We start from the raw sequence: 57,671 nt of genomic DNA, 5'->3' as shown, positions 1-57,671 counted from the left end.
TGCGGAATAGCTGGAATTCTTCATAGTGCGCGTGCAATGCCTGTCGATGGTCAACTCCTTCTAAATATGGCTGCTATCCAGTTCCACCGTGGCCCGGATGGTGTAGGTTTTACAAACCCTCCAGGTCTAGGATTTGGGATGAGTCATGTGCGCTTATCGATCAATGACCTGAGTGATGAGCGCGCTTCTCAGCCTTATGTATCAGAAGATGGTCGTTACTATTTGGTTCATAATGGTGAAATCTATGATTATCAGCGAATAAGAGCCAGACTGAGGTCCTCTGGAGCTTCTTTTTTAAGTAAAAGTGATTCCGAAATTATCTTGCATCTTATTGTGGAGTTAGGTCTTGTTCGGGCTATTAAACATCTTCGAGGAGAATTTGCATTTGCCGTTTACGATCAAATGGAGGACTGCCTCTATTTGGTTAGAGATCGGTTTGGAGTGAAGCCACTTTATTGGGCAAGAATTAAAAAAGGTTTAGTATTTGGTTCTGAAATTAAAAGTTTGTTTGCCCACCCTGATGTCCAAAGAAGACTAACAGCGCATGGAGTGTATCACCAGCTTATTCAGGTATCGATTCCTGGAACAACCGCTTTTGAAGGGGTTTTCCAGGTTGAACCTGGGTGCATTACAAAAGTTAAGCGAGACAACACTGAACTGGCTGTTACTCAACATAAATATTGGGACATCGATTTTTTGGTTTCAGATGAGTATGCTCGTGGCAAGTCTGATGAGTATTACATTGAGGGTTTGCGGGAACAAATTATAGACTCCGTGTCTTTGAGGCTTCAAGCTGATGTCCCAGTAACCTATTATCTTTCAGGTGGTGTTGATTCGGGTAGCTTGCTTGGGGTAGGGCAGTCGCTTTCGCAGCAGGATCTCACCGCCTTTACGATAGCGTTTGAAAATCCGGATTACGATGAGTCTTATATCGCAGAGGAAGCCGCGAGTGAGATTGGTGTCAACCAATTCATAGTAAAGGTAACTGATGAAGAAATATATGAAAATTATTCAGAAACCATCTGGCATACCGAAAGGACATTTTACAATACATTATCAGTAGCTAAATTTTTACTCAGCAAAGCTGTTAGGTCTAATGGCTACAAGGTTGCAATAACTGGGGAAGGGGCAGATGAGCTATTTTCTGGGTATCCTGCATTTAAAAAAGATTTTTACTTGTATGGCACATCTGAAGCTGAGTTAAATAAACGAAGAACCTGGCAGCAACATCTAGAAAGGAGCAATAGCTTATTTAAGGGAGCTATGCTGCCAATTGATAGTTATCGATCAGAGGGAATGGAACGGACTTTAGGATTCACCCCTACATGCTTGCAATCCTGGTTAAGCTGTCATCATCAAGCAGAAAAATTGCTTAACAAAGAGTGGCACAAAGAAATATCTGGTTATGATGCCGGGAAGGCAATTATTGATACGCTAGATTTATCACAACTTGAAGGTAGACACCCGCTGGATGTTGCTCAGTATGTTTGGATTAAAACTATGTTTGAGACCCAGATATTGGGCTGGGTAAGTGATCGAGTGGATATGGCACACTCCATTGAAACCCGTCCGGCCTTTCTCGATCATCACCTGGCTGCGTTTGCTATACAAATCCCACCATCGGTCAGGATTAGCGGAACTACAGAAAAGTATGTTCTTCGCGAAGCGATGAAGGGAGTCCTTCCGGATGTTCTATATAAAAAGCAAAAGTTTGCATTCATGGCTCCTCCGGTAGAGACCGTTACCGGAGCTTGGGATTGGGTGCAACGAGTTATTGATAAATTTCTCAGCCCAAAGGAGGTTAATTTAGCTGGATTGCTGCGATACTCGGAAATAGATACTTTAATTGAAGAGTATAAGTTACCGACTCTGCATCGATCAAAAAAGGTTCAATTGGATGCGATGCTCAATCATATCCTGGGAGTGCAAATATTATATAAGCGTTTTATTGAGGCTGATCTGCCATTGTTGGCGAAAGAAAAATCTTCTCTTCTTGGTTGGAGTTTGGATCGTATGGTTAAGTATCGTAAAAATTAGAAAGTAATAGAGGGCGAGATGTTTTTTGAAGATCTTGTACTGTTTAATTGCCTTTTTACGTAAGAAGTAGATAAGTAATCTTATGGCTATTCAGGTTGGTTTACAGTCAGCCTACTTAATATGAAAAGTTACTAGAAATTCTGTTTCGGCTCGCTGTAACTTTTATTATTCTGCATACAGGTGAACTTGCGATAGCTCAACTCTAATTTGTTAGCCTAAAATTAGCGTTAGGATAAATAGTGCTATGCACCATCATAGAGGTCTTGGAGTTATAGAGAGTTCTACCTTTCCACAAAGATCTTTAAGCGTATTAGCCCCAACTTGTTGCATTACCTGCATCATTTGAGCTTTTAATAGGTAGATCGCATGATTACCTCCTTCATTGCCAAGGGCACAGACGCTATACATAAAAAACCTTCCCAGAAAGCAAAAGTTTGCCCCTAGACCACAAGCACTTGCGATATCTACACCGGATCTGATTCCACTATCGATAGCCAAGGAAATCCTATCCTGATAGTTGGAAAACCTTCCCAGTAGAGGGAGAGTTGCTTCGCCTAAATCAAGTTGCCGTGCACCGTGATTGGATAAAATGACTCCATCCGCTCCGAGTTTGATGGCTTTTTGAAGATCGTGTTCACTCATTATCCCTTTAATAATAAGTTTATGGGGCCATAGATCTCGTATACGTTTTACACTGTCAAAATCCAGTGGGCCCATAGTTGTGGTGTTCATAAACTCGGTTAGTTCAAGTTTTTTGTTATCGGTATCAATGTAAGGCTCTAGATTTTTAAATTTAGGGAGACCGTATCGCAATGTGGATAGGCTCCAATTTGGCCTGAGTATCGCTTGCCAGATATTTTTTACATTCAATTTCGGTGGCATTGCCAATCCGTTGTGGAAGTCTCTGGGGCGTAAGCCAAATGTAGGAACATCAATGGTAATGACTAAATGTTGATATTGGGCAGAGGTTAGTCGGGATAGCAGGTCAGAAAGAATGGCTGGGTCTGTTGGGTTGTAGAGTTGGTACCAGGCTGTTCCCTGTGAGACTTCAGAAATTCGCTCCAGTGATTCAGAAGATACAGTGCTGAGGATGAATGGGATCTTGTGCTCATATGAGGCTTTGGCAAGTATTACAGGCGCATTTGGCCACATAAGCCCCTGCAGTCCAATGGGCGCTATGCCAAATGGAGCACTGTATAGTTTCCCAAAAAGTTCACACTTTAAGCTCGGTGTGGAGTTTGGTCGGAGATATTGAGGGGTGAACTTTATAGAATCGAATGCCTGGCGATTTCGGCACAAACCAATATCATCCATACAGCCTTCTATTAAGTATTCATAGGAAAATTTTGGAACTCTCTGCTTTGCTCGATTTTTAAGCCGCTCTGAACTTGCGAAGTGACGGTTAAATAGACTGTTGTAATTGGTCATACCCCCCCCTTTCTGAGTACCTTAGAGATTAGACTAGTCTAGTTATATAGAAGGTGCCGCCTGGAGCAGAAGTGACAATACACATGGGTTGTCGAGATTCTTTCAAATATTGAATTCATTACTACGTACTAATTGGTTGTGGGGAGAGTGTTTCCTTTAGTTGTATTCTGGCTTAAAAAGTTGCCTCTGTATTACTTGCCTGTTATCTGGGATTTTGCAGGGATACGGTAGGGTGTTATTCTCGAAATCTTAAAGGGGTAAGAGGGTTGATAATGCGTAATACCTTTTGGGTTTTTATTTTATTGATATTAGCCGGTTGTGCAAAACCACTCCCTGAAGACAAGTTAGATTACGCTGGCACTTGGATTGGTAGCCAAATAAGTTTGATCATAACAACTGATGGCCGGGTCTTGTATGAACGGGTTGAAGGGAGCTTTACAACTTCTATAGAGGGGCCGATAAAAGAGTTCAACGGAGATGATTTCTGTGTTGGATTTTTATTTTTGACTGCAAATTTTCATGTTTCCAATCCCCCTTATGAAGAGGATGGGATTTGGCAGATGACAGTGGATGATGCTCGGCTAACTCGGGTTGATTGATCAGTTCGCGTTATAAATTAGTATCTGGTGTATATGGAGTAAAGAGAAGAATAGAAATACTTTCTATTATTTTCGATATCCCTTAAGGAGTTTCGTTGAATACAAAAATCAGACACCTAGAAGAATCCGATAATAAGGATTTGTTCGAGATTCATAGTTTTGCCTCAGTAAATGAAAATACCTCTCAACTACTTTTCCTAAGTTCTGATAAAGTCGCTAATCTTTTTTCTGATCCGAATAATTATACCTTGGTCGCTGAGTTGGATACTAAGGTTGTTGGGTATGTCACTCTGTTCTTAACCAATAAAATCCGGGATAGGCATAGCGCTGTGTTGGCAATAGCAGTACATCCTGAATTTCACGGTCGGTGAATCGGCCGGATGTTAATGAAAGAGGCACTTGATCAGACTCACAACTGGCTGAACTTAATCCGACTGGAGCTGGAAGTTCATTTTGATAATGGTGCTGCGATAGCACCTTATGAGGAGTCGGGCTTTCAGGTGGAGGGAACCAAGCGATTTGGCAGGTTTAAGGCGGGTCGTTATATAGAAGTTTTGTTGATGGCGAGAATACGCCCTGAGTACCAAGCTAGAGCATTGGGTGCACCTTGCTATCGCAAAATGGACCTGGATATTAGGGAGGCTCAGAATCGAAATTTGGATCTCCCTAGGGCGAGGTGAATTATTCCGAAGTCTCTATGTGTGTAAATTCTCCACCGAGCTGATCCAGGGTGATCTCACCAAATCGCGCGAGTAAAATACTCTCCGCCTCATCCATTGCATCCTTTAGGGCGGCATTTACTGCTTGCTCAATGATACAGTTAGTGTGTTCGTCTGTGAGGCCTATGGTAAAAACTGAGTTGTCTCCCAGTGCTTTATGGATATCCAGAAGTGTAATTTCATGCAGGGGCTTCGCCAGTGACCAGCCCCCATTGTGCCCTTTACTGGAGCGCACGTACCCCTGATCCCGCAATAGCGCCATAGTTCTGCGAGCCACCACAGGATTGGTGAGGAGCATAGCTGCCATCTTGTCTGAAGTAACCGGCTTGTCGGTCATGTTTAAATGAATCAGGACATGAAGTGCCCTGGATAGTCGGCTGTCTTTACGCATAAATCACCTAGGTTTCCGTCCTGTAGCTTATCACGAAACTTTTTCTGTTACGTGTATTGTCTAGGTTCGAATCTTTGTGTAACAATAAAAGTTACATGATATTGGAGAGGTGACTATGGATACGGATGTATTGATCATCGGTGGAAGTTTTGCCGGTTTATCTGCGGCGATGCAGCTGGTTAGGGGAAGGCGTAAGGTCGTTGTACTGGATGCTAAGAGACCTCGAAACCGCTATGCAAAAGCGTCACACGGCGTGTTTTGCCTGGATGGAAAGGCACCAGAGGAGATCCGAACCACGGCGCTTTCTCAACTACAAGCTTATCCGAGCTTCCAGCTGGTTGAAGGGGCTGCGGATAGTGTGGATGTCCAGGAAGAGGGTTTTGTTGTCGCTGCACAGGGAGGTGCCACTTTTAAAGCGAAGAGGCTGATTCTTGCAACGGGTATTACGGACCAGCTACCTGATATCCCCGGGGTAAAGGAGCGCTGGGGTAGGAGTGTGATTCACTGTCCCTATTGCCACGGTTATGAGCTGAGTGATCGCCCTTTAGGTGTGCTGGCTACCTGTGAGCTGTCTTTCCACCAAGCGGCGATGATTCCCGATTGGGGCGCAACTACCTTGTTTACCCAGGGCCAGTTCAATCCGCAGGGGGAAGTGCTCGATCATCTGCTGGCTCGGGGAGTCATGCTGGAAGAAGCCCCGATTACGCAGTTGGAGGGAGAGGGGGATAGTTTAAGTGAAGTTGTTTTAGCGGATGGCCGCAAGTTGCCACTGGAGGGTCTCTACGTGAGCCCCAAAGCGAAGTTGACCTCTCCGTTTATCGATCAATTGGGGTTGGAGCTGGAGGAGTCGTTTACCGGGCGGATTGTAAAGGTGGATCCCTTTAAGGAGACTTCTGTAAAGGGGGTCTTTGCTGCTGGGGATTTATCCAACCCGATGCAAAGCGGAACCTTTGCGATTGCATCCGGCACCATGGCGGGTGTTGGGGCTCATCGCTCGTTGATATTTAACCAGTGATTTTTAAAGACCGGTGGGGGTTCGTAGGAGATATGCCACAAAAAGAATTTGGTATCTTCCGGGCTAAAAGCGGCAGGAGCGGATTTGTGCTCCTGCCGAAAAATATCAGCAGTTCACAGCGTTTACTGCGAGCCCGCCGAGAGAGGTCTCTTTGTATTTGCTCTGCATATCGATACCGGTTTGACGCATCGTCTCGATAACGCTGTCCAGCGGTACGATATGAGCGCCATCACCGCGCAGGGCCAGGCGTGCGCCGTTAATGGCTTTTACTGCACCCATGGTGTTGCGCTCGATACAGGGAACCTGCACCAACCCGCCGATTGGATCGCAGGTAAGGCCGAGGTTGTGTTCCATACCAATTTCAGCAGCGTTTTCAATCTGCTGGTTGGTGCCGCCCTCTACTGCGGCCAAGCCGGCGGAAGCCATGGAGCAGGCTACGCCGATCTCTCCCTGGCAGCCCACCTCAGCGGCAGAAATAGAGGCATTCTTTTTAAACAGCATACCGATAGCGCCGGCGGTGAGCAGGAATTTCACTACCTGGTCTTTCAATTCACCGTGAATTTTGCTGTCGTGTACAAATTCCACGTAGTAGGCGATAACGGCGGGAATCACACCAGCGGCGCCGTTAGTGGGTGCGGTGACGATGCGCCCGCGCGCGGCATTTTCCTCATTGACGGCGAGAGCAAAAAGACTAACCCAGTCGAGAATGGCGAGGCCGTGGTTGCGCTCTTCTGGACTCTGTTTACTCAACTCCCGGTAGAGTTCGGCAGCGCGGCGGCGCACATTGAGGCCGCCGGGCAAGATGCCATTCTGGTGGCAGCCTCGCTCAATAGAGGCATCCATTACTTTCCAGATATTCCACAAACGGTCTTTGACTTCCTGCTCGCCGCGGAAGGCTTTTTCGTTTTCCATGGCCAGCTCGGCAATAGTCCAACCGTGATGATCACAGATCTTCATCAGCTGTTCTGCATTGCTGAAGTCATAGGGCAGAAGGGTGGCGATTTCTTCTTTGTGAGCGAAATCTTCTTCGGAGAGCACAAAGCCGCCGCCGATGGAGAAATAGCTGCGCTCGAACAGTAGCTCTTCGCCAGCGTAAGCCTGGCAGGTCATTCCGTTGGAGTGCTGGGGAAGAAATTCCTCCATATGGAAAACCAGATCGCGCTCGCGAATAAATTCGATATCCTGGTCACTATTTAATAATAGGCGGCGCTCGCTCTGGATTTGCGCCATTTTCTCGTCAATCGAGTCGACATCAATGGTGTCTGGAGATTGGCCCAATAGCCCCATCAGAACTGCCATATCGGTGCCGTGACCAACCCCGGTCAGGGCCAGTGAGCCATACAAATGGACTTGTACGCGGTCTGTGCTGGGCAGTTGGTCCCGGTCTTGTAAATCCTGCACGAATTGGCGGGCAGCGACCATAGGGCCCACCGTGTGGGAGCTGGAAGGGCCAACCCCAATTTTGAAAAGCTCAAAAACGCTAATACTCATAAATATTCTCTGCGCCGGGCTGCATCCTGCGGCAGCCCTCCCTAAAGGATATAGTTGCACTATTTAGGGGCGCACTTTGCCTTATGAGTCGCAACAATCAAGATGGTGCTCCCCATTCCGTACAAAATTCTATTAGCAGCAAATTTTGCGGAATTTATGAGTTCCCAGACCTTAAGCGTATAGACAAGCTACGGCGCTTCCGCGACCAAAACCGCTCTCTTGGGCGCGGGGTGACCTTCCACGGTTTTGTCTGGCGATTCCGGGTCGAGAAAATCTGCCAGGGATTCGAAGTGCATCCAGTCGGTGCGCCGCTGTTCCTCCAGGCTGGTGGTGTTCAAATCCACGGTCCTGGGGTTGCGGAAACCGCACTTGCGCAGCCAGCTCTCCAGGGTGGCGCAGCTGGGGAAAAACCACACATTGCGCATCTTTGCATAGCGGTCTTCGGGTACCAGGCAATCGCCGAGTCCGCCGTCGATAACCAATGTCTCTAATACAAGCTGGCCGCCGGGACGGAGGGTCTCGCGCAATTCGCGCAGGTGATCCATGGGTGAACGGCGGTGATAGAGTACCCCCATGGAAAAAGTGGTATCGAAAGCGCGCAAGTTTGCCGGGAGCGCTTCAATACCCAGGGGCAACAAATCCACTGGTGCTTCCCGGCCCAGGTATTTTTTCAGCGCGTAAAATTGCGCGATAAATTTGGCGGAAGGATCAATACCGATGACCCGGCGCGCGCCGGCGCCGTAGGATCGCCAGCAGTGGTACCCATTGCCACAGCCCACATCGAGCACCAGTCGATTTTTCAGTGGTGCCAAGTGCGGAAGTACCCGATCCCATTTCCAATCGGAGCGCCACTCAGTATCAATATTTAGTCCAAATAACTCCCAGGGGCCTTTGCGCCAGGGGTGTAATTTGCGCAGTTCCCGCTCCAGGGCTTCGAGTTGTTCCGGGCTGGCATCGGCGGCAGTGCCTGCGCTGACCTTGCGGTTGAGTTCGATTGCGGAGGGCGTGATTTCCGGTAGGGCTTCCACCGCTGCGCGCCAATCGGGCAGGTCGCCCCAGCGATGAGGACTCAGGTTTTCAGCCACCTGTGTTGGCAGCTGGGCCAGCCAGGTGCGCAGGGCGGGAACGTGTTGCAGGCCTTGATAGAGTTGGGTGTAGTCGATCACGGGGTACTTACTTTTCCGGCGCGCCTTTGATGGCGATTAAAGAGGCAAAATTAAAACACTGGAACCAGACATCGACACTGGTAAAGCCGACATTTTTCAGTCGTGTGCGGTGGGTATCCAGGGTTTCCGGAATTAATACATTCTCCAGGGCAGAGCGCTTCTGTGCGATTTCCAGCGCGCTGTAACCGTTGGCGGCTTTAAAGGAGTGATGCAGTTCGATCATTAATTCGTTGTGAGCCTTATCGGCGAAGTCCACTTTCTCGGAAATAATCAGAATGCCGCCGGGGCGCAAACCATCGTGGATTTTCTGCAGGATTTCTTCGCGCTCTTCCACCGGAATAAATTGCAGGGTGAAGTTGAGCACTACGACTGAGGCATTTTCGATAGCTACGCTTTGCAGGTTGTCGCAGATAAGTTGAACGGGAACCTCGCCGCTATCGGCTTCGAGTACCGTACGCGCCTGATCAACCATGGCTTGTGAATTATCTACGGCGACGATTTCACAGTCGGCAGCGGGAATGCGATGGCGCATGGCCAGGGTTGCCGCGCACAGGGAACTGCCCAGGTCATAGCAGCGGCTTCCGGCTTGGGCGTAGCGCTCTGCCAGGGTGCCGATCATGGCTACGATCGTGGTGTAGCCGGGCACGGAGCGCTTGATCATATCGGGAAAAACTTGCACCACCTGGCGATCGAACTCGAAGCCAGCTACTTGGCCCAGTGGGTTTGCATAAATATTGTCGTGTTTACTCATTGGAACTTCGCTAGAGGATAACGGCGATAGATCGGCGCCGGTTTTTGGCCGGCGCCGCAGAGCTTCTCCGGACAAATTGCCGGGGAATCGTCGAGCTCCAGTTAGAGCTTCTCTTCCTTCAGGTTGAGTTTGGCTGCTGCTTCGCTACCTTGGGGACCGGTAACAATGGCGGTACTGGCCTTGCTCGGGTCCAGATAGGTGGCACCGACGCGTTGCAGGTCTTCCAGGGTAACTTCCGTAACCTGTTTGCGGAATTGCTGGCGCGTCTCGTGGGTGCGGCCGTAAAGGCCCGAGTGGAAGTTCTTCTTGGCTTCACCAGCGGGGGAGCCGGGTTTATCCAGACCGCCGACGACGCCGAGGATCGCTTCCTCAACCTGTTCTTCCTTGTGCTTCTCTTCGGCCAACCACTTCAGGGATGCGTCGAAGTCCTCCAGGGTTTCACCCATACGCGGATCGCGGTAGGAGTAGAAGCGGAATACGCCAATATTGCTGTCGTGGCCGGCTCCGCCGCCGTAGGCGCCGCCCTGTTCGCGGATGGTGCGATGCAGGAAGCCGTTGCGCAGGAAGCCGCTCAAAACCGACAGCGGTGCCGCATCCGGGTGGGACATAGGCACAGTGGCGTAGGCCTTGGCACAGAAGTTCACCTGGCTGTTGGCAACCCAGAGTTCCTCGATTTGTTTGCGTTCGAAAGGTGCAGCGGGGTTGGCTGCGGCGATGCTGGAAGTCGAGGTCAGTGGCATCAGTGTCTGGCTGAAATCGCCAATTTTCTCTTCTTCACCCACCAGCAGGAACTGGCGCGGTGCTGCGAGGATTTTCTGGTGGATAGCCTGGAATTGGGTGGAAAGGTCTTGCAGGCCTTCCTCTTTTTCCAGCCCGGCAACCAGGGCTCGCAGGTTGCGCAATCCCAGCAGACCACCGCTGGCATGGCTCTCCCAGGCGGCGCGGTTGTAGCCGGCACTGGCGGCAGCCATGGCGAGGGCGTGGCCGTTGCCGACAACACCCTGTTCGCGGCGGGCGAGAGTTTGCTGTAGCAATTCCTTGATGCGGGCGTGCTCGTCAAAACGCACCTGCTCCATAGTGGCTTGCATCAGTTCAGTCAGGCCGCCCTGATTGCGAGCCAGCGCTTTACCGGACAGGATAAAGTGGCCGGACAAGTGATCCAGGTTGTCGATGGCAGTACGGCTGCTGGTGAAACCGTGCAGGGCGCCAACCACGCTGGTCTGCCACTGCTGGACTTCCAGGTAGTCTTTTTCACCCAGGCCAACTTCGCTCAGTACCTGGCAGTAGTAGGGCAGCAGTTGTTTTTCGGTTTCGGTGAATTCCGGTAGCGCGCAGACCATTTGTTGGTAAACCAGGCCGTTGGTGCCCGCGCTATAGCGGGTCAACTTCTGTGGGCCCAAGTCTATTGCTTCGCCTTTGACATCCGGAAGCTCTGCGGGAATATCTTCCACGCCGACCTTGGGCAGGATAGAAGCGTCGTCCTCGCGGTTTTGTCGATCGGCCAGGGCTTTGGCCGTTTCGACAATCTGTGCTTTTTCTTTTTCGCTGAGAGCGGCTTTGATTTCCGCCAGCTGGTCTTTCTCCGCCTGCTCGCGGCGCGCAGCCAACTGCTCATCGGGACTCAGTACCATACGTACGCGATGCTGGTTCTCCAGCAGAAGTTCACGGGCTTTATTGGCGATAAACTTCGGATCTTTGATCTGCTCGCGCAGACGCTCCAGGGTGGCATCGATATTCAGCAGGCCGATGGCATCGCCACGGTGAGTGGCGCCGGTCAATGCGGTGAGAATCAATTGCAAGCCGAAGGGGTAGCCGTCGCCACCAATTTCCCGCTGTTGTAATTCCAGCTGGTGCAAGCTGGCTTCTACCTGTTCGTAGGGGATGCCGTTTTCCGCCACGTCCCTCAGCACGTCGAGAACTTGTTGCTCAAGCTCGTCGGCACTTTCGCGTTCGCTGCCTTCAATACCGCAGACAAACACCAGTTCGCGTTGGGAATCGTCCAGGCCAACCAGCGGGGAAGGGGAAGTGCCCAGGTCGGTGGTTTCCAGCAGCTTCATCAGCGGTGAGGCGCTGTTATCCAGCAGTACACCGGCGAGCAGGTGTGCGGTCAGGGCTTCTTCAAGATCGGTGACATCACCCAGCAGCCAGCTCAATACGATATGGGTCTTGGCCTTCAGAGGCTCGCCATTTAACGGGTAGTGCTCTTCGACTTTCAGCGGCGCCTGGTAGCGGTCTTCGCGCCCAACCGAGATGGTCTTGTCGAGCTTCTCGAATTTGTGCAGCGCTTTTTCTTCAAACGCAGCCTGGTGTTCCGCTGCGGGAATATCACCGAAGGTCATAAAGGTGGCGTTGCTGGGATGGTAGTGGCTGCGGTAGAAGGCAACCAGCTGCTCGTAACTCAGCTTTGGAATATCGGTAGGTTCTCCACCGGAGTTGTAGTGATAGGTGGTGGTGGGGAACAGGTATTTGCTCAGGGTGTGCCACAGTTGCGAGGTGACGGAGCTCATAGCGCCTTTCATCTCATTGAACACGACACCTTTGTAGACGAGCTCGCTGCTCGCATTATCCGCTTCGGCAAATTCCAGGCGATGGCCTTCCTGGGCAAAGTCCAGCGGGTCCAGGCGCGCAAAAAATACCGCATCCAGGTAGACGTCGAGAAGGTTGTCAAAATCCTTTCGATTCTGGCTGGCAAACGGGTAGGCGGTCCAATCTGAACTGGTGAAGGCGTTCATAAAGGTATTGAGTGAACGCCGGATCATCATAAAGAAGGGATCGCGCACCGGGTACTTGTCACTGCCGCACAGGGCGGTGTGTTCAAGAATATGGGCGACACCGGTGGAGTCTTCGGGCACGGTGCGCAGGGCGACAAGGAAAACATTTTCCGAGTTGTCTGCGGCGATGTGCAGGTGCTGGGCACCGGTCGTAATGTGTCGGTATTCCTCGACGCGCACGCCGAGAGAATCAATGTCTGCGCTGGTAACCAGTTCAAATGCAGGATGTGAGTTGCTCAAAAGACAGCTCCCTGGAGTTATATGAATTTTCTGGCCGGCCACTGCTGCCGGCGAAAGGGCGCTATTCTACCGCTTGCACACATCGGAAAGACAGTGTTGACAAGGATGCCAGTAGGGCGAAGACTTCGCTTGCCGAAGCTACGGCATAAATGTAGACGAACACGGAGATATTAGAGGTTGTCCTGGTTGGATATTGCCAGTGTCATTGGCTTTTTTATCACATGGGTGGGTTATACCGTTTTTGCGCGAAAAAAAGCCAAAGAGACCTGGTGCCTTACTTCATCACTTCAGTGGTATCGCGTTGAGTGGATGATGCGGATGCTCGATCGAGACATGCGCATGGCGGATACCGCTATTCTCAGTAACCTGGAGCGGGTCATTGGTTTTTTTGCCTCTACCAGTATTCTTATTCTGGCGGGTTTGGTGACGGCTTTAACGGCGAACAAGGCTGCCATCGAAGTACTTACCAGTTTACCTTTTGCGGAGCCCACCACCGTTGAGCAGTTTGAGCTCAAGGTGATGTTGCTGATCCTGATTTTTATCTTCGCCTTTTTCAATTTTACCTGGTCACTGCGCCAGTACTCCTTCGCCAATGTACTTATTGGGGCAGCACCGCCGCCAGAAACCGGTGATCTATCTGAGGAAGAGCGACGCCGATTTGCCATCAGTACTGCCAAGGTGATCGACCACGCGGGCCACAGTTACAACTACGGTCTGCGCTCTTATTATTTCTCAATGTCAGTGCTGGGCTGGTTTATCCATCCAATCCTGTTTGTTGCCGGCTATCTGTTTGTTGTCTGTGTTTTATACAGGCGAGAGTTTCTGTCCCGCGCACTGAATTCAATTTTGGCGGCCCGGGAGGGTGGGCTGGAGCGCCAGCAGAGGAAAAAATTCGATGAAAGACCGTGAAATCCTGGCGGCTTTTGATGAGGTCGCTGAAATGTGCGGCTGGCAGTCACTGCATACCCCAAAAAACCTGGCCATGGCGCTATCTGTGGAAGTTGCAGAGTTAGGGCGACACTTTCAATGGTACAGCGATAAAGATATCCAGAACCTAATGGCAGGCGACAAGGCCGATCAAGTTGCCGCTGAACTGGCGGATATTCAGATGTACTTGAGCAAACTGGCCGCTGTACTGGGGGTTGATATGGAAGAGGCGCTACAGCGCAAATTTGCCGAGAACCGCCGCCGATGCAATGAGGCTTTGCAAGGTGAGGGCTCCGATGGGTGACAGCCTGCGTAAAGATCGAAACTTTGATGATCTCGCTCACCGTTTTCGCAACCGTATCTATGGCGGCCTTAAAGGGGACATTCGCCTGGCAGTGCTCAACCGGGATCTGGCGCCGCTATTGGGGAGCGAGCAGCGCACTCTAAAAATCGTTGACGCTGGGGGTGGCCAGGGCCATTTTGCCATGGATCTGGCTGAAGCGGGGCACGAGGTTTTCCTAGCCGATATCTCCGCGCAGATGCTTGAACTCGCGGATGCGGAAATTCGGCAGCGCCATCTGCAAAAGCAAATGACCTTGCTGCATAAACCCCTGCAAGAATTGCCGCAGGTAGAAGCTCTAAAGGACGCCGATCTGGTAATTTGCCACGCTGTGCTGGAATGGTTGGAGCAGCCGCAACAAGCATTGCAGCAGCTGCGCAGCCTGTTAAAACCTGGTGGGCATCTTTCGCTCACTTTCTACAATCGGCGTGCCCTTGAGTTCCGCCTATTACAGCGGGGCAGTTTTCGCCAGCTGGACCGCAATATTGAAGGGGATAACTGGGGCGGCCACCCTGGCAGCCTTACTCCACAGAATCCACTTCTGCCGGAATGGGTGGAAGACTGGCTGACCGAAGCGGGCTTTTCCGTGGTTTGTCACAGCGGTATCCGCTGCTTCCACGACTTTATGACGCCATCAATCCGGGAAAAGTTGCCCGCGTCGGCCATTGTGGAAAAGGAGCTTGAATACTCCCAGGTGGACCCCTATCGGCAATTGGCCAGGTATATCCACCTGCTTTGTAAGGTTTAACTAAGAATGCTTAGTAGTAGCTCCTTGGCGGCGTTGATACGCGATGCCAGGTAATCGTTGCCGCCGCGATCTGGGTGGAGTTTTTGGATCAATTTGCGGTGTGCACTAATGATTTCATCTCTGCCAGCATCGGCATCAACGCCAAGGATTCGGCGCGCTTCGTGTTCCGAGAGTGGCGGGCCCTCGGAGTTGTGTGGCGGAGGATGTTGAGTGGCCCCTGGATTTGGGCGCCTGTTTGAATACTTTTCAAACAGTGGCATCAACCAGGGTAAATAACGGGAGAGCTGACTGAGTAAACGGCCCAACACAGGAAGAATGAGCACCAGCGCTGCTCCTACCCAATGCAGGCGCCCGGTGATAGCCAGCACAACCACTATTACGGCGACGCCGGCGATACAGGCCATAAAAATCTGCTTGCGCCGCTCCTGCGGTGAGCTAGATTTGATTTTTTGCCAGAGATACCAGGCACCGATGGCGATTAAAATCAGTAGGATTAAGCGCGCCAATGACGACTCCTTATAGTGTTGATCTGCCAATGTTTGTTCTGCGTATCATAGAGTCCTCTTAACTACTTGATTCGCGGATTAATATAGTAAGGGAGTCTCTGAATAATTCCGTAAGGTCTCTGCGGGTTTTGAAGGCTGCAGAGCTTATGCACAGCTCGCCAGCGAATGGCCAAGAGCTGCAAAGTACCAGCTGTGGCCTTCAAGACCCGCCCTGCGGGGCTTTCAGAGCGATTCACACTCTGCGTTGCGACTTTTTGAAAGGTCAGGACATTCCTACAAAGCCGCGCCTTGATTGTGAACCGCTCTGAAAGCCAGAGGCACCACGGAATTATTCAGAGGCTCCCTAGATCTGGGAGGATAAGCGCCTTCGAGCTATCCTGACAAAAGAAAATACCTGCACTTGAGAAAACAGTATGCAATACGACAAATTTCAGATACCCGATGCGGACCAGGTGCTGCCCGGCCGGCCCCAGCCGATGGAGATCAGTGGCACCCACTTTGTAAATGGCAACACCATTAAAGAGCCATTTCCTGAGCACCTGGAAGTCGCCATTTTTGGTATGGGATGCTTCTGGGGCGCAGAGCATGTGTTCTGGGATACGGATGGTGTGTTTGCCACTGCCGTTGGCTACACTGATGGCGCCACCGAAAACCCGAACTACGATGAAGTCTGCACCGGCCGTACAGGGCACGCGGAGGTGGTGAAAGTAATCTTTGATCCCAAAAAGGTGAGCTACGCAGAACTCCTGCGGGTCTTTTGGGATCACCATGACCCAACCCAGGGTATGCGCCAGGGTAACGATATCGGCTCCCAGTACCGTTCCTGTGTTTTCTGTCTGAACGAAGGCCAGAAACAGGAGGCGGAAGCGAGCAGGGCGGCTGTGCAAGAAGCGTTGGACGCCAAAGATCGTGGGTCAATCACCACCGAAATTAGCATGGCTCAACCGTTCTACTACGCCGAGGAGTACCACCAGCAATATATGGCTAAGAATGAAGACGCGGTTTGCCCAATTCTTCGCAACCCAATGCATGACTAAGAATTGATAGATTGCAGAAGCAGGCGGCGCGGTGACTGCTGCCTGTTTTTGTGATGCTGAACACAGTTACTTCCACTTCACTTTTCTGTCTTTTTCCTGCCTTCTCTGAACTTACTTCTCTGTATTTGGCTGTCATTAAATCCTAGGTTGCCAATATAAGTGACACACGCCTGCCCGCTAGAAATTCTAGTGGGCTCAAGTAATTTAGAATCTTTCTTGGACGAGTGTTTATTCGGAACGCTGCATCGTCAATATGGCTTTTGGGTATTTTGTCAATTTTCATACCTTTCGGGAAGAAGCGTCTCAGTAGACCATTCGTATTTTCGTTCAATCCACGCTCTCAAGAGTGATTATGCCCTTCTCGATAAGGGTTGGCCGACCACTACGAGCACGCTCACGTAGATCTTCAGTACCTTCCTGCTCAAAACGGCTTCTCCACCGATAAACGGTCTTCGGTGACGTTCTCTGTGCAGTAGCTACACCTGTAGGAGTCATGCCTTCGTTGAGCTGAAGAATTATCTTCGCTCGCATTACTTATCCATTTGGAAGGGTTGTTGATTGGCATCACTCGTTCAGAGTCGACACTTCACTATCAGAAACTTGAAACGATTTAGGTGTACGCATTATAGATACATTACACGGACGGTTCGCCATTAGTTACATTGCTTTCCGCATGGGCCACTAGTGTGTCCCAATAGTCATAGGCCTTCCTGAGCGCGCCCTCATAAACAATAAAACCTTCCTGGTTTAGAAGGTAAAATACTGGTGAATACTCAAGATCTAGGGATTTAGAAATCGAACTTTCCGGATCATATAGGAGTTCAAAAGGAACGCCATTATTGATGAGTTTTTCCTCATTTTCGTAGCGCCATTCTTCTCCTTCTTCTTTTTTAGGAGAATCCAAAATGACGTGCATAGGAGCAATTTTATCGGAAATATATTCAAACATACTTCCATAACAGCCTAGTGCATCATTGTAAGGTCCATTACCTCGATAGAATGGCATCACGCAAACGGGTAAAAGTTGACTGGCATCTAGTCTCGCCAATGACTCAGTAAGAGAGGTGGTACCCCCGCTACCTATATTTTCAAGAATATAGCTGCTCGGAAATCCTTTATTTATCCATTTATACCTCTTGGGAGCTGGATCAAATCCTTTCAGGTAAGTTTCTTGAGAGATTCTCTCAAACTCACCAGCATTGCTTCTATCTGAGGCTAACAGCCAGTGTTCAATACCTTCCTTATCCCCCCTCAGTTCACACCACTTAGAGGCATAAAAATAGGCTATGGCATGCTCAAATGTTTCATAGCTTGATAGTTGATTGTCGATGAAGTCAGAAATTAGATGGATACCTTCTTCTTCCCTGTTTGTTTCAAAAAGTGATGCACCTTTATAAAGCATTCCAGCATTTTTCCCGAAATTCTTAAATGCTTTTCTAATTATTCGGCTAATACTTGTGTCTGAATATATGGCCTCGCTTGCTTCAAGCAGTCTCTCCCAATCTCTGCGTTTCCATAGCAAGCGAAATCCCTCCCAGCCAGGGAAGCTGCCAGTCTTTAACTCCTTTAGGATATAATTTGAACTCGGCTCAGTAATAACCCCGAGAGGGACTGGGGATGCTTTGACATTTAATATTGTGTGATCACCGCGTGAATAAAAGCGGTAATTCACAGTTCTTCTACCGTAGGTTAAGTCAATTTCATCTTGAGCTATCAATGGTTCCCCATTGAAGCTGAGGATAAAGTCACCCTTCTTTAATCCAATGCTATCTGCAGGGGAATTTTTTGCTACATTGACAATAATGCTAGCGTTTGAGTTGTCAATGTCGCCTGTGACTTTTTGGGTTTCTTTTTTGTATTCCCATTTTGTGGGTGAACTAATCAAGGTCTTAAACTCCCTTTTGGTGCAATTTTTTTCAAAAGTGTATATTGTTACTGTTCTGTTAAGTTGGTATAACTGTCCAAAGGCAAAGGTTCATAGTTGCCTGTTGTTGTCAAGTTTAACTGATTTCCTAAGGTGCTTTTTCCTAATGCCAAAGGGTTGCATTTCTTAGTGTCGCGTATATTTTATGTTGTTCGCGGAAACAGTTATTCAAAAATAGACTTAATGCTATTGATCAATTGTTGTTTTTGTTCTTTGCTCATTGTAGATGATGGAGGCATTGGGCGAACAGGGTTGAATAGCGCTAGTTCGACATTCATGACTCCATCTGTAGACTTAAGCCAGCCGCTAGTGTTGTTTAACAGCTTTTCCGGTGATTTAACTATATCTTCATGGCATGAGGCGCAGTGTTCAATTAGGGTAGTTTTAAGGTTCGGGTGCTTGTCCAAAATTGTGGCCATAGTTTCAGCTTCAATGTTATCGTCGCCAGTAATAGGCTCTTCACTTATATATGACTCTCCGGCAGCAAGCCTTAAAATAGCTTTATTTTTGTCATCGACGATTAATAATGTTTCATCCATAAGCATAACTAAGCCAACCGGTGCGCCTTCGGGGCGAAGGTTATCAACCTGATTCCAGTTAGTGATAATTTCTATGTGTTGAGCTTGTTGTGACATTCCTCCCTGGGGGGCAAATGGATGGCGTGTCCACTCTGTGCTTGGTGCGATAGGGTCACGGTTAAACCATGCTTTGTCAGTTAAAATGGGTAGCCCATTATGATCGATATCATAGGCAACCAACCGATTACCTACCACACGGTACCCATGCCAGCTCATTAAAAGTCTATTATTTAGCGCTGGTATTTTACTGGATTGGCTATATAGCATATCTAGTGGGGCGACATGGGGGGGCAGAAGTGTATAGGGAGGGTGGTAGTTCTTGACATGGCAACCATTTTTGATTTTGCCTTGATCAAAAATTTCATTCAGGCAGTAGGGCCAGCCATAAAATCCATCTTCCCTAATTATATTGATTTCCTCATAGGGCTCATCAGCATCCTTCACATCACTGCTATTTTCTGCCTGTAGTATTACCCCGGAAGAGTGGGCCACCAGGGCCATTGAGTTCCTTAACCCATTTGCAATTTGTCTTCCTGTTGCGGAGTAGCTATCGGTAGAATTTTTATAGCTGTATTGCCAGAGTCCGTTCTCGTCTAGCTCATTACACTTACCATCCGTTATATGATGCTCACACTGGTCAGTTCTTGAGCCAAAGTTAATTAACAGTGAGTTGTCAGGTAGTTGAACGAAATTACTTAAAGGGTGCAGCGAATCCTTGTGAGGTAAATTTCCAATTATTACCTCATCAGAAACAATTTGGTTGTCTATTAACTCTAGCCGACGAATCTGATTAGTCTCTGCCACTAAAATACGTCCCTTGGGGTCCATCTCAATATCGTGAGGCATATTGAGCCCATGCAACAGAGGGGTAACTGTGACATTTCCTTTTAAATGATCATCAGAGGACTCAAGGAGCCAGAGGATTCCCTTACCCTCGGACCATCCGCCCATATCGGTTATAAGGAGACTGCGCTTGCCCAATTGGATCGCTTTACGGGGCTTCTTAAAACCTGAGAACTGACTGACAATCCCAATACAGGTTCCTTTAATGCTACCTACAGCAACTTTAGGGAATCCATCGCAACTGCTATTTAAAGGTAAGTAATTACCCGAAAAACAAATGGAAGGGAATAAAATGCTTAAAAATGACAGATACTTCAAGAATATACTACGCGTGTTATTCATATCACATAACGCTTAATGCACTTTCTACACAACCAGAGTTAGTTAAGATTGTGATGTCAGGTGCCTTTACTTACTAATTTTAGGGTGCATGCACTAACCACCCCCTTTCTTCTGAATGATGTAAAGCTATGCTTTCCTGTATCTCACGATTAATCTCCTTATGATTGAGACCTATAGATATTAGAATCTAGCAAGGCAAACACAGTTATTTCAATTCCCAGCCAGTTCTTCCCATAAGCTGATGCCGACAATAATTGGTGCGCAAGTATCAGTTCGGGTTACTCTCCTGAGACCTGTGTAGCCATCTTTTGCCGCTGAAAGCATGATCTATAAATTTTACTGGCATGTTCAAAACGGCTGCATTCTATCATCTGTTAGTAGATCTCGGAACTGAGAGGCATGCTAATTTTAGAGGCGTCTGGTAGTTCAATTTGTTGCACAGGCTTGGTGAAAAGAATATTCCATTAGGCTTTTGATAATTGTTCGCAATCTCGAGTGGCGATAAAATATTACAACATCATTGGCAGTATCAAGAGATGCTTGGAGGAAGGCGTAGTGTGGGTTATCCGCTTTATTCTGCTTGGTAAGGGCTGAGATATTTTCTAATGTATGTACCAAGAGTATTCATTGTAATGAGAAGAAGAATTTCACATTTGGTGTGATGGCTATAGCTGCGGATTCTTTTACCAAAGTATTTACGTTAGTCGGCTGAGGAATTTTAGAGTGTGGGCTGAATTTAGATTTAGCTATTATATTTGGGTTTTTCTTCTATCTTTTTAGAATTGTACTTCCGACCGCTAACCCTCATGCCGGGCTCTGTCTCTTATCTTTTTTGGCCTCGTTACCTTATAGCCATATAGTTTGGACAAGTACGCTGTATCTACTTAAATGAACCCCTTGACAATTGTGTGTGCTAAGGAGTTCTGATTTTTTCTTTTATTGATGTGCACACCAATCACTCCAACTCCCTGGATAGAGTAGTGAGTCGTGGCGACCAGCTAAATATTGCGCATAGAAATTAACGCAGGCAGTAACTCCGGAGCCGCAGTAATTGAGAAGTGGTTTACCATCTGCCAAGTTGCCAAACTGTGATTTAAGTTCGGCAATAGATTTCACTTTCCCATTGTTTTTGTCAGTAATATTTTGCCAGGGCTGGTTGATGGCGGTGGGTATATGTCCGGCAATCGGGTCGATAGGCTCTTCAATTCCTTCAAAGCGCTGACTGTCCCGGGCGTCTACTAACTGCCAGGGTGCTTTACCCAGGTTTTGTTTGATGGTCTCGTAATGAACCAAGAGATTTTCTTTTGGTTGTGCGCTGAAGTTTCCTTGCTTGGATCGAGTGGGCTCGCTTGTGTCCAATGCCTCCCCTGCATCGAGCAAGGCTTTTAGACCGCCATTCAGAATGCTGATTTTCTTGTGGCCAAAGAAGAAAAACAGGAACCAGGCACGGGCAGCGAAACCCAGGCGGTTGTCGTCGTAGACGATTACCTGTGTGTCACTATCGACTCCCAGATTGCGAGCGTAGTCCTGGAACTGTGCAGCGCTCGGCATTGGGTGGCGGCCGCCGTAGCGTTGCACAGGGGCAGAGAGGTCACGGTGCAGGCAGGCGTAATGGGCATCGGGAATATGGCCAGCCCGATAGTCCCGCTCACCACTCTCGTGATCCGCCAGGCTATAGCGGCAGTCCAATATTACGGGTTCGCCGGGCTTTTTGAGCTCTACCAAATCCGCAACTTCAATCAGGGCAGGGTTGTTGTTGCTCTCCATCGGCCTCTCCTCAATCCTTGATACCGCTGTTGTCGTGTAACTTCAGCTGTTGTTGTTGGTTATTGGCCACTTTCCGGGGCAGGGACCTCTGCTGCTTGGGGTTCAACGGCCTGTTGTTCGGCTTCTTGCTGGGACTCAGACTCTTCTTCGGTGGAAATCTGGTCTGCCAGCTCCGCTTTGCGGCAAGTCATGGTGGTTTCGGTTTGATCTTCGGCAGGGTTGTCGAGAAAGCGCGCAACTGCCCGCTCCGCGCAGTTGCTTGCGGAAATAATATCGTGAGCCAGGTTGGGAAATAGCAGCCATTGGTGATTCGGTAGCTCTTTGCGTGCGATATCGACATCATCTGCAGCCAGTACCGGATCCAGGCCGCCGTGTAACACTATCACTGGAACTGGGGTGGAGATGGCTTCTGACTCAGTGAGTGGAGCAGAGGGGATTGCCCAGATGCGACACTGTAGCTGCAACAAATTTAAATCTGATCGTACGGCCCCGCCGAGAATGCCGGTGTCTGCAGCGTTGGCCCTGGCCTGATCAAAATCGACAAAGGGAGCCTCTTCATAGCAGAAGTGGCTAACGCCGGCTGCATCGCCAAAGTAGGGGTCCAGTACGATCTCCATAAAGTGTGCGATGGCATCCTGGGCAGGCTGTAGCCCTTCATCGCCCTCATTTTCCAGGCCCTCGATCATCTTGGGCAGTTCACTGTAGAAGTTTTCGTTATACAGCGCCTGGAATAAAACTCTCAGCAAGCGCTGTCCAGTAAGCACAAAGGGATAGCTTTGTTTTGAGTAGCGGTGCTTGATCGGAATGGTGCGCGGCTCTTCATCTAAGGTCTGGATCAGGTTTTCCAGCCTGCGGCGCAAATTGGGATAGCGACTGTTACATTTCTCGTCTTCGATGCAATGCTTCAGGCCGCGCTCGTAGGCTGCCAGGGAGTCCTGTGGGAGCTGCTGCGTGTAGACAATATTGGGGAAGACCGCACTGTTAAGCACCAGGGTGCGCACTGACTCTGGGAAGTCGCGGGCCACTGTCAGAGCGTAGCGGGAGGAGTAGGACACCCCATAGAGGTCGAATTTATCGAGCTTGAGGGTTTTTCTCAGCTCTTCTACATCTCTTGCGATCACAGAACTGTTGTACTGGGCCAAGTCGGCACCTTTGCTCAGGCGGCTGTAACAGCGCTCCATACTGAAGGAAAAAACACGGGCCTCTTCTTCCGGAGACAGGTTGCGCCGGAAGGCGGTATCGGCATCTTCGATAAACTCGCTGCAAGTGAGGCGCGGCTGGGCCATACCGGTGCCCCTGGGATCTATAACAAAGAGATCCCGGCCATCTTCTACTGTCATGGCGGCATAGTTAAGCCACAACCAATCGCTGGCGTTCTCGGGCTCTAACCCCATGCTGGCTCCGGGGCCTCCGGCGCCTAGGTGGAGTAGGGGGATTTTCTTGGGATCGGGGTTTGTGGCGCGGAAGCGCACGACCGGAAAGCGGATTTTACGCTTTTCCGGGTGGGCATAATTCTCCGGCACCTCCATCATGAAACACTGGGTGAAAGGCCAGGTTTCATCGGTTTTGAACCAGCAGGGCTTTGCTACCAGGCGAGCGTATTGTTTTTGCTGGGATTGACCGGTTTGGGCAGAGTTTGTCGAGCGCTCACAGGCTCCAATCACCATGGAAATGAGAATAATGAGGAGTATGCGCAATCGGGCTTTTTGCACTTAGATTATTCCTGTGACTGCTATTAAGTAGTGGTTTATGGTTCCAGGCCTTTGAACGGTCAGTGCTTGCCGAAGCGTGCCACTGGCGCGGAGATATTCCAGCGCAATGCCGCGAGGCGAATCGCTAGGGTCACAAATACAGCAATAGCCACCACTAGCTCATGGGGTAGCCACCCTACATTGTCCAAGGCAACGAGTATGGCCGTACCGGTAAGGGCAGCGGTGGCATAGATCTCTCGCCGGAGTAAAAGTGGAATGTCACCGGACAGCACATCCCGAATCACCCCGCCAAAAGTACCGGTCATTACGCCGAGCACGATTGCGATGGTCGCGGAATAGCCCAGTTCTAGTACTTTCTGGGTTCCGAGCACCACAAAAACGGCGAGTCCAATGGCATCTGCCACCATTAGCAGGCGCATAGGGACCTTTAGATAGCGTATCAGGTAAAAGCTTACTACACCGGTAATTGAGGCGATCCACAGGTAATAGGTGTGGTCAAGCCAGAATACAGGGACGTTGAGAATAATGTCCCGGGCGGTGCCGCCGCCAATAGAGGTGACGCAGGCGAGTACCACGGCACCAAATAAATCCATCTGTTTGTGGCCGGCGGCGAGTACGCCGCTGAAGGCAAAGACCGCGATACCGATCAATTCAAACCAGTGCAGCAGCTCATCCATATCATCGTTACATCCAGAGATTGGCGGGCAGGGGAGAATAGCACTTCTGTCTACGCAAAGGGAATTGAGCAGCGATCTACTGGTGAGAAGTGTGAGGCGCCGCAATAGATCGGTACCAGGGAGCTATTGAAACAATTACAAAGGGCCCATTAGGCGCAGAAGAGTAATGGAGGCTGCTACCCTTTGGTTACGTCCATTGTTCACTGGCTGTAGAGATGCCGTATAAAAGCATACTGTTGGCTTTGCTGGCAGTCTCAATTTTTGGACTGAATTACCCGATAACCAAGGTGGCGCTGGCCGACTTCCCGCCAATGTTATTGGCTTCGGTTCGCTTCACCCTCGTCGCTGTTCCTCTGGTTTTCTTTTGTCCATTCCCCAAGACCTCGATCCTCAATGTTGTTGCGCTCGGTTTCTTCTTGGAGTTTCTCTCTCTGGGGTTGATGTACTACGCCATGAAGGCCGATATTCAAGCGGGTGTAGCGTCACTGCTTATGCAGTCGCAGGTGCCATTCACCCTATTGCTATTCGCAATGCTGTTTGGCGATAAGATAAATATGCAGCAGTGCTTGGGTTTGGTAATAGCGGCTGTAGGGTTCTCTGTATTCTTCTACTATGCCGATAAAGGTGGGTCGACAACGATAGTGGGATTTATCCTTATTATGGGGGCGGGGCTGTCTTGGGCGATAGCGAATATCGTATTCCGCAGGATGCCAGGTGTTAACTTACTTCATTTAATGGTTTGGGCTTCATTGGTGCCGCCGGTACCTCTTTTGGTCTTGTCAATATTTTATGAGAGCCATACTCCCTGGGTTTTCTTTTTTCAGGCGCATACGGCCAGTTGGTTTTCAATTGTTTACCAAGTGTGCATGGTGACATTGGTTGGTTATATTTTATGGGGTGATTTAATTCGTCGCTATTCCTCTGCCTGCGTTTCACCATTTGGGTTGCTGGTTCCTATTGTGGGAATAATCGGCTCATCAATTATCCTCGGTGAATATCTTACATTTGTTGAGTGGGTAGCGACTTTTGTTGTGTTGCTGGGTATTGCTCTTTGTGTAGTGAAATTAAATGATCGAAATCCGGGACAGGAGATTGTTGATGTGGAGGGAAGTTAGGGGAGGGGTAATAATTTTATTCAGCTTGTTGAGCTCTCTGTTTGGGCTTTCCGCGGTTCCCAAAACTTCCTTTTTATACCTTTATTGAGAGTTTAATAATTGCTGAGGGCTGTCTTTACTTGTTTCGCGGTTCGATGGTGCGTAAATGGTCACAGTGAGTTTTGGCCTGCTCTCAAATTATTTTTACTTTAAATCCAAACGTCTTTTTCGGTGCAGTACTTTGCTTGGTGTGGGTAATAATTTAATACTGCTCCACAGTCTATGCGCCGCCTTTTTGCGTGATTATTCCGAACTTTAGTTTAATGCTTTTGTGCTACCAACCTGGGGGCGAGGTAGAAGTAAGGAGATAAGAAATGATGGGATAAGGGCGATGCCCACGGAAAATACCGTGAGCATCGAACTAGATGTGTTTTACACGAATGCTTGCAGGCCGGTCTGGGCGCGGCCGAGGATCAATGCGTGTACGTCGTGGGTACCTTCGTAGGTATTTACAGCTTCCAGGTTCATCACGTGGCGAATTACGTGGAATTCGTCGGAGATGCCGTTGCCGCCGTGCATATCGCGAGCAATACGCGCGATATCTAGTGCCTTACCACAGTTGTTGCGCTTCACCAGGGAGATCATGGTGGGGTCGAACTGCTTGTTCTCATCCATGATACGACCAACGCGCAGGGAGGCTTGCAGGCCCAGGGTAATTTCGGTCTGCATGTCCGCCAGTTTCTTCTGGAACAGCTGGGTTTGAGCCAGAGGGCGGTTGAACTGGGTGCGGTCCAGGCCATATTGGCGAGCGGCGTGCCAGCAGAACTCACCGGCACCCATGGCGCCCCAGGAGATACCGTAGCGAGCGCGGTTCAGGCAGCCGAAGGGGCCGCGCAGTCCGCCAATTTCCGGGAATTTGTTTTCTTCCGGAACGAACACATTGTCCATCACGATCTCGCCGGTAATGGAGGCGCGCAGTGAGAACTTGCCTTCGATCTTCGGTGCGGAGAGGCCTTCCATACCCTTGTCCAGAACGAAGCCGCGAATAATATCGTCGTCATCTTTCGCCCAAACAACGAAAACATCGGCGATTGGACTGTTGGTGATCCACATCTTGGAGCCGCTGATGCGGTAGCCGCCATCGACTTTCTTGGCGCGGGTTTTCATGCCGCCGGGATCGGAACCCGCATCGGGCTCGGTCAGACCGAAACAGCCAACCCATTCGCCGGAAGCCAGCTTGGGCAGGTACTTCTGCTTCTGCTCTTCGCTGCCGTAAGCGTAAATCGGGTGCATAACCAGGCTGGACTGAACGCTCATGGCGGAGCGGTAGCCGGAGTCAACGCGTTCAACTTCGCGCGCCACCAAGCCGTAGGAAACGTAGTTGAGACCGGCACAGCCGTAGCCTTCGATGGTGGAACCGAGCAGGCCCAATTCACCCATCTCGTTCATGATTTCACGATCGAAGATTTCGTGGCGGTTACCCTCGAGAACTCTGGGCATCAGTTTGCTTTGGCAGTACTCACGTGCCGTGTCGCGCACCATGCGCTCTTCGTCGGTCAGCTGTTGGTCCAGCAGCAAAATATCGTCCCAATGGGCGAGTGGCTGATGTTTACTCATGGTTTGTCTCTTCTACTTCCGTTATTAATTCCACCGGAGCGTCCAAGAGGGCCGGCTGAAGAAGGCCGAGCACCTTTGTACAGAGGGGAGACTTTTTGGATAAGCTCCGCGTCAAACCCCGATGACTATTCAGTTTAGTGTGCCGCATCATACCGAAGTACTCGGTTTTCGGCACTCCTGCGGGCAGCAATTTTTTGCCTGATTTTACGCATGCTTTGTAAACAAGAGTAAAACGCATTGCGAGCGATTTTGGGGGGCGGATAATGCACGCAATAAATCTCTATTTTTTATGATTAAACGTTTAATTTCGGTGATATTCCTTGTCCTTTTACCGTATTTTGGCAATTTGTGTTCCGCTGCTTGTCAGCTGTAGTTCGCAGCCAATTGAGACCATTCAACCCGATGAAAATTTGGGGTTACCAGAATCTTTTCGTGCATCGGGCACTGTCGCACCGAGTTTGCGCTGGTGGCGAGATTTGGAAGATCCGCAGTTGGACAATTTGGTACAGCTGGCACTGAAAGATAATCCGGATATTCAGGCTACCTATTGGCGATTGGAGCAGGCCGCAGCCACCGCGCGGGGAGCGCGATCGGGCCTTTGGCCAAGACTGACCGCCAGTATTGAAAATACTGAGCAGCGCTACTCTTCCGGCGAGTTCACCGATCCCTCTGCGGAGGGCAATAGTTGGAGTACCCGTATCGCCGCCAGCTATGAAGTGGACCTTTGGGGGCGGGTCCGTGCCGGTGCCAGTGCAGCAGAGGCGGCTTACCTGGCCCAGGAACAGAATTTACAGACGGCAGCCTTGACCCTGGCGAGCGAGGTGGCAGCTACCTGGTTGGAGTTGCGGGAGCAGTGGGGGCAGCGGGATTTGCTGCAACAACAGCTGGAGATCAATCGCAAAAGCCTGAAGGTTCTGGAACTGCGCTTTGGTCGCGGCGTCTCAGGTGCAGCCGATGTTTTGCAGCAACAGCAGCTGGTCCAGCAGTCACAGCAGGAACTGGATGAGGCGGAAGCGGATGCCGAAACTCTAAAAGTACAGTTAGCGGTGCTTTTGGGTATCAATGTCGAGGAACTTAGCAGCATTATTCACGAACAGGCCGAGTTGCCTGCCTTACCAGCCCTGCCAGAGACCGGCGTGCCATCGCAATTGCTATTGCGCCGCCCGGATGTCGTTGAGGCGCAGCGAGACCTTTTACAGGGCTATCACTTAGCCGATGAGGCCTGGGCCGATCGACTGCCCGTATTTAGTTTGTCTGCAGTAGCTAGCAATGGCACCAGTTTAATTAGCGATGTGACTGAAAACTGGCTTTTGGCCATTGCAGCCTCCATTGAGGGGGTGATTTTTGATGGTGGCGCCTTGGCATCAGCCCGGGAGCAACAGGACGCCGTTCTGCAGGAGCGCTGGGCGCTCTACCGCAGTGCAGTCAATGAAGCCTTGTCTGAAGTAGAGCAGGCCTTGATTCGAGAGAGCCTGATCGAGCAGAGACTCAACCATCTACGTGAGCGTGAGCGTCTCGCAGACCTTTTGGTTCTGCGCCAAAGCCGCGCCTATGCGCGGGGAACCATCGACTTCCTCAATGTGTTGACCGCGACGAGTGAACAACAGAGTTTGGCGCGACAAATCTTGTCTGCCGAGCGCGAACTGATTGAAAACCGAGTAGTACTTTACCGCGCGCTTTCCGGCGGGATCCCCCAGGCGGATCTTCCAGCCCCCGAGCCAGTGGATTTGGAGTTGTACCTGGAGGGAAATAACTGATGTTGCAGAAACTCACTTGGCGCCTGCTGATCCCCATAATTTTGGTGGTGTTGGCATTCTTGGCCTTCAACTGGATGATGCGGGAAAAACCGTCGGTCAGTCGCGGTGAGCGCAAATCGCCACCGCCGACAGTCGATGTAGCCGTTGCTGAGCAGGGTCGTTTTCCTGTAACCCTGAGCGCGCTGGGTAAAGTGAGTGCCCGAGAGTTAGCGGAGTTGGAGCCCCAGGTACAGGGGCAGGTGCAATGGCTCGACTATGATCTGGGCCCCGGAGCCGTAATGCCAAAAGGGCAGGTGCTGTTGCGTATTGACCAGGAGCCCTACCAGTTGGCCCTGATGACTGCCCAGAGTGCCCTCGCCGAACGCCGTGCTGAATTGCAGCAGGAGCAAGGACAGCAGCAAGTTGCTCAAGAGGAATACGAGCTTCTTGGCACAGCCTTGTCTGGAACGGATAAGGCTCTGGTGTTGCGCGAGCCTCAGAGAGCAGCAGCAGAGGCGGCAGTAAAATCCGCAGAGGCAAATGTGGCTTTGGCTAAACGCGATCTTCGACTTACCGAGATTCGCGCCCCATTTGATGCCCTGGTAGTTGAGCGTGATGCCGACGTCGGTGATCGTGTCTCTCCGGGAGATACCCTCTACAGCCTCGCTAGTGCCGACCGTTTCCAGATTGCCGTTGAGGTTCCCGCGTCGCAACTGCACCGGCTCGGACGCGGTGATGTTGAAGTTCGAATTTACGGCAGCCAGTGGCCGCAGGGCGTCTACCGCCGCGGTGAGTTTGTCCGGGTTATCCCGGTACTGGAAGAGCAGGGTCGTCTCGCCAGTGTGTTGGTAGAGCTGGAAGACCCGCTTTCCGTCCAGGATCCGTCCCAGCCACAGCTGCTTCTCAACGATCTGGCGAAAGTAGAGATCGTTTCCCAAAGTGAGGATGAGCGCGTGCGTATCCCCCTCACTGCGTTGCAAGACGGCAACAATGTGTGGGTGGTTCGCGAGAACCGCACCACGGTTCTGCCGGTAGAAGTGGCCTATATGAGCGGCGACTTTGCAGTCCTGGAGCAGGGACTCAGCGGTGGAGAAGCCTTAGTGACGACCCGGTTGGTAACCGTTACTGAGGGTATGCCGGTGCGAATTGCCGGAGACAGTAATCGCCAGCAGCGCCCGCCGATAGATGCGGCTGCCTCTGCGGAACGCCCGCCAAGACGCGGCCCCGGTGGACCCAACGCTGGGGGCGCAGATGACTGAACAGAATAAATCCAAAGATAAGGTCGATACCCGCACGGGCGCCATCGCCTGGATGGCACGCAACCACGTAACTGCCAATTTGTTGATGTTGGTCTTCTTGATTGGTGGTTTGATTTTTTCAACCATCGTTAAAAAGGAAGTCTTCCCGGAATTCAGCCTGGATACTGTGAGCGTGTCCATCTCCTATCCCGGTGCCAGCCCTGAGGAAGTCGAGCGCGGTGTGCTGGTGGCTGCAGAGCAGGCGGTGCAGGGCTTGGTAGGCATCAAAGAGATGACCGCGAGGGCCAATGAGGGTAGTGCCTCTTTAACCTTGGAGCTGGAAGGCGATGCTGATGCTGCCTTGGTGTACCAGAATATTCAGCAGGCTATCGATTCTGTTACCACCTTCCCCACAGATATTGAGCAGCCCCAGGTTAGTCTGGCCGAGCGCAAACGGGATGTGCTGGACCTCGTATTACACGGCGATCTTACCGAGCAAAACCTGCGCGCGTTGGCGATGCAGGTTTACGATAAGCTCGAAGCGCACAGTGGTATTACCCAGTTGGAAGCGCGGGGTATGCGGGACTTGGAAGTGGCGATCGAGATTCGCCGCGACGACCTGCGTCGCTATGGGCTTACCTTGCTGCAAGTGGCAAGCATCGTAGAAAATGCAGCGGTAGATATTCCCAGCGGCAGTGTTAAGTCTGATGCGGGGGAGATATTGGTTCGGGTGACCGAGCGCCGTGATTGGGCTCGTGAGTTTGGCGATATTGTTATTGCCCAAGGCATTGGTGGCGGTGCCGTTTATTTAAAGGATGTTGCCAATATCAGCGACGCGCTTGAGGAAGAAGCGCGCAATATGGTGTTTAACGGCGAGCCAGCTATCAGCATCAAGATCTACCGAGTGGGCGACCAGACACCAATGAGTGTCAGTGAGGCTGCCCATGAAGTCGTTGATGAGGTCAGGGCAAGCCTGCCCCCGGGGGTGACCCTGACAGTTCGCGATGACGACTCGGAAATTTTCAAAGCGCGTCTGACCCTGCTGCTGAAGAACGGTTTTATTGGGCTCTTATTAGTATTTGTTGTGCTCGGAGCCTTTCTGGAATTGCGGTTGGCTTTTTGGGTAACACTGGGCATTCCTACCAGCTTCCTGGGGGCATTGCTATTCCTGCCTGGGCTGGATATTTCCATCAGCATGGTAAGTATGTTTGCCTTTATTATCGCCCTTGGAATAGTGGTGGATGATGCAATTATTGCCGGTGAGAATATCCACGAGTGGCGACAAAAAGGCTACAGCAATCTGGAGGCTGCCGTTGCCGGTGCCCGCCAGGTATCGGTACCGCTCACATTTGCGATTCTGACTAATATTGTCGCCTTCCTTCCATTGATGGCCTTACCCGGTTTTATGGGCAAGATCTTTGGTGTGATTCCCTTTGTGGTGGGCTCGGTATTTATTATTTCCTGGGTGGAAGCCCTGTTTATTTTGCCCGGTCACTTGGCTCACTCTCGTCGCGGCTATAAAAGTCGCCGGGCGCGCCGCTTTGCCGCGCGGCAGAAAATGCTGGCGCGGGGATTGGATCGTTTTGTACAGCAACGCTTTAGGCCCTTCCTGGATATATGTATCAAGCACCGCTACACCACTATTGCCGTGGCGGTAGCGGCGCTGTTGGTGGTTGGCGGCTATGCGGCTAGCGGCCGTATGGGCTTCACCTTGATGCCCAGGGTGGAGCGTGACTCCGGTCGCTTTGCCGTCACCTTTCCCACCGGAACGGCCCAATCCCAGCTGGAAAAAGCGCGCTCGCAGATTATTACTGCTGCCGATAAGGTGCTCGAGCAATACGATAAAGAAAAGGTCTTCCTGGGGATTCGCGGTTTGATGGGCGATGACGCGATTATGGTGGACGCTTTCTTTGTTCCCGCAGATGAGCGTCCTTTTTCCACCGGTGAGTTTATTCGCGCCTGGCGCCAGGAAGTGGGGCCTATTGCCGGTGCCCTAAGCGCGACAACAGCTTCTGACCGTGGCGGTCCCGGCGCTGGCTCCTCGTTAACCGTGGAGCTTCGCCATACCGACACGGATACCTTGGAGCAAGCTGCGATACGTTTAGGGGATGAGTTGGAGAAATTCCCCAATGTCAGTGATATCGATCCCGGTATTTCCCTCGGTAAAACCCAGTTGGACCTTACACTGACTGAAACGGCCAAAAGTTTGGGTATGTCCGCGGAGGATATTGGTCGCCAGTTGCGGGCAGCGCTGTACGGGGCTGAGGCCCTGCGCCAACAGCGCGGCCGGGATCAGGTGAAGGTCATGGTGCGTTTGCCTGAGGATGAGCGGGCCAATATCAATGATGTGAATAGCATTATGATCCGGGCCAGCAATGGACTTTGGATGCCCCTGCCAGATCTGGTAAAAATTGATAAAGGGCGCGCCTATGCCACGATTAATCGCCGGGCAGGCCGCAGGGTTACAACAATTACCGCCAATGTGGAGCCCAGTGACCAAGCGACGCTTGTGATTAATGAGCTGAATGAAAGTGTGGTCCCCCAATTGAAAGCTGAATTCCCCGGCCTAAGTGTTTCCTATGAGGGACGCCAAGCGGAGGAGCGAGAGGGACTGGCAAGCCTGGCGATGACCTTTGCCCTTGCGATGGCGGTGCTGTACTTGCTATTGGCAATTCCCTTAAAGAGTTACGTACAGCCGTTGATCGTAATGGTGGCGATACCCTTTGGTGTGATCGGTGCGTTACTTGGTCACTTGGGCATGGGGTATGGACTCAGTATGGTGAGTCTGCTGGGTATGGTGGCACTGGCCGGAGTTGTGATTAACGATACTCTGGTAATGATTGAGTACAGCAATCGTCTCCGAAATGATGGCGCTGATTTGGAAAGCGCTATCAAGGGAGCGGCAGCGCGGCGTTTTCGCCCGATCGTATTGACCACCATAACAACTTTCTGCGGCTTAATGCCGATGATCTTTGAAAGCTCGGTGCAAGCGCGCTTTATGATTCCAATGGCGATCTCGCTGGGCTATGGAATACTCGCAGCCACAGCGATCTCATTGTTATTGGTACCCTGTCTCTATTTAATGATGGGTAAAGATATTCCCCAGTTGTTTGCAAGATTGAAAAATATCATCGCTCGCTTTGGTCGTAGCGGTGCAATCGTACAGAAATAAATTCAATAGTAGCCGGTATCTTCTTACCGGCTTTTTTCCTCAGAAATTTAATTTTATGACTGATATTTAACTATCAGTTTCCAAATTGCGTTTCTATCTCCCTGAATACCACCTTCATTTAATTTTCCTTTATGACCTGGAACTGCGGTAGCTGAAATACTGCTCCAGTTCAATGTTATGAAATTATTTCCCGGCATACTTCCAATTTAGCAACTGATTTTCAAGTAATTCAAATAACAGAAAATTTTGACCAAATTTGAAAGACAGAGAAATGAATTGAAAGTTAGTTTTCGGATTTTAATAAGTATAAAAGGTAATGTTCAGTGTGCAGCTCAATAAACAAACATAACGCCCAGTCCTTAGATTTTGAATCGGGAGAAATGGGAGCTGTATCATCAGGAGATACAGTTTGCGATTTGATCGAAAGACAAAAGCTAAAGAATCCTGATCAGGTCGTTATTATCGATGGCAACACAGAAATAAATTTCACTCGCCTGATGAAACGGGTCGATGGGATTGCCGCTGAGTTGGTAAATCGAGGGGTTGAGCCTGGTTCCTTGGTTGGAGTCTGTATGAGTCGATCCTGGGAGCTGGTCGCGGCTCTACTCGGCGTGATGCGCGCAGGTTGTGCTTACGTCCCATTGGACCCAACTTATCCGCTAGAGCGGGTGCGATATATGCTCGAGCACTCCAGAGCTGCCGCAGCAATCGTTGATTGTGACGAAAATGCAAACTTGTGCCTTGGCGTGAAAGAACTGTTATGGATCGATGAGTTGCGAGAGCAGGCACCGGAGTTTTTACCGGAACATACCAGACCGCAAACGAGTGATTTAGCCTATGTAATTTACACATCCGGCTCTACTGGAAGCCCGAAAGGGGTTGCTATCGAACACCGAAGCCTTATCGCTCTCAGTAAGTCCATGAGTGAGCTGTTGAGCGATGAAGAGCTAGAAGGTGTTTTGGCTTCGACCTCAGTTTGCTTTGACCCCTCGGTGATGGAAATTATCGGGACTCTTTCTCTGGGCGGCCGAGTTATATTGTCGAAGAATATTTTGGAGTTGCCAAAACTTCCCTTTCGAGAGCAAGTGCGAACTTGCATCACCGTTCCATCTGCGGTTCAGGCTTTACTTTCGGTAGACAAGCTGCCTCGGGGAGTGCGTTGCCTGATTTTTGGGGGTGAAGTACTTAAGCAATCCCTGGTCGAGCAAATATATGCGGGGGCTGAACAGTTGCGGATAGTTAATGTTTATGGACCCACAGAGGACACGGTTTACTCAACTTATACAGAGGTTAGCCCCGATAGCGACCAAATTACGATTGGAAGGGTGGTTTCAAGTTCCCGAGCGTATATTTTGGATGAGAGATTAGAGCCAGTTGCTCCCGGCGGGGAGGGGGAGTTGTATTTGTCTGGTGATAAGCTAGCTCGGGGCTATTTAAATGATGAGTATCTGACCGAGGAACGCTTTATACAGCAAGCTTCCAACTCCCGAATTTCCGATCAGCGCTTGTATAAAACGGGAGACCTATGCCGATGGACAGCAAATGGAGAAATAGAATACTTGGGACGCGCCGATTGCCAGGTGAAGATTAGGGGCTATCGTATTGAACTTGAAGAAATAGAATCGGCAATTGAATCTATACCGGGCGTTGATGCTGCCGCTACTACCGTTATAGATGGCGGGGCGGGGCAAAAGGTTCTAGTGGCCTATATTGTTGCTAGCGAAAAGACAATTACCGAAGTAGCAGTAAAAGAGTTTCTTGAACAGCGCCTTCCAAAATTTATGGTCCCCCAGTTTGTCAAGCACCTGCAAGAGCTGCCCTTGCTACCCAACAATAAGCTGGATCGCAAACGATTAGCACTCCTTGAAGCGGAGCTTGTCGTCCCAACTGAAAGCAGTTTGGCTGCAAACGATGATATTAATCGAAGCCGTGGAATGGGCGAGCACTTCGCAGGTTTATCAGTAGACAGCGAGGCAATTTTTACTTCGATTATCCGCGGTGAGATGGCTTCCATCATGAACCACCCAGATCCGGAGGTTGTGCTCCCAGAGATAGCCTTCGACAAGCAGGGCCTGGATTCGCTGACAACACTAGAATTGGCCAGCCGGTTGAGTCATTGCATTGGACACCCCCTATCTGCGCAAACAATCTTCGATTATCCCACGCCGAAGCTATTGGCTGGCTATATGCTTGATTTGACGGAAGGTAAGATCAGTAGTGAGTCAGCTAATGAGGTTGCTAAATCTGAAATTGATGCGCTGGCTAACTTCCAGTCCCAGCTCCAGTTGAGCCATCCAACTTTTCAGGCCGCAAAGGCGTCATCCTGGTCTGCTTCTGACAAAAGTAAGTTGGTGCAGGCGGTGATAGCCATGGCAAACAATCAGAAGAGGAATCCTTACAGTAAAGTTTTACGTACAGGTAGTGGGACGCACGGCACTGTTACAGATGTTTATAACGATGATACCCAGGATGCAATTATTTGGACGACCAATCTCTACCTTGGCCTGAATAGAGATCAAGAAGTTATCGAACAGGCTTCATCCGCTGTACAGCTTTTCGGAACAGGAATGGGCACTTCAGCGGCGGCATCGGGTTTGACGGATCTTCACCTCCAATTTGAAACGGAGTTTGCTGGTTTGGTGGGCAAGTCTGGAGCCTGCTTGTTTCCAACGGGTTATACGGCCAATGTCGGGGTGGTGGCAGGAATATTAGGTAAAGATGATGTTGTGGTTATAGACCAACTTTGCCATGCCTCAATTGTTGATGGGGCCCGTCTCAGTGGTGCCAAAATTAGAACTTTCCAACACAATAATGCCTCTGATCTGGAGTCGGTGCTGGAATCTGAAGCATCTCCCTACCGAACAACGCTAGTGGTGCTCGAGGGCGTTTACAGTATGGGGGAAGGTGCTGCGCCGGTAGCTGAAATCGTGCGTGCAGCAAAGAAATACAACGCCTTGACCTTAGTTGATGAGGCACACTCATTCGGTTTTTATGGTGAGCGTGGTGCCGGTATCTGTGCGGCTCAAGGTATTACTGATCAAGTTGACTTTATTATGACAACACTCAGTAAGTCGCTCGGTAGCCTTGGGGGTGTGGTTGCTGCGAGTAAGGAGTACGTTGACTTGCTGAGGTCCTCAGCCAGGGCATATATCTTTCAGGCTTCTATCAGTCCTGCAGATATTGCAGCCGCATTGACTTCTTTGCGTCGGATTAAATCTGACGATGGACTGCGTGATCAATTGTGGGATACGACCCGCTATATGCGCCGGAAATTCGAGCAGGCCGGATACGATTTGGGAACAGGTGATGGGCCTATTATCACACCCCATTTTAAAGATAAAGATAAACTATATGGGATAGTCCAAGCGCTTTATCAGCGCGGTATTCAAACCTCGGCTGTCACTTACCCGATAGTTGAGAGCGGCCGCGGCCGCCTGAGGTTGATCTGCTCGGCAGCTCACACGAGGGAGGATGTTGATAGGACCGTGGAAGCTCTTATTGAGGCTGAAAAAGAGGCTGATGCTCAATCCCAGGAAACAAAAGAGGAGGCTATGGATTTGGGGCAAGCCCTCGCTGAAATTGGTGAGTGGGCAAATACCTTTTCTAACTTCCTGCAGGAATATATCAATCGACTATCCAGCCCTGTGCCCAACTTGTGCTTGTCTGTGAGTGTTACTGAACAGTTTGAGCCGGTGAGAATTTTAATTGATGGCGGCAAAGTAACCTTGAGTGATCTCTCGGCCAACGACGTTCCTTTTTGCTCAGTAACGCTAAGAAACCAGAGGTCTGTCACGGCCTTACGGCTTCACGATGTTCAGTCGCTGCTTGATGATATTTGTACAGGTAGCTGCACCTTAAGCGGTCAGGTTGAGCCATTTATATGGTGGATCGCCCGTATTCTAGATTTAAGTGTGGAGGTAAATAACCCTGTAGACTGTGGATCAACTAGAGAGCGGGCGATTCATTAACTAATGAGGGGCGAGGTATAAAGTTATGGGCCTTTCAGCTTACCCTGAAGGGCCCACGTCTGGTGTCACTGGCAGAGTAGGTCGGTTACTTATTTGCCTGATTTTTCACTATGCTACGCCAGGGAGTTTGCGCCAGCTCCACCGGATTAAAACAAATACTAATATCGATGCAGCTGCTGTAATGTAAAACGGTAGGCGGATATCAACTTCCATTGCCATGCCCCCCGCGAGCGAAATCAAGCTTGCTACCAGCGTGAAGCCCGCAGTAGCTATTCCCATTACCCAACCCTGTTCCGTTTCATCGACACTATTGGCGAATATATTCAAGAGGGCGGGGTAAGCGAGCCCAAAGCAAAGGTACGCGAAGAACACACTGAGATAACATAGCCAAATATGGCTGCTGAATACGAAGACTAACGCACTCGCTCCCATCACTAAGGCGGAAACTGTAACTACCAGGGGTTTAGTCCAGCGGGACAAAACAGGCTTGACCATAAAGAGGCTGGAAATTGCCACCGCAATACCCATAGTCAGCATGGCCATACTGGTTATTAGCAGGCCAGCTTGGAATCTACTGCTTAAATAGTTTGTGATAAATATATAAAAGCTGAGATGCAGCAGCATGAAACAGAGGTAGGCAGGGCAAAGTCGGACAACCCGAGGACGGTCCTTCAGATGTATAAACTGAGTAAATAGATCCAGAAAGCGAAGCCTAAGCTGCATCGGGGCTTGCCGGGTATTGTGATAAAAGGTCAGGATCAAAAACAAAGTAATAGCGACAAGTACCAGAGCAAAGTAAAAGGGCAGTTGGATACTGGCTATGCTCCCCAATAGCTCCCTGTCTGCCAGGACTCCTGCCATAATCGGTCCAGCTACAGCCCCAGCACTCATTCCTGCTACCAGTAAGCCTAAGTTCTTGGAGGCCTCCAGCTCACTTTGGCTGGCATCAATCATTGCTGCTTGAGCGATAGGCTGGTTTCCCGCAGTAAAGCCGCTGATCACTCGTCCGAGAATAAGAAGCCAAAGACTATTGCTTAACAAAGAGAGAACAGTGATCGCGTACCCGGCCATGGCCCCCACCAGACACAGCACCATGGCAGTTTTGCGTCCGATACTGTCAGACAGTTTGGCGATATATACGGACCCAATAAACCACGCCAGAAAGAAGCTACCGATTACAACTCCATAGTACAAGTGCCGAGTTGATTGTGGCGTATCAGTAGGTAGGAACTGGAATTTTGTCGACATAACCAGTTCATTGATGATCGGGAACAGCAATCCCTGACCCATCAGATCTACAAAAACTACCGCCAAAAGGGCTAAACGGCACATGACAGACATAACCACTTCCTCCCCCCAGCTTCAGCTTTGCTGCTTAAAGCAAGATAGCAGGTGGTGAATAGGTGATAGAGGTAACCAAGTGATATGGCGAATAAATTTCTAACTGTGTATGTAAGGACGGTAGGAGCGGTGTAGTGAATGAGTTGATGATGTTTATAGAAAAAATTTAAAACTAATAGACTTGTGGTTTTCAGTTTAGTTATAAAACTAGTTTTTATAACTGAGTTCTATTCGAATACTCGAATTTAAGTGCAACTTCTACACTTTGTTAAGTATTAACGATTTACATAAAGATAATTTAGAAACCTTAAATACGTATAGTGGAAAAATACAAGCATTGCATTATATCTTTATTAATACATGGATGCCATTTAAAGGAGAGTTGCTAATTCTGGATGATTTTATGTGAGATAGTACCTTAAATTCAAAGATGGGCGATACTTAGATGCTTCTTTACAATTAACGTTTGTGCGCAGGTTCTGGGATCTAAATGTCGACCGCTCCTATTGAAAGGGTAACCCCCTAGCCATATTAAGACGTTCGCCTCCTACAAATGGTAGTAGGTCTTTGGGCTATTCACCTGAGTTTATAGTATGAATACGCTGTTGGATGGAAGTGTGACTGGAATCTTCTGGGAGTTTTGCCATTTTGGCTCGGGTAGGATTGAGATCGACATAGACCATACAGGCGGTGAGGGCTCTCCCATCCAGCAAAGCCTGGGACTTAAAGCGCCCCCAAAAAGCGGCCTGAGGAGTTGTCTTCCGCACTGGCTGGCGAGCGATAAATTTATTTAAGCAGCGCACAAACCAGCTGATAACCATCAATCTTTGTCTCCAGAGATGGATAAGCTCGTTGAGCTTTTCCATCTCACTATGATCAAAGGGGTGGCCTTGAGTATAGCGTTGAGCCAGTATTGATGTGTTAAAATGCTCCTGCCAGCGATGAATGACTTCAGTATCGGACCAAGTTTAGGCTGTATTTGAGTCAATATAGAGCACAACATGGTAATGCCTGCTCATTAATGCATAGGCAGAGATATCAAGGGCAAAAATACCGGCCAGTTGTATATTCTGGATTCAACCCGGTGGCGTCGATACTCATAGTTTTTCCCAGACTGAGTATCTTTGATCCTACCCACCAAAGACGGACACTCTCTTAAGCGATAAACTACGCAGCAGAGGTGCCCTATGACACGATCAAGTAAATCAACCAAAACCACTCGTAAAAAATACTCAGAGGAATATAGAAAAGATGCCCTAGCACTGGCGGTCAAGGTAGGGGTAAGCGTTGCCGCTAAACAGCTTGGGTTACATCCTTCCCAGATTTACGGATGGCGAAGCAAGGCTAAGTTACATCAGAGCCGAGGGGATGCCGAGAGAGAGCTGGCCACAGAGAATGCTCGCCTTAAGCGGCAGCTGGCTGAGCAGGCAGAGGAGCTGGCGATCTTAAAAAAGGCCGCAGCGTACTTTGCAAAGAGCCTGAAATGAGGTACGCCTTCATGCTAAAGCACAGGCATAAGTTCAGCATCAAAGCGATGGCTAAGGTATTGAGCGTATCTCGCAGTGGGTTTTACGATTGGGTGTCAAGATCGGCCGATCAATCCAAGCGCCAGCAGTACCAAATGGAGCTTGATGGTTTGGTACAGCAGCGCTTTATAGCCAGTAAAGAACGTAGTGGCGCCCCTCGCCTGACGAGGGAATTGGCCAGTGAGGGGAGTAAATATAATCAAAAAACAGTTGCTGCCAGCATGCGTCGACAGGGCCTACGGGCTAAAGCCGCCAAGAGATATAAAGCCACAACCTACTCAAAACATGGTCTGCCAGTGGCCCCAAATCTGCTCGAGCAGAACTTCAATACTGAAGCGCCGAATCAGAAATGGGTCGGGGATATTACCTACCTACGAACAGAAGAGGGTTGGTTATATCTGGCTGTAGTGATAGACCTATATAGTCGGCTGGTTATTGGTTGGGCGATGTCAGAAACGATGACAGCTACATTGGTCTGTGACGCCCTTCAAATGGCTTTATGGCGACGTAAGAAACCTACAAATGTTATCGTGCATACTGACAGGGGAAGCCAATATTGCTCTAAAGATTATCAATCTTTAATTACAGCTTATGATCTGCGGTGCAGCATGAGCGCCAAAGGTAACTGCTATGATAACGCCTGCGCAGAAACGTTCTTCCACTCACTTAAGGTAGAAGTAATCCATGGTAACCGCTTTCCTACAAGGTGCCTCATGCGGGAAACCGTATTTGAGTATATAGAAATAGACTACAATCGAAATCGCTTACACAGCGCCAATGGCTATCTCAGCCCTGAGGCGTTTGAGGAACAACTAGTCGCTTAGTGGTGTGTCCGTTGTTGGTGGGTAGGATCACTTTCCCGCAAAGGAATGCCCTGCGTAAGCAGCGAGAGACGCAGTGATTGTAGAGTGTTGTATCAGGAGATATCTCTGAGCATTGAGGTAGGATCATAGAATTAAGGAGTGTCTGTTTTTATATCCAGTATTTTGTGATGGCCTCTATATTATGTCAATGGATTTGACGATTAAATATACTTCATTGATGGGTTTCCGGAAATATATTGTCATGCTTCACCTACCTGGATAGTTTTACCAGACTAGCGAAATGTTCGAAAGAAATATATCGCACATGCTATTCGTTAGGAGAAGAGCTAAAAAAAATCTAGATGAGTGGCTCATACATTAGATTAATGATTATACTCCTCTTGGAGAATATTTATTGTCGTCGTGTTCCGGTAGTGGCCTTTGACTAGAATAAAAGTGCCGGCAATGAAAAACTCTTAAATCGAATTAAACCTGATAGAGCATTTCCTGAAGAACCGGCAGCCGTCATGTCAAGTTGAATTAATATACCTTAGGTGTGTATTGACATGAGCTATTTTAATTGTATAGTTTCTTCACTAGCAATATTTTTCAACTCCTCTTCGATCAGTTCACCATCCAATGTTTCACTGCCACCACGATAGCGCATAGTCATTTGGCCGGTGGCAATTAAAGTTCCTTCACTGTCGTATATCTCTGTATATGAATAGAATATCTTTCGTCCAGTACTCGTTAGCTTACCTATCGCAGTGAGTTGATTAGTTTTTGCCTGACCGGTGAAATTTGCTGTTAAAGAAAGTGTAAAAGCTCTACGACGGCGGTTGGGGTGGGGGCAGTAGAGGCCGCAGTAAGAGCCAGCGATATCGATTAATGTTGTAATAAAACCACCGTGGGGCACACCATGGGTATTCAGGTGTTCCGGTTGTACTTCCACGTTGATTACAACATGGCCTTCCTGCCAATTATCTATGGTTACACCTAGATGGTCATTGAACGGGGGTTGTTTCTTATTCTGCCAATTCATCCAATTTCACCTTAGAAAGTAAGTTTATGATGGGCCGCTACAATTTGTTTTCTGAGTTGATATGTAGACTGTGAGCAATCCTGCACTGATAACAATCAGCGTCCCCACTAGTGCAATAGTGTTAGGTAAGTGCTGCCAAATGAGCCAACCTAGAAGTCCGGAAATAACCACACCAAAGTAACTGATTGGCGACACCACGCTGGGTTTTGCATAGCTATATGCTTTGGTGTACAGCCAGATAGCCAAGAGTACTGAGACGCCGTTAAAAATAAGATAGGGGAGTGTCCATAAAGGTATTGGTTCCCAATAATAGATACCCAGGGGCAGGCTGCACGCGAACGAGATTAATACGTAGTAAAACAATATAAGGCTGGGCCGGTCGGTACGGGACAAAATTCGTGTTCCGACCATAGAGGCAGCCAGGGTAAGCCCAGAAATCAGGCCAAAGGCATGGCCGTTACTAATACCGTCTACGTTGGGTTGAAGAATCAAGGTGATCCCCAGTAAGCCCAGTAAGATTGGTAGCCAGTGGGTTATGGAGATCTGTGCTCGAGCCCAAAGCCAGGCAATAAGGGGAACAAAAATGGGAGCTGCATTACGCAATAACCCTGCTTCCATTAGTGAAATTTTGCTTAGGGCAGAAAAATAAGTGAAAAAGCATAACCACCCAGCAAAACCGCGTATTAGGTGGGTTCTCCAGTGTTGGGTGGTAAGGTGTCGAGGTGTTTGTCGCACTAGCCATGGGGTTAGCAGTATCAGGCAGATACTGTATTGGCTGAGCGTAATTAATGGCACGGGTACAGCGGTAGACACCCATTTGCTGGCTGCAGCCGCTGTACTTGCTACCAGCGCGGTAGCCATTGCAAAACCGATGCCCTTCCAGTTTTGGATATCCGTACGGAGTGGCTGACTTGGTGGAGATTGTACTTCGACTAAGGCATCAGGCCTACTCATGGTGACACAACTTCTTTATTTGGCTGCAGCGGGTAAAGTGGGAAGCCAGTAGTCATACTGGCTTCCCCTATAGTTTACAAACTTAGATTTTGCCATCAGCCCATTGCGCAAATGTTTTTCCCTCTTGGGCTAGCCGTTCCAGTAAAGGGGCTGGAGTCCAGTAGGTATCTCCTTGCTGCTGGCGGAAAGTACATATTTTTTCGTAGATTTCCTTCAAGCCAATACTGTCGGCATAGTGCATAGGTCCTCCACGATGGGGCGGAAAGCCATAACCGTAAATATATACAACATCTATATCGCTCGGACGTTGGGCTATGCCTTCCTCCAGGATTTTGGCTCCTTCATTAATCAGCGCGAAAGTTAGGCGGTTTAGAATCTCCTCGTCGGAGATTTCCCGCCGTACAACCCCTTGGCGTTTAGCTTGGGCCTCAATGACTTCCAGCACTTCCGGGTCGCTGCTGCGAGCGCGAGTTTCGGGATCGTAGCGATAGTAGCCGGCTCCACTTTTCTGGCCCAGGCGGCCCATTTCAACCAGGGCATCTGCAATACAGTAGGTTTTTGGCTCTCCTCTTTCTGATTCGCTCAGGCCCTGGCGCGCCTTGTAACCGATATCCAGTCCCGCTAGATCTCCAACGGCGATAGGGCCCATAGCCATCCCCCAAGACTGCATAACCGAATCAATCTGCTCCGGGGTTGAGCCCTCGATTAAACACAGCTGCGATTCTCTGCCATAGGGGCGCAACATACGATTGCCAATAAAGCCGTAACAGTTTCCCGCTAGTACGGGAACTTTCTTGATCGTTTTAGCGAGTTGCATGGCAGTGGCAATTACATCGTCAGCACTTTGCGAGCCGCGAACCACCTCGAGTAGTTTCATTACATTGGCAGGGCTGAAAAAATGCATCCCTATAACGTCTTGAGGCCTGTTGGTTGCAGCTGCGATTTGATCAATATCCTGGTAAGAAGTGTTGGTTGCAAGGATGGTACCGGGTTTGCAGGAGCGATCCAATTTGGCAAAGATTTCCTGTTTGAGCTCCATATTTTCAAATACGGCCTCAATGACCAGGTCTACGTCAGCTAGGTCTGCGTAGTCAGTTGTGCCGGAAATCAACGAGAGACAATGAGTTTTTTGACCTTCTGTGAGTTTCCCTTTCTGCATGCTGATGGTGTAATTCTTGTCGATCACTGCTAACCCTCGATTTATCGCAGCTTGATCGATTTCTACCAGTTTGACTGGAATACCGACATTGGCAAAATTCATGGCGATGCCTCCGCCCATAGTGCCTCCACCGATAATGCCCACGCTCTTTATCTCCCTGGTGGGTAGGTCTTTTGGTAAGCCCGTGACTTTGGTTGCAGTGCGCTCGGCAAAAAATAAATGCCTGAGGGCGGCCGATTGGCTGGAGAGCAGGCATTCGATAAACAGGTCGAGCTCTTTAGCGAGACCTTTATCAAAAGGCTGGTGAACTGCGGCCTCTATACAGGTAACAATATGTTGCGGTGCAAGCTGACCTCGTGATCTCTTTTCAAGGCGCTTGCGGAAATCATCAAATAACCCCTCAGGAATGCTGTCAGGATCTATTGCGATGTCTCTGACTCGGCGGAGAGGAGCTTCATTTGTTATCAATTCACGGGTAAAGGCGAGGGCTCCCTCTAACAAGTCATTATCGATAACCCGGTCTATTAACTTCATACTTTTGGCTTTAGAGGCCGGTATTGGACTGCCTTTTGTGATTAATTCCAGTGCAGCGGCAACACCAGCCAAGCGTGGGGTGCGCTGGGTGCCACCGGCTCCTGGCAGTAATCCCAGTTTGACTTCTGGAAGCCCCACTTTGGTCGATGCTATTGCACAGCGGTAATGGCAGGCTAGCGCGACTTCGAATCCACCGCCGAGTGCCGTGCCGTGAATGGCGGCGATCACTGGTTTACAGGAGTTTTCTATTTCCTCAATCACTTCTGATAGGGCGGGCGCCTGTGGTGGCTTGCCAAATTCCGTAATGTCCGCACCAGCGATAAAAGTTCGGCCTTCACACACTAGCATCAGGGCTTTAGATGCATCGCCTTGAGCGTTCTTAATCGCCCCCCAAATGCCTTCACGCAAGCCGTGAGAGAGGGCGTTCACAGGAGGGTTGTTCAATCGAATTACACCGATATCGCCAATGAGTTCATAACTTACACTAGACATTGCTATCTCCAGATCTTAAGTGACAACTGTTCGGTCTCGGTTTTATTTACATCTAGTCAGGTTTATATGCGTTCTATGATTACGGCGATCCCCTGGCCAATCCCGATACACATGGTGGCTAGTGCATAGCGCCCACCCGTACGTTCCAGCTGGCGCAATGCTGTCAGCAAAATACGGGCACCACTGGCCCCCAGGGGGTGACCAACGGCGATGGCACCACCGTTGGGATTTACCCGTGGGTCCGCATAATCAATTTCGAGCATTTTGAGGCAGCCCATAGCCTGTACTGCAAAAGCTTCGTTGAACTCCATTACATCCATATCCCCAAGTTCCAAGCCTGCCCGGGCAAGGGCTTTACGGGTAGCCGGTACCGGGCCCAACCCCATTACCCGCGGCTCTACTCCTGCAATGGCGCTGGCGAGAATACGTGCCCTAGGCTTTAGATCTGCTGCTTGGCCAGCTTCGGCGCTACCAATAATGAGTGCCGCCGCGCCATCGTTGATGCCGGAAGCGTTGCCGGCAGTAACCACTCCATCTTCGAAAAGCGCGGGTAGGGCTTGAAGTCGCTCCAATGTTGCATTGGGGCGGGGATGTTCATCCGTATCGATAAGAAGGGCTGGCTTCTTGCGACCTTGGGGTACTTCGATGGGAATAATTTCATCGACAAAAAAGCCATCGGTACGTGCCGACTCGTATTTAGTTTGTGATGCCAATGCAAATGTATCGCACTCTTCCCGGCAAATATTCAGGTCTGATGCAATATTGTCTGCGGTCTGAGGCATGCTGTGGCTTCCATACTCAGCAACAATGTCTGGGTTGGTGAAGCGGGGGCCTAGGGTCGTATCTGCCATTACCTGATTGCGATCAAAAGCACTGTTGGCTTTGGAGAGAACCAGGGGGGCGCGACTCATTGATTCGACACCTCCCGCGATAAATAGCTCTCCTTCTGCGGCGCGAATGCAGCGAGCGGCATCTGCTATAGCGGACAAGCCGGAACCACAAAGGCGATTTACCGTTATGCCGCCTGTGGATATGGGCAATCCTGCTAGCAGGCCTGAAAATCGGGCAATGTTGCGACTGTCTTCTCCCGCCTGATTAGTATTGCCCGCAATAACGTCCTCAAAATGTTGAGGGTTAAAATTATTTCTTTCAGTCAGGGTCCTGATGACATGGGCAAGCAGGTTGTCGGGCCGGATACTGGAAAGGCTGCCCCCGTGGCGGCCAAAAACACTGCGGCCGCCGTCATAAATATAGGCATGTGACATAGTGAAATTTCCGATATTGGAGTTCTAAGTGCATTGAGTCATGCGGTAATTTCTTTTATTCAAACTCCAAAGCCACGGGTAAATTTTCCAGGGCTTCCTCTACAGCGGCTTTGCTGGAGGCTTGTTCAAGTTGAACTTTTGCTACCTGGCCAAGGGATACATCGAAGTGGGCGGAAAACTTAGCGGTAATACTTTTTTCCTCTAATGCCTGGCCTACGACATATTCGGTAGAGCGATTGCGCAGAGCTGGTTTGAATACTTTGGCTACAGCAGTGAGTGGAATCTCATCAATAATTTCCACGCGTTTAGGAATGGCTGCACGCTCAGAAATTTGGCTGCGGCAATAGTCAATGAGTTGTTCTTCTGTGGGCGGGTTTGTGGATGGAAACAGGGTAACGTAAGCTACTGGAACTTCTCCGGCATAAGCATCTGGTTGACCCACTGCAACGGCAATAGCAACGGCAGGGTGACGGGATAATGGTTCTTCGATCAGAGCCGGATCTATATTGTGGCCGCCGCGAATAATTAAATCCTTGGCCCGCCCGGTTAAGAACAGGTTACCATCTCCATCGAGATATCCCATATCGCCGGTATTAAACCAGGACTTATCGACCCAGGCTTTAGCATTATCCTCTTCTGATAAGTAGCCAGAAAAAATATGTGGCCCGCGCGCGAGTACTATGCCCACCTCTCCTGTATTGCAGGTTCTAACCAGTCGGGTACCGTCTACTTCGGCAATTTTCATTTCCATATAAGGCAATCGCCGGCCGACGCTGCCTTCAGGGGCTTGCATATCGGTAGGAGGGCGAGCTAAAAGGCAGCTGGACTCTGTCATGCCATAGCCATTACTGACAAGGACGTTGAACTTCTCCTCAAAGGCATTCTTCAACCCCGTTGGCAGGGTGGAGGCTCCACAGCCAATGTCTGTCAGACAGCTGATGTCATTGTCACCCACTGGAATTTGCATCAATACACCGAGGATGGTGGGGACGGCGGCAAAGCCCTTCACCTGAAAACGCGCAACATGATGCCACCAATTTGGTAGGACATTGGGTGAGCGAAAACCAGAGGGTGTCATGATAACAATTGTGCGTCCGGCCAATAGGGTGCCAATACCCGCAACAACCGTACCGAAAATATGAAACAGTGGAAGTCCGCTCAGGGTAGCGAAGCGCCCTTTACTGGATGACGTATCAGCACTTAATTGAGCGACGAAGGCAATATTGCTGTGAGTTAAGCGGGCTATTTTAGGTCTTCCAGTAGTGCCCCCGGTGTGGAAATAACTAGCGGTTTCACTCCCCTGGATATAACGTTCACTCTTTAGATGATCGTCCGGCTGTTGGGATATAGCCGAGACAAAATTATCTGCGTGAATACCCGCTGGAACTGGTGTATTGCTAATTGGCTTTTTACTGATTAGTAACAGAGTTTTTAATGTGGGAACTTGCTCGAGAATTTGCGTTACTTTATCCCATATTTCCTCGCTAAGATCTTGGCCAAGAGTGACCAGGACTTTAGCCCTGGTGGTATTCATAATTTCGATTATATGTTCGGGTTCCAGCAACGGATTAATAGGACTGGTAATACCTGCTGCCTGGCCTCCCCAAAGTGCAAAATGGGTTTCTGGCAAATTGGGTAGTAATAAAGTCACTGTATCGGTTGGCTCAACACCGATGGAGTGAAGAAGATTGGCAGTCTGGTGCACTCGCTGGGATAACTCGGAGAAACTTACTTTAACTGTGTCTTCGTCAGGTGCGGCCGTTGGCAGGAATTCGATGGCCGAGTCATGTTGGTAGAGGCGGGCAGATTGCCGGATTAAATCAAAAGTGCTTTCCCAGGGGTATCGCTGCGAAAGGGGGACTTTTTCATACTCCTGAATTTCAGCAAGTGACTGCAACATTGTATCGGAGGATTGAATGGGCGTGATCGACATGGGGGCTTCTCTCACTTTGGTTATTATGGTGACGACCATAGCAAAAGTGAATACAGCATTCCACTCTGCGGAATAAGGTGTTAGTGTTTTACCTATTAAGAAGTGCCTAATGCATTTTTTAATGGAAAATGGCGCAAAAAAACTTATCAAAAATAAAAAGGCGCCATGTTGTTGAGGTTTTTCCAGTTTTATTTTTCGAACGGTTGATTTGTGTGCCTATCTGGAGTTGATTGGCGCTAGAAATGCTCGGTTTTTTATTTCGATAAAGGCATTTTGCGCCAATAATTTAAATCGTTGGGATCGATTCAAAGGCAATTAAGTAATTTGTCGAGGTGAAGCTGTTAAACACTAGTTCCGCCTGTACCGGGGATCTTTCAAAAGATTGCGTATTTTTGCTGCGCAAGATTGTGATGGAAGCAGTTTGTAGGAGCTGCTGTTCAATGCGCCGACTAATAAAGGAGCAGGCGAATGAATATAGATTTTTCTCCCGAAGAGTTAGCTTTTCAGCAGGAGGTCCAGCAGTTTCTCCAAGAGAAACTTCCTGAAGATATTAGAGAGAAAACCCTGAAGGAAATCCCCCTGGAGAAAGAGGATTTTATTCGCTGGCAAAAAATACTCTATGAGCAAGGGTGGGCAGCTACGAATTGGCCGGTTGAATATGGAGGTACCGGTTGGACACCTACTCAGAAACACATTTGGGCAGACGAATGTGCTAACTATGGTGTACCAGAGTTGATTCCTTTCGGCTTAAAAATGGTTGCTCCAGTGATCTTTACCTACGGTAGTGAAGAACAAAAGCAACGATTTCTGCCAGACATCCTGGCAAGTAATGTCTGGTGGTGTCAGGGGTATTCGGAACCAAATGCTGGTTCAGATTTAGCTTCCTTAAAAACAACAGCCGTCCGTGATGGTGATGAGTATATTGTCAACGGCACCAAGACCTGGAATACCTTGGGTCACTTTGCAGACTGGATATTTTGTTTGGTTCGTACTGGTGGACCTCAAGTAAAGAACCAGGCTGCTATCAGCTTTTTGCTAATCGATATGAATCACCCCGGTATTACGGTTTCGCCAATTATGACCTTGGGTGGTCACCATGAAGTAAATGAAGTCCATTTCAATAATGTGAGGGTGCCGGTAGAAAACCGTATTGGCGAGGAGGGGCAAGGGTGGACTTACGCCAAGGTTTTGCTAACCCATGAACGCACCGGTATTGCGCGGGTGGCAAAATCCAAGAAACGCTTACAAACGTTAAAGGATTTAGCCAAAGAGACCTGCGATGGAGAAAATAGTCTGCTTGAGAACCCGGCTTTTGCCCAAAAACTGGCCGAAGTTGAAATTGATCTCTTGGCCCTGGAGTTTACTGAACTACGTACGCTTGCGGCGGTAAGTACAGGTGGTGCCCCAGGAGCGGAATCTTCCATCCTTAAAATCAAAGGAACCGAAGTCGCTCAACTTATCGATGAACTGTATATGGAGACGGCGGGTTACTACGGAATGCCGTTTGTGAGAGAGCAGTTTAGGAGCGGGTTTGACGGAGAATGGGTGGGCCCCGGTGTTATTGCCAGCAGTGTGCCTCGTTACTTAAATAACCGTAAATCCTCAATTTATGGCGGAAGTAATGAGATCCAGAAAAATATTATCAGTAAATGGGTACTTGGCCTGTAAGTGCAGCATCTAAAGAGGACTTGAGCGATGGATTTTTCCTACAGCGAAGAGCAGCGGATGCTGCAAAGCAGTGTGAGCAAGTTTATCCAGCAGGATTATGACTTTGACCGTCGTTGTAAAATAGTGAGTAACGATATTGGCTTCAGTAAGGAAAATTGGAAGCTATTTGCGGAACTCGGCTGGTTAATGGTGCCGTTTGGAAAGGATGATGGAGGCCTAGGAGGCTCCGCCGTAGACTTGATGGTGGTTATGGAGGAGTTCGGCCGAGGTTTAGTGGTTGAGCCTTTCCTGGCCAGTGTTGTTCTCAGTGGTGGTCTTATCGCTGACTGCGCTAGTGAGGTGCAAAAGCGAGAACTCCTGGGAATGTTAATGGAAGGCCAATTGCAATTGGCATTCGCTGTTACTGAGTCACAGAGTCGCTATAACCTTACTGATATAGCCATGACTGCGGTAAAGGATGGAGACAATTACCTTCTGAATGGACATAAAGCTGTCGTTCTAAATGGTGACGTAGCAGATAAATTCTTAGTTGCTGTGCGGACGAGCGGAGCACAGCGAGATCGTGAGGGGATCACCTTACTACTTGTCGATCCTAATACAGAAGGGCTTCAGCGGCATGGATATGCCACTGTGGATGCACACCGTGCCGCTGAAATTAAATTCAATAACGTGAAAGTACCCATAGCTAATCTGATAGGGGAAGAGGGGGCGGCTTTAGGAGCTATAGAAAAGGCTGTTGATAGAGCGACGTTGGCATTGTGTGCAGAAGCTGTTGGAGCTATGGAAAGGATCTATAAGAAAACAGTTGAGTACACTAAGACGCGGGAGCAGTTTGGTGTTCCTATTGGCAAGTTCCAGGCTCTACAGCACCGCATGGTGGATATGTTTACTGAGTATGAGCAAGCGCGCTCAATATTGTTGATGGCTGCGCTACAGCTTGATAGCAATAACGGAGTTGCGCCTAAGGCGATATCCGCTGCAAAAAGCCGTATTGGTAAAGCTGCGCGGTTTATCGGTCAAGAGGCGATACAGTTACATGGCGGTATAGGGGTTACTGAGGAGTTGGATGTAAGTCACTACTTTAAGCGTCTAACAACAACTCAGTACCTATTTGGCAGTACTGATTATCACACTTTACGATTTGCCAAGCTGTAAATCTTAAAGCGCTGACTATACGGCCAAACTCACTCTCTACTTGCCACTTTGCGAGGGCACACACATGGAAAAAGTTGTCGAGCACACCAGATCTGTGAGCATAGGTAAAGTAGAGAGTGTTTTTAAACTTCAAAAGGATGCATTTAATAGGAACCCCTACCCGAGTCTTCAGGAGCGTCTGGAAAGTTTAAAAAAATTAGAGCAATTAATCCTGGAAAACCAGAAATCCATAGCAAAGGCAATAAGCGAGGATTTTGGTAATCGTGCCATCCAGGAAACTAAAATTGCAGAGATCTATGGGTGCATCGAGGAGATTCGTTACACTCGTAAGCGCTTAAAAAGGTGGATGAAAATTCAGAAGCGTCATGTGCCTTTGCTACTTCGAGGAGTAAAAAATCGCGTATTACCTCAACCAAAAGGGGTGGTTGCTATTGTTACCCCCTGGAATTACCCACTACTTCTATCTGTTGGGCCCTTGGTGAGTGCGATATCCGCAGGAAATCGCTGTATGATCAAGATGGCTGCTAACTCGCGTGCCCTTTCTACATTATTACATCAGTTATTTAATAGATTCTTTTCAGAGGATCTGGTAGCTATTCTTCCTGGAGTGAGCGCTACGGAGTTTACAGCCCAGGCATATGATCACATGATTTTTACTGGATCTGGCAAAGTAGGAAAAGTGGTAATGCGGAGAGCTGCGGATCACCTAACTCCTGTGACACTAGAACTGGGAGGTAAGTCTCCAGCCATAATATGTGGAGACTTTGATGAAAATATTGCTGCGGAACGTATTTTGAGCTCAAAATTCTTCAATGCTGGCCAAACTTGTGTAGCTCCAGATTATTTATTGATTCCTGAAGAAAAACTTTCAGGATTCTTGGAATTGGCTAAGAGACTTGTACCCAAATGGTATCCATCTTTAAATTCAGAAGATTATACTTCGATTGTTGATGAAAAGGCGTTTAATAGGCTGAATACTTGTCTAACGGATGCTCTGGAGAAAGGGGCTACAGTTCTGCCGTTATTAGATGTTGAAAACAATAAGGGTTTGCAAAAAATTGCTCCCACCTTAGTGTTAAACCCGACAGAAGACATGAGTCTGCTACGCGAGGAGATATTTGGCCCTATTTTACCTATTCTTACGTATAGGAATCTGTCTGATACGATAGATTACATAAATAGTAAAGATAGGCCTTTAGCATTATATATTTTCAGTTCTAGCGGAGATGTTCAGGAAAAGATTATCAAAAGCACAATGTCTGGAGGTGTTTGTATCAATGACTGCGCGATGCATGTCTCCCAGGCAGACTTGCCCTTTGGTGGTATTGGGGCGAGTGGCATGGGGCAATATCACGCTTATGAGGGTTTTTTGGAATTCTCAAAATTACGACCGATCTTTACACAAGCCAAAAAGTCAGCGGCGGTGCCTTTACGACCACCTTACGGCCAAAGATTTGACAAAATTTTCAACTTTCTACTGCGTTTCAAGCTGTAGCTGTACTGGTTGAGAAGATCTGGAGTTTGAGTCGACTAATATCGGATTAACATAGCTTCGATATTGCCTACCAGGTTTTTCAACAGAGGAGCTACTTCATTTTCTAAGTATTCCGGGTTAAGTCTAAAAGCAGGTCCGCCAGCATTAAAAGTGTAAATATGACCTTGGCTTAAAGAGAGAGGTACTGCGATACCGTTGACATCGCGATTCCACTCGCCAAAAGAGCAGCAGAAGCCGCGCTGCTGGTAGCTGTTGACCGCTTCTTCAATACCGGCTTTGATCGTTGGCCATTGATCACCAGCTTTTTTCTCCAGGTAGCCATAAAAATATTCCCGTTCTTCTTGAGGGAGTGCTGCCAAAAAAGCTCGCCCGGAGCCGCTGGAAGCTATGGGTACGCGATTACCGATTTCATGGCGAAAAGTTGTGACATTTGCTGGAGCGCAGAACTCGACAAAAATCATATCCAGCCGGTCCCGATCAGAGAGACCAACAGCGGTACCGGTAGAATTAGCCAGATCCTGCATCAAAGGCTTGGCTACCTGTCTGACTGTGAGATTTGAGACAAAAGCATAACCAAGAGCCAGGACGCCACTACCCAGCTGATATTTCTCCATTCGATCAGAGTAGGTAAGATAGCCTAATTTGGTCAGGGTATAAGTCAGTCTGGAAACACTGGAGCGGGGCAGGCCAGTGCGCTGGGCGATCTCCAAATTACCCAGGAAGCCATCACCAGGTTGAAAAGCTCGGAGTACATCCAACCCACGAGCTAAAGCCTCAATAAATTTTCGATCTGGTTCAGTATCTTTCTGTCTGGGAAGGTCACTTAAGGAAACCATTGGCTTAGTCCTACTTTGTTGTTAATAAGTATATAAGTTTTGTATCCAGAGCTAAAGTGAACACCCTAAGGTTTATATGTTAATTTTGCTCCTGTCTGACTTCGAAAAATACTAATCAGGAGTATATTAAACAGTGGGTGCTCTTTATGGTTAGGGTATGTGAATCTTAAATTACCTCTATGAAATAACGATTTATAGTAAAGGTAAATGTTTGAGCGTAAATATAATTTGTAGCATTGCGATCAACACTTGATATGAATTTTTAAAAGAGCTTGAACGGCTATTTATAAATGGATGTCAGGTTGGGTATTCGATCTTACTGGCGTATAAAAAATAACTCCTGATAGTGAGATGCGGCAGGCTATTCAGGTGCGAGGTATAAGGTGAAAGTAAGATGTTCCCTAGAGAGAGTTTCATAAAGTCGTTATTAGTTTGAAGTGGTCCCTAACATTTACTTTCACATAGCTGCTAATTCAAACCTATGGTATTAATTGTAAATGGTACACATCTTGTGTGCTTAGAGTTACAGTAAGTGTTTTTATAAGGAATAACAGTCTAATTCAGTTAATATATTAAGCCGTATGCATGGAGTCACAAATCGAGCGCAGGGCAAGGTATGTAGGTTGTTCTATATGGAATGAATAGGTGGCTCATATATGCTTGTTGTTTGAGGCTTACAAGCATTTATTTATTCATATAATTTATAATTTTTTGATCTCAAAAGAGTATATTGGTTGGAACGCAAATAATTGTGTATCACAGATGAATGTGAGACGACTATTATCGTTGCAGCTATTCGAAATTGCTAACTTTGTACCATGTTCTGCAAGTCGGGCATCCCGTTATCGGCTAAATTTTAGACGTTTACACTGTTGTGTCATATGATGTCGTAAAGGTTTCGTAGAGTTAAGGGAGCTTTCTAAGTACTTTAGATGGAAACTTCTAATGTGTTGGAAAGAAAGATGGATATGAACGTAAACATTGCACTAATTAAAAAAGCTCGTGAGAGCAATAATTGGACACAGCAGCAACTGGCTGATATCTGTGGCGTCAGCTTGAGAACTATACAAAGGATTGAAAAAGTTGGAGCCTGCTCACGAGAGTCATTAAGCGCACTTAGTTCTGCACTGGAATTACCTAGAGAAAAGTTATTAATAACTAATCCAGAACCTAGCGATAAAAATAAAATGGCTGTTTACAAGTTGGCGATGTGTATTTTAACTATTGTCCATCTTTGTAGTTTGGTATCCATCTATTTTAGTAGATCAGAGCTATCTCCATATCAAATTTGCATATTTACGCTATTCATTTCTGCAGTTTATCTGGGTTCAATATCTTTAGTCCTATGGAATGGAATTCAGCGAGCAGGGTTGAAATTTCCGGAACTTTTTTGGTGAATAGTGGTGATTTTTTGACAACTGTTCGGGTTATACTTTTATACTGTTGGATAATGAGTCACTAGTAGAAATATGATAAGCAAAATATAGGGCATAGTCTGCTGCACTCTGTAGCTGTCTTATATCCCGATTTAAAATTGAGTGGGTACGATGCGCAAGTGTGATTGCTCGTGCATTGAAATATAGAATCTCTAATGGCTGGAAAAGTGATGACTAAAAAGAAGTGTTAAATGTAGCTTTTTATTTTACTGGGTAGAAAATTTAGACTTTGTATACATAATACCTTAAAGGTTAGAGGGTAAATATCCACGTGTAGTTGCCGCATAGCCTTTAGCGCTGGTTTTTTGTATATGGAGGAGTTTTCCAGATTTCTCCAATAAAAGATGCATAAAATCCTCAGCTAAATATAGCTGTCCCTTATAAATCAACTGCGCTTCCTTTCTGATAGTGTCAATTGAGCAGCTCGCCTTGCTATCTTTTCGGTAGCGTGTGCTGAAATGTGTGAGAACCAGGTTGGGAATTGAAAGGCCCTCGGCAAAAGAGGCTATTTGGGTGGAATAGCTGTGCCCTACATGCCCCGCTTTCTGAGCCAAATTTTTTGCATAAGTTGATTCATGCACTAAGACATTGCAGTTGGCACAGGTATCTTCTAAAAGCTCAGGGTTATCATTGTCTCCGCAAATTATAATATTACGTGGAGGCCTCGGCTTTAGAATAAAGTCCGTTGCAGTGTATATTTTACCGTGATGAACGACATCGATACCGTTCTTTATCTTCCCCCATTGCGGTCCTTTAGGGATACCGGTGGCAAGTAAACTTTGTGTATCTAATGTAACCTCAACATATCTTTCTGTAAAACTGTACGCATAAGAGGGGACCCTGTGGGAAAGTTGTATAGTGGTTGTGGTGAACTGTCCCATTTCTATTTGGGGTAAATTTTCAACAGGAATGAAGTTGAGTTCAAATGGAAGATAGAGTTCTGTGATTGTTTGAGTTGATAGAAGCCAATCATAGACAGCCCCAGGAGCGACAAGTGTCAGCGGTCTTGTCCTTCGTTGCATTCCTGAGCTACCAAGTAGACCAGGGAGTCCGTAGCAGTGATCGCCGTGCTTATGGGTGATAAAGATTGCACTTAGCCTGTTTAGTGATAAGTTTGTATGTAGAATCTGCTGCTGGGTACCTTCCCCACAGTCGATCAAATACCAGTTCTTTCCCAGGCTTTCTATTAGCCCAATACCAGAAACATTCCTCTGCTTGGTCGGAGTGCCTGATGATGTCCCCAAAAACAGTATTTCCACTTAGTCGCTACCTGATTGTTTAGCAATATTGAAGATTACGCTGGCTAGGGGTCTTCCTGAGTTTTGGCTGTGATTAACTTCTGATTGATAAGCAGTGTAGAAGATGGAAAAAAGCTATTGACCTCAAGTTAGGTTTAGGTATTAAGCTCCCGTCTATTGTTTATGAGCCCGGATTTTGAGGAGACAATCGAGATGGGTACCCCTGGTATTAACTTGCAGCAATATTTAGACCGTATTAATTTTGATGGAGCCCCGGGTGCTAACTTGCAGTGTCTACAGCAGTTGTTGACCCAGCACGTCCGTACGATTCCATTCGAGAACGTCACTTCATTTTTGGGAAGCCCCGTGGATATTGAGTTGGAATCTATTGAGGCCAAGTTGGTACAACAAAAACGTGGAGGTTATTGTTACGAGCAAAATGCCTTATTAGGGGCAGTGTTAGGGCAAATCGGTTTTAAAGTTACGAACCTCGCCGCACGGATACTGTGGCAAATGCCGATAGGGCATCAACCCGCTCAGTCGCATATGATTCTGATGGTGGAGCTTGAGGGTACACGCTTCCTGATAGATGCGGGATTTGGAAGTAACACTTTGACTGCACCACTCAATTTAGACTCCAGTGATCGTCAGAGCACACCGCACGGTGTTTACCGCTTTACTTTAATAGATGATGAGTACCTGTTAGAGGTTACAACCGATAGTGGTTGGCAACCTATGTACAGCTTTGACTTGAAACCTAAAACTCATGGCGATTATAAAATTGGTAGTTGGTATTGTTCAACGCACCCTAAATCCAGGTTTGTAGAGCACTTGATTGTTGCTCGGTCTTTCCCAGAGGGGCGGCATACACTTTTCAATAGACAGTTAAGCTATCAACCACTTTTAGGCTCCAAGAGTGTTGTCATGTTAGCGGATGTTGATGAGCTTCGGGCTACTTTACTGGATATCTTTGGGATAGAAGTGCCGTCTGGCAGAGAAATTGATCAAAAGTTAGGCCGGATATTTGAGTCAGACGGCATAGCGGAGCGAGTCATATGAAGAGGGTAGGTGTTGTTTACCATTCTGTATCTGGTTGCAGTAAAGTTCTTGCGGAGTCCGTGGTGGAGGGGGTTAACACGCTAGAGAAGTGTATTGGTGTTGCCCTTGAGATTCAGGGAGAGAGCATTCTTCACGGACGTTATGAAGATCAGTCATTATTAGCTCAGTTGGATCAATGTGAAGCCATAGTAATGGGTTCGCCGACCTTTATGGGTACTGTCTCCGCTCAATTCAAAGCATTTATGGATGCAGCAAGTGAGCGCTATGGAGATCGGTGCTGGCTGGATAAGTTAGCTGCAGGATTTACTGTTGGTAGTAATTTTAGTGGTGATCAGCTAGGTACCATCAGGACTCTACAGGTCTTTGCTGCACAAATGGGCATGTTGTGGGTTCCCCTGGATATTCTACCGAGTCAAGATTCCCTGGGTAGAAACCGGGGTGGTTGTCAGTCGGGCTTGGTAGCTGTCGCTGAGGGAGCTGGTGAAATTCATGAGTTGGACCGACTTACAGCTGTACATTTAGGACGTCGAATCGCAGGCTTAGCACTACGAACTTCCGATTTTAGGACCACGTTTCTTGACTAGCTTTTTGCTGCTCAAAAGTAGGCTGCTGATGCAGCCTACGATGACGATAATCCCGATTAACTGAAATCCCGCTTGGTAATTGTAGAATTTCTGTGTTGGTTGTGGAGCAAAGTCAAAAAGTCTGGCTAATAAATCGCTGAGGGAGCGGATATAAGCGAACTCTATATCTTGATCAAGTGAGAACCCTATGAGAGTTTGAATTACCCCTCCTAAAACAAAGCCCCCAGTTACAATAAGGGCAGAGGCAATGGCGTGCGCCTTTTCAGGAAGTTCAGATTGTACTATCGAGAGAGATAGAATTGAGCTGCTGAGGCCAA

General features: G+C 48.6%; 45 protein-coding genes and 1 pseudogene (2 of these 46 only partly in view). 21 read left to right on the top strand and 25 right to left on the bottom strand.

Going from position 1 to position 57,671, the window contains the following annotated elements:
• A protein-coding gene (asnB, locus tag ACJJI4_RS10900) for an asparagine synthase (glutamine-hydrolyzing) (RefSeq protein ID WP_444928087.1) crosses the window boundary here: on the top strand, window positions 1-2,037 show its 3' portion. Its footprint begins 3 nt before the window's first position; the window shows 2,037 of its 2,040 coding nt (coding positions 4-2,040); the start codon falls outside the window, past its left edge; its stop codon occupies window positions 2,035-2,037.
• A gap of 252 nt (window positions 2,038-2,289) precedes the next feature.
• Here the strand turns inward: asnB and ACJJI4_RS10895 are convergent, their stop codons facing one another.
• Entirely contained in the window at window positions 2,290-3,465 is a 1,176-nt protein-coding gene (locus tag ACJJI4_RS10895; RefSeq protein WP_444928086.1) for an alpha-hydroxy acid oxidase, read from the bottom strand.
• Window positions 3,466-3,737: 272 nt separating this feature from the next.
• Between ACJJI4_RS10895 and ACJJI4_RS10890 the strand changes: the two genes are divergently transcribed.
• From ACJJI4_RS10890 to ACJJI4_RS10880, 3 genes are all read left to right on the top strand, one after another.
• Window positions 3,738-4,064, top strand: coding sequence for a hypothetical protein (locus ACJJI4_RS10890; RefSeq protein WP_444928085.1), 327 nt, complete (start codon window positions 3,738-3,740; stop codon window positions 4,062-4,064).
• Window positions 4,065-4,159: 95 nt separating this feature from the next.
• A complete protein-coding gene (locus tag ACJJI4_RS10885; protein ID WP_444928084.1) occupies window positions 4,160-4,435 on the top strand; it encodes a GNAT family N-acetyltransferase in 276 nt (91 codons plus the stop codon).
• 15 nt (window positions 4,436-4,450) lie between these two features.
• Window positions 4,451-4,744, top strand: coding sequence for a GNAT family protein (locus tag ACJJI4_RS10880; protein ID WP_444928083.1), 294 nt, complete (start codon window positions 4,451-4,453; stop codon window positions 4,742-4,744).
• Window position 4,745: 1 nt separating this feature from the next.
• On the opposite strand, the gene ACJJI4_RS10875 is transcribed toward ACJJI4_RS10880, so the two are convergent.
• Window positions 4,746-5,174, bottom strand: coding sequence for an Rrf2 family transcriptional regulator (locus ACJJI4_RS10875; protein WP_444928082.1), 429 nt, complete (start codon window positions 5,172-5,174; stop codon window positions 4,746-4,748).
• A gap of 115 nt (window positions 5,175-5,289) precedes the next feature.
• Between ACJJI4_RS10875 and ACJJI4_RS10870 the strand changes: the two genes are divergently transcribed.
• On the top strand, window positions 5,290-6,189 hold the full coding sequence (locus ACJJI4_RS10870) for an NAD(P)/FAD-dependent oxidoreductase (protein ID WP_444908008.1): 900 nt from the start codon (window positions 5,290-5,292) through the stop codon (window positions 6,187-6,189).
• A gap of 105 nt (window positions 6,190-6,294) precedes the next feature.
• Here the strand turns inward: ACJJI4_RS10870 and ACJJI4_RS10865 are convergent, their stop codons facing one another.
• The 4 genes from ACJJI4_RS10865 to ACJJI4_RS10850 all read right to left on the bottom strand — a co-directional run bounded on the left by ACJJI4_RS10865 (window position 6,295) and on the right by ACJJI4_RS10850 (window position 12,608).
• Window positions 6,295-7,680, bottom strand: coding sequence for an L-serine ammonia-lyase (locus ACJJI4_RS10865; protein WP_444928081.1), 1,386 nt, complete (start codon window positions 7,678-7,680; stop codon window positions 6,295-6,297).
• A gap of 188 nt (window positions 7,681-7,868) precedes the next feature.
• Window positions 7,869-8,846 carry a tRNA 5-methoxyuridine(34)/uridine 5-oxyacetic acid(34) synthase CmoB gene (gene cmoB / locus ACJJI4_RS10860; protein WP_444928080.1) on the bottom strand — a complete coding sequence of 326 codons (978 nt, stop codon included), beginning with the start codon at window positions 8,844-8,846 and terminating at the stop codon, window positions 7,869-7,871.
• 7 nt (window positions 8,847-8,853) lie between these two features.
• A complete protein-coding gene (cmoA, locus tag ACJJI4_RS10855) occupies window positions 8,854-9,597 on the bottom strand; it encodes a carboxy-S-adenosyl-L-methionine synthase CmoA (RefSeq protein ID WP_444928079.1) in 744 nt (247 codons plus the stop codon).
• A 101-nt stretch (window positions 9,598-9,698) separates the two neighbouring features.
• Window positions 9,699-12,608, bottom strand: coding sequence for an insulinase family protein (locus ACJJI4_RS10850; RefSeq protein ID WP_444928078.1), 2,910 nt, complete (start codon window positions 12,606-12,608; stop codon window positions 9,699-9,701).
• Between the two features lie 177 nt (window positions 12,609-12,785).
• On the opposite strand from ACJJI4_RS10850, the gene ACJJI4_RS10845 reads away from it, so the two are divergent.
• From ACJJI4_RS10845 to ACJJI4_RS10835, 3 genes are read left to right on the top strand one after another with little or no spacing between them, the layout of a single operon-like run.
• A complete protein-coding gene (locus ACJJI4_RS10845; RefSeq protein ID WP_108733516.1) occupies window positions 12,786-13,517 on the top strand; it encodes a DUF599 domain-containing protein in 732 nt (243 codons plus the stop codon).
• On the top strand, window positions 13,504-13,839 hold the full coding sequence (locus ACJJI4_RS10840) for a nucleotide pyrophosphohydrolase (protein WP_444928077.1): 336 nt from the start codon (window positions 13,504-13,506) through the stop codon (window positions 13,837-13,839). Before ACJJI4_RS10845 ends, ACJJI4_RS10840 begins: the two co-directional genes overlap by 14 nt.
• Window positions 13,832-14,623, top strand: a complete 792-nt coding sequence (locus ACJJI4_RS10835) for a methyltransferase (RefSeq protein WP_444928076.1) — start codon at window positions 13,832-13,834, stop codon at window positions 14,621-14,623. The genes ACJJI4_RS10840 and ACJJI4_RS10835 overlap by 8 nt, the downstream gene beginning before the upstream one ends.
• On the opposite strand, the gene ACJJI4_RS10830 is transcribed toward ACJJI4_RS10835, so the two are convergent.
• Window positions 14,620-15,129, bottom strand: coding sequence for a DnaJ domain-containing protein (locus tag ACJJI4_RS10830; RefSeq protein ID WP_444928075.1), 510 nt, complete (start codon window positions 15,127-15,129; stop codon window positions 14,620-14,622). The two genes, ACJJI4_RS10835 and ACJJI4_RS10830, sit on opposite strands and share 4 nt — an antisense overlap.
• A 413-nt stretch (window positions 15,130-15,542) precedes the next feature.
• On the opposite strand from ACJJI4_RS10830, the gene msrA reads away from it, so the two are divergent.
• Window positions 15,543-16,166: a peptide-methionine (S)-S-oxide reductase MsrA gene (gene msrA / locus ACJJI4_RS10825; RefSeq protein ID WP_444897012.1), complete on the top strand. Its 624-nt coding sequence runs from the start codon at window positions 15,543-15,545 to the stop codon at window positions 16,164-16,166.
• 142 nt (window positions 16,167-16,308) lie between these two features.
• Here msrA and ACJJI4_RS10820 read toward each other — a convergent pair.
• The 7 genes and pseudogenes from ACJJI4_RS10820 to ACJJI4_RS10790 form a co-directional block, all read right to left on the bottom strand.
• Window positions 16,309-16,506 (bottom strand): annotated as a pseudogene (locus tag ACJJI4_RS10820) (IS30-like element ISVsa7 family transposase); the annotation flags it as partial.
• Window positions 16,494-16,697: a helix-turn-helix domain-containing protein gene (locus tag ACJJI4_RS10815; RefSeq protein ID WP_444928074.1), complete on the bottom strand. Its 204-nt coding sequence runs from the start codon at window positions 16,695-16,697 to the stop codon at window positions 16,494-16,496. The pseudogene ACJJI4_RS10820 and the gene ACJJI4_RS10815, both read right to left, overlap by 13 nt.
• A 103-nt stretch (window positions 16,698-16,800) precedes the next feature.
• Window positions 16,801-18,051, bottom strand: coding sequence for a PDZ domain-containing protein (locus ACJJI4_RS10810; RefSeq protein WP_444928073.1), 1,251 nt, complete (start codon window positions 18,049-18,051; stop codon window positions 16,801-16,803).
• A gap of 203 nt (window positions 18,052-18,254) precedes the next feature.
• Complete coding sequence (locus ACJJI4_RS10805; protein WP_444928072.1) at window positions 18,255-19,853, bottom strand: PQQ-dependent sugar dehydrogenase; 1,599 nt, start codon at window positions 19,851-19,853, stop codon at window positions 18,255-18,257.
• 936 nt (window positions 19,854-20,789) lie between these two features.
• Window positions 20,790-21,620: a sulfurtransferase gene (locus tag ACJJI4_RS10800; protein ID WP_444928071.1), complete on the bottom strand. Its 831-nt coding sequence runs from the start codon at window positions 21,618-21,620 to the stop codon at window positions 20,790-20,792.
• Window positions 21,621-21,679: 59 nt separating this feature from the next.
• Window positions 21,680-23,332, bottom strand: coding sequence for an alpha/beta fold hydrolase (locus ACJJI4_RS10795; RefSeq protein ID WP_444897035.1), 1,653 nt, complete (start codon window positions 23,330-23,332; stop codon window positions 21,680-21,682).
• 59 nt (window positions 23,333-23,391) lie between these two features.
• Window positions 23,392-24,009 (bottom strand): trimeric intracellular cation channel family protein, encoded by a 618-nt coding sequence (locus ACJJI4_RS10790; protein WP_282932534.1) that lies wholly within the window; start codon window positions 24,007-24,009, stop codon window positions 23,392-23,394.
• A 215-nt stretch (window positions 24,010-24,224) separates the two neighbouring features.
• Here ACJJI4_RS10790 and ACJJI4_RS10785 point away from each other — a divergent pair, with 215 nt between their 5' ends.
• Window positions 24,225-25,124 (top strand): EamA family transporter, encoded by a 900-nt coding sequence (locus ACJJI4_RS10785; RefSeq protein ID WP_282932535.1) that lies wholly within the window; start codon window positions 24,225-24,227, stop codon window positions 25,122-25,124.
• A gap of 411 nt (window positions 25,125-25,535) precedes the next feature.
• On the opposite strand, the gene ACJJI4_RS10780 is transcribed toward ACJJI4_RS10785, so the two are convergent.
• Window positions 25,536-26,720, bottom strand: coding sequence for an acyl-CoA dehydrogenase (locus tag ACJJI4_RS10780; RefSeq protein WP_282932536.1), 1,185 nt, complete (start codon window positions 26,718-26,720; stop codon window positions 25,536-25,538).
• Between the two features lie 320 nt (window positions 26,721-27,040).
• Here ACJJI4_RS10780 and ACJJI4_RS10775 point away from each other — a divergent pair, with 320 nt between their 5' ends.
• The 4 genes from ACJJI4_RS10775 to ACJJI4_RS10760 all read left to right on the top strand — a co-directional run bounded on the left by ACJJI4_RS10775 (window position 27,041) and on the right by ACJJI4_RS10760 (window position 36,834).
• A complete protein-coding gene (locus ACJJI4_RS10775; protein WP_444928070.1) occupies window positions 27,041-28,477 on the top strand; it encodes an efflux transporter outer membrane subunit in 1,437 nt (478 codons plus the stop codon).
• Entirely contained in the window at window positions 28,477-29,715 is a 1,239-nt protein-coding gene (locus tag ACJJI4_RS10770) for an efflux RND transporter periplasmic adaptor subunit (RefSeq protein WP_444928069.1), read from the top strand. Before ACJJI4_RS10775 ends, ACJJI4_RS10770 begins: the two co-directional genes overlap by 1 nt.
• Complete coding sequence (locus ACJJI4_RS10765; RefSeq protein WP_444928068.1) at window positions 29,708-32,866, top strand: efflux RND transporter permease subunit; 3,159 nt, start codon at window positions 29,708-29,710, stop codon at window positions 32,864-32,866. The genes ACJJI4_RS10770 and ACJJI4_RS10765 overlap by 8 nt, the downstream gene beginning before the upstream one ends.
• Before the next feature lie 380 nt (window positions 32,867-33,246).
• The gene (locus ACJJI4_RS10760; protein ID WP_444928067.1) at window positions 33,247-36,834 is read left to right on the top strand and encodes an amino acid adenylation domain-containing protein; all 3,588 of its coding nucleotides are present in this window, start codon (window positions 33,247-33,249) and stop codon (window positions 36,832-36,834) included.
• A gap of 108 nt (window positions 36,835-36,942) precedes the next feature.
• Here ACJJI4_RS10760 and ACJJI4_RS10755 read toward each other — a convergent pair whose 3' ends face one another.
• On the bottom strand, window positions 36,943-38,175 hold the full coding sequence (locus tag ACJJI4_RS10755) for an MFS transporter (protein WP_444928066.1): 1,233 nt from the start codon (window positions 38,173-38,175) through the stop codon (window positions 36,943-36,945).
• A gap of 572 nt (window positions 38,176-38,747) precedes the next feature.
• A complete protein-coding gene (locus ACJJI4_RS10750; protein WP_444928065.1) occupies window positions 38,748-38,996 on the bottom strand; it encodes a hypothetical protein in 249 nt (82 codons plus the stop codon).
• Window positions 38,997-39,362: 366 nt separating this feature from the next.
• Between ACJJI4_RS10750 and ACJJI4_RS10745 the strand changes: the two genes are divergently transcribed.
• A protein-coding gene (locus tag ACJJI4_RS10745) for an IS3 family transposase (RefSeq protein ID WP_444897071.1) occupies window positions 39,363-40,525 on the top strand; the annotation gives its coding sequence in 2 pieces (ribosomal slippage) (window positions 39,363-39,621 and window positions 39,621-40,525; 1,164 coding nt in all).
• 550 nt (window positions 40,526-41,075) lie between these two features.
• On the opposite strand, the gene ACJJI4_RS10740 is transcribed toward ACJJI4_RS10745, so the two are convergent.
• The 5 genes from ACJJI4_RS10740 to ACJJI4_RS10720 all read right to left on the bottom strand — a co-directional run bounded on the left by ACJJI4_RS10740 (window position 41,076) and on the right by ACJJI4_RS10720 (window position 47,883).
• Window positions 41,076-41,546 (bottom strand): PaaI family thioesterase, encoded by a 471-nt coding sequence (locus ACJJI4_RS10740; RefSeq protein ID WP_444928064.1) that lies wholly within the window; start codon window positions 41,544-41,546, stop codon window positions 41,076-41,078.
• 24 nt (window positions 41,547-41,570) lie between these two features.
• Window positions 41,571-42,500, bottom strand: coding sequence for a DMT family transporter (locus ACJJI4_RS10735; RefSeq protein WP_444928063.1), 930 nt, complete (start codon window positions 42,498-42,500; stop codon window positions 41,571-41,573).
• An 82-nt stretch (window positions 42,501-42,582) separates the two neighbouring features.
• Window positions 42,583-44,685: a 3-hydroxyacyl-CoA dehydrogenase NAD-binding domain-containing protein gene (locus tag ACJJI4_RS10730; RefSeq protein ID WP_444928062.1), complete on the bottom strand. Its 2,103-nt coding sequence runs from the start codon at window positions 44,683-44,685 to the stop codon at window positions 42,583-42,585.
• A 62-nt stretch (window positions 44,686-44,747) separates the two neighbouring features.
• Window positions 44,748-45,950, bottom strand: coding sequence for a 3-oxoadipyl-CoA thiolase (locus ACJJI4_RS10725; protein WP_444928061.1), 1,203 nt, complete (start codon window positions 45,948-45,950; stop codon window positions 44,748-44,750).
• Window positions 45,951-46,005: 55 nt separating this feature from the next.
• Complete coding sequence (locus tag ACJJI4_RS10720) at window positions 46,006-47,883, bottom strand: acyl-CoA synthetase (RefSeq protein WP_444928060.1); 1,878 nt, start codon at window positions 47,881-47,883, stop codon at window positions 46,006-46,008.
• A 468-nt stretch (window positions 47,884-48,351) separates the two neighbouring features.
• On the opposite strand from ACJJI4_RS10720, the gene ACJJI4_RS10715 reads away from it, so the two are divergent.
• From ACJJI4_RS10715 to ACJJI4_RS10705, 3 genes are all read left to right on the top strand, one after another.
• Window positions 48,352-49,551 carry an acyl-CoA dehydrogenase family protein gene (locus tag ACJJI4_RS10715; RefSeq protein ID WP_444928059.1) on the top strand — a complete coding sequence of 400 codons (1,200 nt, stop codon included), beginning with the start codon at window positions 48,352-48,354 and terminating at the stop codon, window positions 49,549-49,551.
• Between the two features lie 27 nt (window positions 49,552-49,578).
• The gene (locus ACJJI4_RS10710) at window positions 49,579-50,706 is read left to right on the top strand and encodes an acyl-CoA dehydrogenase family protein (protein ID WP_444928058.1); all 1,128 of its coding nucleotides are present in this window, start codon (window positions 49,579-49,581) and stop codon (window positions 50,704-50,706) included.
• A gap of 64 nt (window positions 50,707-50,770) precedes the next feature.
• A complete protein-coding gene (locus tag ACJJI4_RS10705) occupies window positions 50,771-52,201 on the top strand; it encodes a coniferyl aldehyde dehydrogenase (protein WP_444928057.1) in 1,431 nt (476 codons plus the stop codon).
• Window positions 52,202-52,236: 35 nt separating this feature from the next.
• Here ACJJI4_RS10705 and ACJJI4_RS10700 read toward each other — a convergent pair whose 3' ends face one another.
• On the bottom strand, window positions 52,237-53,037 hold the full coding sequence (locus ACJJI4_RS10700; protein ID WP_444928056.1) for an IclR family transcriptional regulator: 801 nt from the start codon (window positions 53,035-53,037) through the stop codon (window positions 52,237-52,239).
• A 962-nt stretch (window positions 53,038-53,999) separates the two neighbouring features.
• Here ACJJI4_RS10700 and ACJJI4_RS10695 point away from each other — a divergent pair.
• A complete protein-coding gene (locus ACJJI4_RS10695) occupies window positions 54,000-54,434 on the top strand; it encodes a helix-turn-helix domain-containing protein (protein ID WP_444928055.1) in 435 nt (144 codons plus the stop codon).
• A gap of 284 nt (window positions 54,435-54,718) precedes the next feature.
• Here ACJJI4_RS10695 and ACJJI4_RS10690 read toward each other — a convergent pair whose 3' ends face one another.
• Complete coding sequence (locus ACJJI4_RS10690) at window positions 54,719-55,732, bottom strand: ribonuclease Z (RefSeq protein WP_444928054.1); 1,014 nt, start codon at window positions 55,730-55,732, stop codon at window positions 54,719-54,721.
• 192 nt (window positions 55,733-55,924) lie between these two features.
• On the opposite strand from ACJJI4_RS10690, the gene ACJJI4_RS10685 reads away from it, so the two are divergent.
• Both ACJJI4_RS10685 and ACJJI4_RS10680 read left to right on the top strand, forming a co-directional pair.
• Window positions 55,925-56,770, top strand: coding sequence for an arylamine N-acetyltransferase family protein (locus ACJJI4_RS10685; protein ID WP_444928053.1), 846 nt, complete (start codon window positions 55,925-55,927; stop codon window positions 56,768-56,770).
• Entirely contained in the window at window positions 56,767-57,354 is a 588-nt protein-coding gene (locus tag ACJJI4_RS10680) for a flavodoxin family protein (protein WP_444908091.1), read from the top strand. Before ACJJI4_RS10685 ends, ACJJI4_RS10680 begins: the two co-directional genes overlap by 4 nt.
• On the opposite strand, the gene ACJJI4_RS10675 is transcribed toward ACJJI4_RS10680, so the two are convergent.
• A protein-coding gene (locus ACJJI4_RS10675) for an MFS transporter (protein WP_444928052.1) crosses the window boundary here: on the bottom strand, window positions 57,316-57,671 show its final stretch. Its footprint extends 973 nt past the window's final position; only the last 356 of its 1,329 coding nucleotides appear in the window; its start codon lies beyond the right edge, outside the window; the stop codon is at window positions 57,316-57,318. The two genes, ACJJI4_RS10680 and ACJJI4_RS10675, sit on opposite strands and share 39 nt — an antisense overlap.

It is taken from the genome of Microbulbifer maximicatervae (SeqCode) (assembly GCF_052467305.1).
This window is presented reverse-complemented; position numbering and strand designations above follow the sequence as displayed.

Coding starts and splice junctions, on each gene's coding strand:
- ACJJI4_RS10895 (WP_444928086.1), bottom strand. CDS start 3,465: ATGACCAATTACAACAGTCTATTTAACCGTCACTTCGCAAGTTCAGAG.
- ACJJI4_RS10890 (WP_444928085.1), top strand. CDS start 3,738: ATGCGTAATACCTTTTGGGTTTTTATTTTATTGATATTAGCCGGTTGT.
- ACJJI4_RS10880 (WP_444928083.1), top strand. CDS start 4,451: ATGAAAGAGGCACTTGATCAGACTCACAACTGGCTGAACTTAATCCGA.
- ACJJI4_RS10875 (WP_444928082.1), bottom strand. CDS start 5,174: ATGCGTAAAGACAGCCGACTATCCAGGGCACTTCATGTCCTGATTCAT.
- ACJJI4_RS10870 (WP_444908008.1), top strand. CDS start 5,290: ATGGATACGGATGTATTGATCATCGGTGGAAGTTTTGCCGGTTTATCT.
- ACJJI4_RS10865 (WP_444928081.1), bottom strand. CDS start 7,680: ATGAGTATTAGCGTTTTTGAGCTTTTCAAAATTGGGGTTGGCCCTTCC.
- cmoA (WP_444928079.1), bottom strand. CDS start 9,597: ATGAGTAAACACGACAATATTTATGCAAACCCACTGGGCCAAGTAGCT.
- ACJJI4_RS10840 (WP_444928077.1), top strand. CDS start 13,504: ATGAAAGACCGTGAAATCCTGGCGGCTTTTGATGAGGTCGCTGAAATG.
- ACJJI4_RS10835 (WP_444928076.1), top strand. CDS start 13,832: ATGGGTGACAGCCTGCGTAAAGATCGAAACTTTGATGATCTCGCTCAC.
- msrA (WP_444897012.1), top strand. CDS start 15,543: ATGCAATACGACAAATTTCAGATACCCGATGCGGACCAGGTGCTGCCC.
- ACJJI4_RS10815 (WP_444928074.1), bottom strand. CDS start 16,697: ATGCGAGCGAAGATAATTCTTCAGCTCAACGAAGGCATGACTCCTACA.
- ACJJI4_RS10805 (WP_444928072.1), bottom strand. CDS start 19,853: ATGAATAACACGCGTAGTATATTCTTGAAGTATCTGTCATTTTTAAGC.
- ACJJI4_RS10800 (WP_444928071.1), bottom strand. CDS start 21,620: ATGGAGAGCAACAACAACCCTGCCCTGATTGAAGTTGCGGATTTGGTA.
- ACJJI4_RS10790 (WP_282932534.1), bottom strand. CDS start 24,009: ATGGATGAGCTGCTGCACTGGTTTGAATTGATCGGTATCGCGGTCTTT.
- ACJJI4_RS10785 (WP_282932535.1), top strand. CDS start 24,225: ATGCCGTATAAAAGCATACTGTTGGCTTTGCTGGCAGTCTCAATTTTT.
- ACJJI4_RS10780 (WP_282932536.1), bottom strand. CDS start 26,720: ATGAGTAAACATCAGCCACTCGCCCATTGGGACGATATTTTGCTGCTG.
- ACJJI4_RS10770 (WP_444928069.1), top strand. CDS start 28,477: ATGTTGCAGAAACTCACTTGGCGCCTGCTGATCCCCATAATTTTGGTG.
- ACJJI4_RS10765 (WP_444928068.1), top strand. CDS start 29,708: ATGACTGAACAGAATAAATCCAAAGATAAGGTCGATACCCGCACGGGC.
- ACJJI4_RS10760 (WP_444928067.1), top strand. CDS start 33,247: ATGGGAGCTGTATCATCAGGAGATACAGTTTGCGATTTGATCGAAAGA.
- ACJJI4_RS10755 (WP_444928066.1), bottom strand. CDS start 38,175: ATGTCTGTCATGTGCCGTTTAGCCCTTTTGGCGGTAGTTTTTGTAGAT.
- ACJJI4_RS10750 (WP_444928065.1), bottom strand. CDS start 38,996: ATGGTTATCAGCTGGTTTGTGCGCTGCTTAAATAAATTTATCGCTCGC.
- ACJJI4_RS10740 (WP_444928064.1), bottom strand. CDS start 41,546: ATGAATTGGCAGAATAAGAAACAACCCCCGTTCAATGACCATCTAGGT.
- ACJJI4_RS10735 (WP_444928063.1), bottom strand. CDS start 42,500: ATGAGTAGGCCTGATGCCTTAGTCGAAGTACAATCTCCACCAAGTCAG.
- ACJJI4_RS10730 (WP_444928062.1), bottom strand. CDS start 44,685: ATGTCTAGTGTAAGTTATGAACTCATTGGCGATATCGGTGTAATTCGA.
- ACJJI4_RS10725 (WP_444928061.1), bottom strand. CDS start 45,950: ATGTCACATGCCTATATTTATGACGGCGGCCGCAGTGTTTTTGGCCGC.
- ACJJI4_RS10720 (WP_444928060.1), bottom strand. CDS start 47,883: ATGTCGATCACGCCCATTCAATCCTCCGATACAATGTTGCAGTCACTT.
- ACJJI4_RS10715 (WP_444928059.1), top strand. CDS start 48,352: ATGAATATAGATTTTTCTCCCGAAGAGTTAGCTTTTCAGCAGGAGGTC.
- ACJJI4_RS10710 (WP_444928058.1), top strand. CDS start 49,579: ATGGATTTTTCCTACAGCGAAGAGCAGCGGATGCTGCAAAGCAGTGTG.
- ACJJI4_RS10705 (WP_444928057.1), top strand. CDS start 50,771: ATGGAAAAAGTTGTCGAGCACACCAGATCTGTGAGCATAGGTAAAGTA.
- ACJJI4_RS10700 (WP_444928056.1), bottom strand. CDS start 53,037: ATGGTTTCCTTAAGTGACCTTCCCAGACAGAAAGATACTGAACCAGAT.
- ACJJI4_RS10695 (WP_444928055.1), top strand. CDS start 54,000: ATGGATATGAACGTAAACATTGCACTAATTAAAAAAGCTCGTGAGAGC.
- ACJJI4_RS10685 (WP_444928053.1), top strand. CDS start 55,925: ATGGGTACCCCTGGTATTAACTTGCAGCAATATTTAGACCGTATTAAT.
- ACJJI4_RS10680 (WP_444908091.1), top strand. CDS start 56,767: ATGAAGAGGGTAGGTGTTGTTTACCATTCTGTATCTGGTTGCAGTAAA.